This is a genomic window from Rhizobium sp. Leaf453, from assembly GCF_001425605.1.
Classification (GTDB): Bacteria; Pseudomonadota; Alphaproteobacteria; order Rhizobiales; family Rhizobiaceae; genus Pararhizobium.
The window spans coordinates 1-57100 of sequence record NZ_LMRG01000010.1; the positions used below are offsets into that span (position 1 = coordinate 1).

The window sequence follows — 57100 nt, forward strand, 5'->3', positions numbered from 1 at the left end:
CGCCAGCAAAAGACGGATGGTCAGACGAAACAGGTCGCCAGCAAAAGACGGATGGTCAGACGAAACAGGTGGGGGGTCAAAATTGGACGCCGGTCACCCCGCCAGAGGGGTCAATATTCCACGCCGAAACACACCGTGAAGCGATAGATTTAAACATCAGCCTCGATATCATTGCGCTCGACGTTCTAGACTGGAACGACAAAGTCGTGGCGACCATCCCAATCGAGGATGCGCTCAACGGATATCCGATGAAGCATTGAAGCGTGCGCTGGCATGTCGACGTTGAGGATGGGTTCGCCTGGTCGGTCACTTGGTGAAGGTGGATGGCGGGGCTGAGTGACCCGCCTATGATCCAGGCGCGCGGGGTTCAGGATCGAGTGAATACCAAATAAACTAGCCGCTTGCTATTCTACCGACTACGTGCGCTAGTCTCTCCTTTGGAGAAAGCTATGCACGGTTTCGTTCGATGCCTCGTCGCGGTGAGTTTCTTAGCTGTTGCCCCATCCTTGAGTTTCGCCGTGGATGGACCGCAGGAAATATTCCTCTCAAACAGTGATGTTCCAACGAGCGTTTCGGGTATGACGGCTGGCGGATCGGCAGCTGTGTATACGATACGTTCTTTGCGAGGTCAGCAGATGAAATTTTCGGTTCAAGCAAGCAATGACGACTGCGGCTTTGAAATATCAAAGAGCGACCAGTTGGGGTTGTTGACCGATATCAAGATCTTTCCGGCGACTTTTGAAGACCAGGCTGCGGAGGGCGTCGTCTACAAAATGTCGCTTTACCAAAGTCGCACTGCGTTTATGGAAAACATTACCTGCACGTTTTCAATGCAAGTCACCGACTAATTTGCGGATTTTGATTCGTCTGGGGCGATGGGAGCTGTGGCCACCAACTTGCTTGTCTTGAGAAAAGCAAGTACTGCCAGTCAATGACTGAAGATTTTGACCAAGTAGCAATTCTAAAGCTCTTGAGAAGCGTGGCTGAAGCTCGCCGGAATACGGCACTTGCGATGCTGAATGCTTACGCGGCTGACGTTTTTCCCAAGGAAGCGACGCGAGATGATGTCGCTCTCTGGGAGGCCGAACTTGCCGACGCGGAGCTAGATATTCGGGGCCTAAGTAATTAGCCAACTGATCTCTAGCCATTCTGTACCCCCGCTGGGAGGGCGCGAGCAGTCCGCAGCATGTAGGTTCTGCTCTGAACAGCTGCTATAAGAGCCGGCCCTGAATGGGTCTGCTCAACCATGAAGCCGCCTTCGTTCTTCCATGCGGTCGGGTCGATGATCTGCGCGATGGCTACTCGGTCAAGCGCGTGAAGAAGCTTTTGGATACCCGCACTTGAAGTTGGGGAGCGGGGTTGCCTCGGCAGTGTGTCGGGCTATCTTCGATAAGATGCAGACAGAGCCGCAAAATACAGCCAACGACAATACGCCTGCGCCGCAGCCAACGCCATTGAGTCCGTCGTATGGATCGGCTTGGGGCTGCACACGTCGTATTAGAGCGTTTCCCTGACTGATTGAATCGGATGGCTTTGCAAATCAGTCTCGTTCTGATTCAAACTATCTGCCGATGGAGGTCGGCAGATATGTCGAGAGCCCTTTCCGTTGATCTTCGCATACGTGTGCTCGCTGCCGTGAACGGCGGCGCATCGCATAGAGAGGCTGCCGAGCGTTTCGGCGTTAGCGCAGCCAGCGTGAGCCGTTGGCGTCACTTGCAAATCCAGCAGGGAAATGTTCGACCCGGTCCACTCGGCGGCGACCGCAATTCCCACAAGACAGAAGCGCATGCCGATCTGATCATGACCTGGCTCGGCGAGCACCGGGACGGCACCCTTTTCGAGCTTCGCAAAGCCTTGGCTGACCAAGGCATTTCCATCAGCAAGTCGGCGCTGCATCGCTTTCTTGTCCGGCACGAACAAACGCGCAAAAAAAGACTGGCCATGCGGTAGAGCAAAGCCGTCCGGACGTGCTGGAAAAGCGGCAATGCTGGTTCGAGGAGCAACTCGATCTCGATCCAGAGCGGCTCGTGTTCATCGACGAAACCTGGACCGCGACCAATATGGCCCGTACTCACGGGCGATGCCGCAAGGGCGAACGGTTGCGGATGGGTTTCCCTCACGGTAATCGCAAGACGACTACACTGGTTGCGGGCCTCCGCAACACGGGAATGGTCGCGCCACTTGTCATAGACGGACCGATCAACGGTGAATGGTTCGAGGCGTATGTCGCTAAGGTTCTGGTTCCGACATTGAAACCAGGGGACGTTGTCATCCTCGACAATCTGTCCAGCCACAAACGACCGGCAGCAAGGGAACTGATCGAGGCAGTCGGCGCGACAATGATGTTCCTTCCACCCTACAGCCCGGACTTCAACCCCATTGAGAAGGCCTTCTCCAAGCTCAAGGCTCTCCTGCGAAAAGCTGCGGAGAGAACCGTCACCGGACTGTGGGATCGCATCGGCAAGCTGATTGATATGGTCGAACCGCAAGAAGCCCAGAACTACTTCAACTCCTGCGGCTATGATCCAACATGACAGGGAAACGCTCTAAATTGCTGGAGTGATCTTGGGGCGGCGGGGTGCAGTTCTGTTCACGTTTCGGTCCTTGCAAGGATTACCTTTGGGTATATTGCAGAACGTACAGAGGACTTACATAGAACCTTCAGGCTGGGCGAGACCTGGCTAACCGGGGAAGGTAAATTGCCAGGTCTCTGACCGGCCATGGGATGGGGATCTTCTGCCGGCTCCAGACACCATATTGACAGTCAATCTATCGATCAAGGCAGCGCCGCTCGTTTGATCTAGGGGAGCGAGTTCAGGGCTCCACATCCATCGTTGATGGAAACCCCAAAAGCTTCATACACTCTTCGATGAGTTCTTCGGCACCCTGCGCATCGATCAGCAACCGCACTGGCTCGGCATCTGTCTGCATCGTACATCCCGAGTTCCGGCTCAGCCGAAATCGTACGATCCTTGACCGCAGAATTTTTGTAGCGGCAGAGTTCCGTTTCTCGGACATGCCACTATTGTAAACCGACCCGAAAATCTAGCAACGATCCGGTTGACTTTGGCGCGCGCAGCTTTGAACAGCTATCGTTCGCGGCGCCTAAAGACAATTAACTGGCAGGTAACAACAAACGAGCGTTGCAAAGAGGCGTTAGGTATGCGGAAACTCTGATGGCCTGCGATGTGCTTTTGCGCATCGGCTGAAAATCCTGGTCAAGAAATCGAAGGGATTTTGCTTCGAACAGGGACATGACATCTCGAAGCGCTTTCCCGGAGCAGAGCCATGCCACAGACGGATATTTCAGACCTAACTCACTTGGAGGTCGTGACATTACCCCGTCGTTGTGAAGCCATCCTCGTGGTCGAGGACGAGCCCTTTATCGCACTGGATATTGATGAGGTTCTTAGGGCAGCGGGACTAACGGCCGAAATCCGATCGTCACGAAGCGACGCGTTGAGATGGCTTGAGCGCAGCAGCCCGGCGGCCGCCGTGCTTGATCTGCACCTGCGCGACGGCGACGGCTTGGCCATTGCGCTGATCTTACAGGCGCGGGGCGTCCCTGTAATCTTCTGCTCCGGCGGAGATCCGTCGGATCTTCCAAATGACTTCAAGGTAGAGGCCTGGGTCAGTAAGCCATTCGTAGACGGAGAACTGATCGCTGCGGTGCGGTTGGCGATCACCGACCGAGACCCTCATCAGCAGATCGAGTGAAAGTGATGTTCCGCGCGAAAATGGGACTCAACGTCTGCACAAAGTTATGCTTTGATAAGAACGTTTTAAGGTGACCCGTCCTGCGACGGTATTTCATCACGTATGGTAGCCCCGGTCTGCGTGCGCTGGACCGGGGCGTTATTCATCAATTCAGACGCCGACTTGAGCGGCCCCTAATGTGAGTGAGGCCCGGAGACAGCGTCCGATCCAGACGCCACAGAAGAGATATCGAGATCTCGTTGTGTCGAATTGAACCCGTTGCGTTCAGCACCATCTTGCAGCGTCCAAGACATCCGGTCCACCCAAATCTTCCTTTCAGCCAGGATTGCCCGCGCAATGACAATTGCTGCATGGTCCTCGAAGTATTCCTCGGACACACCTTCAATAGCGGAAATCGCTGCCCAGACGTCGTTTGGAAATTCATTTGAGAAAGCCATAAGTATTTCCTCAATACGCGGACGCGGCAACCAACAACCAGATACCTCTTCAACATCCGGAGACTGATTTGCTCCGACTAATGAGCCAACAGCAAGTTGGACGATAGGGACATATGATGGTGCGGAGCGGGGTTCGCGGCGCATAGGACTTTGGTCTCAACGGAGGGGCATTGGTCTACTGGTCCTTGCCACACTTCGTAACAGCGCCACCCTCCTTCATTCCAACAGGCCAGATTTGGCTTCAAAGGAAGGAGAATGACGATGAACATGACCCGAACAATCTCGACGGCGGCTATTGCGATCGGAGTGGCGTTGGCGGGTAGCCCAAGCTACTCGTTAGCGAAAGACGGCGGCAACCGCGGCAATAGCGGTGGAGGGCATGAAAGTAGAGGCGATAGTGGCAAAAATTCCTCAGTCGACAGAGGACGCGACAATTCCGCCTCGAAGGCACAAGAGCGCCGCTCATCAAAAGCGCTTCAGCGAGAAAGCGCCTCAGTCAAGAGCTCCAAGTCAGACGTATCTTACAAAGCAGGCTTAAACTCTCTGAACCGGAATTATCACGCCTACCTCAATTCGAATGATCCGAGATTTCAAGAGTTGTTTTCCTATGTCCGGGAATATGCCGAATATGAACTGAAGTACGGCGAAGGCTCAATCCCAACCGATGAGGACCTTTCGGACCAAGCGTTGCGTGACGCCCTTGCCAAAGCGGCGGGGACTGAAACCATATCGGACGAGACGCTGAGCTGGGCAAAATATGTCTTGGGCGTTGGGCCAAGAGCGGGCAAAATCGATGAGGTCCGACGGCATCTCGCTGTACGCGGTTGAGATTGGTATCTATCGACGTGCGGGGCTTGCGGGCTCCGCAGTTTCCCGCTTTCATCGGGACAGCATTGGTTTGGCGCAGTGATAGGGAGAGGACTGCAGGATGCGCGAGTACCTAACCTCAACGGAAAAAATTGAGTTGAGCGAGTCAGACCTGATGATCATGGAAAGCGTGTTCGAGAAGCTAAAACTCGAAACTGTATATCGCGGAAATCCCGAGAACGTCCGCCGTTTGGCGCGCTCGATCATAGCGCTCTACAAGTCAGTTGCACGTGATCCGGAAAAACTGGTTCAGATCCTCGCTTTTGAAAATCGAGATTAGCCAGGCGTCCCCTCCCCTAGCACGTATTGTCCTGTTTTGATCAAATGCGCCATTTGGGGAGAACACAGCTATTTGCATAACTGAAAGATAACCCCGCGTATTGTAAATTGAGGTAACTTCGCTTCAACGCGACCTGATTTAGATATTCCTCAAGGTCCTTGGGCTAAACTGAAGCCCGTTGCACAAGTGGGGCGCCGCTTCTGAGTTCTTCTGCCGGTAGACATTAAACCCGGTTCCCCTCCTGCGGCAACGTGGGAGGGTTTTGTTTTTGATCCTGGGGTGGCGGTTATCAGCGTTCCGCTAAGATATTTTCTGTAATGCAGAAGTGAAGCCGCTACCGGGAGTGACCGCAAGCGAACCGGCTTCGCGTGTTCTGGAAAAACTCGACGGCGAAGGACAAAAGTTTGACCGCGTTTGCCGCTATCTCACCGCACTGATCGTTTTGCATGCATTGGATTTGCGGAGCCGTGGCCTTCTTGCAAAGGGCTTTTGGGCTATCAGTGGGCTTTTGTTCTTTTTGTATATATCGGCGTCTTCGTTCTCATTGTAGGAATCTACTGCGAGGCTAAGAAGTCAACACTTGCAGCTGATCAGAACTAAAAACTGACTTTGATTAGTGGAGCGGTATAAGGCTTACCGTGAAAAACTCCGCGCGCTTAGCGTCGCCATTCAGGGTGGGCTGCGACGACTCCCCGATTGGCAGGTACGTCGGCGCAGTGACGGCGTGGTACCGGCCCTAAGAGCCGGTACGTCTTGGCAGTACCACCTCATTCGACGGGTAAGATAACGCTATTTTCCGACGTGCTCTTGACCGGCTTTTGACCTGGTACATGAGACATGGTCCGGGTGCGGCTCTCGAGTTCGTCGCCGTTGGCCCGTGTTTTGGTCTGCGATTTACTGAATGTTCCCTGATCCAGGGCTTGCGCCTTCGACTGCGCTTTCAACTGATTGTCGTTCTCCTGAATTTTGGTTCGGCTTTTCGCCTTACCATCGATAGAAGCAGCGCTGGCGGCCGAGCCGATCGAGGCAGTTGATCCATCGTCGGTCACGCATGCACCTGCAGTTCCAAGGGTACTTGCAGATGTTCCGTCTGCTGAAGCACTGCCACCGGAGCCGACCGTGCCGGCAGCAGCACAATCTTCAGCGTGGGATATTCCGGCTGAGGCCGACATAATCATCGCAAGGCTTGCGACAAGGGGTAAAACGTAGCGCATCACAAAACCTCCTTATGGCTTGGCTTTTTCGACATAGCATGTGCCATCCGAGTTCCGTGTGACGACTGCACCGTCCGGACGGGTTATGCTTGAGGTGGAAAGGGCGCTTGTTGTCCCGTCACCCGATGCGGTGGCACTCGCACCAGACGTGGAGCCGCCAGCGGAATGCGTGGTAGTCGGTTTGCCTCCAACTCTCGTCGAAGAGCTGACCTTGCCACCCCCAGCTGTAACGGTCGTGGAGTTGCCTGCGTCTGTTACGCTGGTGCTTTCGATGATCGTGCACGTTGTGCCATCGTCCAGCTTTATCGTCTCCGCCAGGGCTGCGCCGCACAGGGAGACACCGAATGCTGTCGTCAAGATTTTCCGGATCATTGTAATTCTCCTGCAAAGGCCGGCTGCTTGATCGCAGCCGGCGTGATTGAACAATTAGCAAGAGCCGTCGTTCTTCTTGGCTTTGCCGGGAGGGCATTTCTTGTTGGACGTGTCGTCCTGCGCGGCACCAGCAGCGCTACCCGCGGTTCCCACCGAACTGCTGGCGTCACCGTCACCGACAGAGGTCCCAGCCGTTCCGAGCGTCGACGCAGCACCAGAGCCTTCGCCGTTCCCGGCCGCCGACCCTGCCGTACCAACCGAGCTGCTGGCTTTTCCGTCACCAACGGATGTGCCGCCCGTCCCGAGCGTGGAGGCAGCACCCGCCCCATCACCTGCGCCCGCAGCCGAGCCTGCGGTTCCAACCGAGCTGCTGGCCTGACCATCGCCGACAGACGTGCCGCCCGTTGCAAGAGTTGATGCGGAACCATTGCAGTCCGTGCTACCTGCAGGACACTCGGTACCGCCGGCAGAGGATCCTGCAGTCCCGACTGTGCTGTTTGCGGTTCCGTCTCCGACATTGGTTCCGCCTGTTCCGACTGTGCTGCTGGACTGGGCAAAAACGGTGGTAGTCGAGCTCGCGAGAAGTGCGGCAGCGAGAACAAACGATGTAAGGGTTTTCATCTCTATCTCCTTGTTTTCCATTGAAGCTACGACCTGCAATCGCTGTCGAAGCATGGTGGCAAACTTGGAGAATCAGGTATTGTTTCGTCCTTTAGGACCTATGCGGTAACGCTCCGACCCTAGGTCTTAATAGGGCTAGGACTTAAGCCTACAACGCTACCCCTTGAGTGCGTCAAGAGCTGGTGGAGCGCGTTTTCGAGGTTGAGGAGTTGATCCTGGAGCGCGGGTCACGAATGATTAAAAGTCCCATCCTACACTGTAAGCGTTCGGTGAAGTGGAATTGACCCGATCAGATGACGGTTACGCGGCAAGCCGAAGAAGTCTTCTCGTCCCATAGAGCGCCCATAGCTTTCACACTCGTACGGCAAGCCATGGAAGCAGAGGACGGCGTTGGCACTCTCGTGTAGTCCTCGGCCGTCGAGAACGGGCGGTTGTGCTGGAAGCGCGCGGCGAAGGCGTCATCGTGTGGACGCTTCGCTTCGGAGATGAGGTGCGGCCGGAAAGCGAGTATTTTACTGGCATAGATAAGAAGGCGGATGCCGAAGGCGTTTCAACACTTGAGGCAGTCACCAAAAACGGCTGAAGGATTGGTCGCCGGATATGGTGTCCGACCCGATCCAGGAAAGCTTGCTCGAACCCTGCCTTTGCGACTTCAGGCGGATCGGCCTTCTCTGCTTGGCCGACCTCCGTATCGAGCATATGGGCGCGCTTAAAAAACTTGGTTTTGTCCGACCGGGCGTAAGGCATGTGTTTTTGGCGGCTGGATTATGTATACGACAGCCCGTGAAGAAAAGTGGAAATGGAGCGATCTGCCGGTCAGTGGCCCTCCAAGTCGCCGGCCTCTGATGTGTGAACTGTGTGGTCGGATCCACTCCATCTGGTATGGCGCGCTTCCCAAGGGTCTTCCGGCCCAGCCTACCCCTGATAGGGTATTTTTGCGCGTGTGCGAACGCCGGGGGGAACCTGTCATGGTTTGGGTCGTTCTCCGGTGCCATAAATCAGGAGATCGCCATGCCTCAAGACAATCGCCCAATGCCGCCCCAGCCAAAACAAGAACAGGCACCTCCGGGCGAGACCAAGCTCATGCAGCCGGTTCCTGATCATGGCGAGCAGTCATATAAAGGATTGGGGCGTTTGAAAGGCAAAGTGGCATTGATCACAGGTGGAGATTCCGGTATTGGCAGAGCGGTGGCGATCGCATTTGCCCGCGAGGGTGCCGATATCCTGGTTTCGTATCTGAGCGAGCACGAAGACGCGGAAGAGACGGCCCGCTGGGTACGGAACGCTGGTCGCCAACCTGTGGTCGCCCCTGGTGACATCAAGAGCGAGGCCTTCTGCAACGCCTTGGTGGAGAGGGCTGTCGAAGAACTGGGAAGCATTGACATCCTCGTTAACAATGCCGCCTTTCAGCGAACCTATAATTCCATAGAGGACATCCCTGCTGACGAATGGGATGAGACCTTCCGGACAAATATCTACGCGCCCTTCTATCTCTCGAGGGCCGCAATACGCCACATGAAGCCTGGCAGCTCGATTATCAACACGACATCAATCCAGTCACGGCAGCCATCATCATCGTTGCTTGCGTATGCTTCAACGAAAGGGGCCGTTTCAAATTTCACTGCCGGCCTTGCAGAGATGGTTTCCGACAAGGGGATACGCGTCAATGCGGTTGCCCCTGGCCCGATTTGGACGCCGCTTATCCCATCAACGATGCCACCCGAAAAGTCTGCATCGTTCGGCAAGCAGACGCTGATCGGCCGTGCCGGACAGCCAGCGGAACTTGCAGGGGCTTACGTACTCCTCGCGTCCGATCTCGGTAGCTATATGACGGGCGCTGTCATCCCTGTGACCGGGGGAGAGATCATGATCTAGATCGGCGACTGAATACCAAACGACGCCTGTTGATCGGCCGGGCACCGCTAGTTTCGTGGAGTTCAATGCATGCAAGTCTTGTCCGCCGCATCGGAAGTTTATCCCCTCATCAATACTGGCGGATTGGCGACGTGACGGGAGCGCTTCCGAAAGCGTTGACGTCGTAGGGATCAACATCCGGACGATCATGCGCGGCTATGCGGGTACTCTGGAAAAACTGGTCGACGCGCGCCATAGGCTGACGTGGAGCTGCTAGGCGAGACCGCGAAGGTTTATTCAGGTCGCCATGACGGGATGGCTGTGATCATCCCTGTTCTCTTCTACCGCGATGGCGGCCCGTATTTGGACCGCGAAGGAGCGGACTACAGTGACAACTGGAAATGCTTTGCCGCCCTGTCGTCTGCGGCGGCACAGATCGCCGCGAATGGCCTTGGTGGTTGGCGGTCGGACATCGTGCATCTGCATGATTGGCAAAGCGGGCTTGCGGCCGCGTACCTGAAGGCGATCGGCGCATCGGTGCCCGTCGTGCTTTCAGTCCACAATCTCGCATTTCAAGGTCAGTCCTGCCTGAAAACTTTCGCGAACTTCAGTTGCCGGGTGACTTCTTCTCGACGGAAAAACTCGAGTACTATGGGGGCGTCCGTTTCCTTGAAGCTGGCATCGCCCTGGCAGACGCCGTCACGACCGTAAGCCCCACCATGACTATGCCTGTTAGGATCGGGCGGCAGACCATCGGTCTCTGAGAGGAGACGCGCCGGCCGGCCGACTGCACTTCGGTGATGGCCGCTTCCGAGCGGGCGATCACGGCGTCGATGGCGGCCAACTCCTTGACCATGGGATCGGCAGGATCGAGGTCGGGATCGAAGCGGGGACGCGGAGGCGGACTTCGTCGCGAATGTAGATCTGGAGCAAGTCGTTACGGGTATACCCCACCGAGTGCTTGAGGCGGAGATACCGCGTCTGAGGGAAGGCACGGACTGCAGCAGAAAGGCGCTCGTCCTAGCAGGCGCGCGAACTGGCGCTGATTCTGGAGGAGTTCCTTGCTACCGGCAATCCCGCCTCGGCACGCCGCGTCGATGTCGCTTTGCACCATCAGATTACGAATATGGCCGCCAACGACGAGCTCGCCGCCCTGACGGCCCAGCTGAGTTCAAAAGCAACTATGCGATTCGGAGCGGAGCCCTACCCTTCCCACTATCTCCAACGGGGGCGCGAGGAACATACGGATCTCGTAGAGAGCATTATCGCGCAGGATCTGGATAAAGCCTACCGCACTGCATATAAGCATTTCGCTTTAACGCTCGAGATTATCAAGGAGGCGTTCCGGAAATCCAGCGTGGGCAGAAATCCGTCGACGAGTGGATCGTAAAAAACACGGCGCTGGCGTAGGGGATATTTCAACTGAGAGGAAATGTAAAAGCTCTTGACCAAAGGCACACTAACCCTCAGAGCTCCATCCGTGGCGCTACATTGATATACTTGCCCAATCTTCATGCCCGTGGCGAATTCGCACTACGAAAATCTTTTCATCGTCTTCAAACCGATAGACGATGAGATGTGCTTTGAAGGGATGGATTCTGACTGGCGGTTCGATCTCATTCCGTTCACGCGCGATGCGTGGGTTAGCAGCTATCAGATCAAATAATGCGAAAAGTTCATCGTGGTAGCGTTTTGCCTGATCTACTCCGAACACACGGGCACCCTGCTCGGCGATCGCAATGATGTCTTCTTCCGCCTCGACAGAAAGTTTAAAACTCATGACTTGCTGGCACGAGCCATCGCCTCAGCGAAGAGTTCATCCTTTAATCGAATACCAACGCCACTTTGGAGCCCGGCCTCGACGAAACTTTGCATGGCGGCAATCTTGTCGTTTCGTGTCTGGTCGCGTCGGATGAGGTCCCGCACGTAGTCGCTCGCGTTCGAATATCGTCCAGTCCGGGCCTGCGCCTCCACCCAATCTTTCATTGGGTCTGGAAGAGATACGTTCATTGTCGCCATCGGAAACCTCCATTTCAAAGGATTGTATTCGATTTTGGCAAAGTTTGTCAAATATCCCTACATCAGTATGGGTCGGAACTGTCCCCCATGTTTCTGCAGGTGGGATTACGCCTATTTATGGAACTAAAGCCGTTTAGCAACTCCGTGCGGGCAATGCTGACGAACAACATGAGAAGCAGCGCGGATATCCGGCGGTAACGCCTCTGCTCTTGAGTCCTTGCGCGAACGTGCCGGCTGCCTGGTGCTGAAGGGCAATCTTTTCGATTTCGCCATCATGAAGATGAGCATCGCATGGGAGGGTTTCCGCCAGCGTTACCTGAGCGATCCCGGCCATGAGGGCGTATTCGAAGGCAAGGCGGTGGTGTTCGACGGATCCAAGGATTACCACAAGCGGATCAACGATCCTTCTCTCGCCATCGACGAGCGTTCGATCCTTGTGATCCGCGGTGTAGGTCCGCTCGACTGGCTCGGCTCGGCCGAAGTCGTCAACATGCAGCCGCCGGACCACCTGCTTAAGCGCGGCATCATAAGCCTCCCGACGATCGGCGATGGCCGACAATCCGGAACCGCGGACAGCTGGTCGCCGGCCGGTGTGACATGCTAGTCGACGACGCGCAAACCGCCCAGCGGAAAACGAAGGCATCCCGGCCATTCCGGCCCGACGCCACCCCCTGGCAAATGCTTTACGGCCAGACCGTCACGCAATTGGCCGACGGCGCCACCATCAGGCATGCGGACACGTCCCGCCAGATCGCAAAGGTGCCACCCTGGCATCACTGAGTGCAACGAAGGCTTGTTGCGTTAAGACAATCACGCAACGCCTCTGAATTCCTGGTCCGCCTCGATCCGGAAAACAGGGCGGGCGGCGTTCACTTTCCCGTTGCAGGATATCAACAAAACCGTATGCCCATCGTCGCCGTATAGACCGCATAGAGCGATTTAGTGGCCGTGATGAAGAGCCGGTTACGCCGCGGACCGCCGAATGTCAGGTTGGATACCGTCTGCGGCACTAGGATCTTGCCGAGCAGGGTGCCGTCGGGCGCAAAGCAATGTACGCCATCGCCGGCGCTCGACCAGATATTGCCCGCCACATCGACGCGGAAACCGTCCGGCAGCCCCTTGTCGGTCACGCAGAGCGCCTCGCCCCCCGTCAAGGTGCCACCTGCCTGAACATCGAAGCTGCGAATATGCGCCGGCCAGTTTGTATCATGGCTCGACCAGGAATCGGCGACATAGAGTTTCGTTTCGTCAGGTGAGAAGGCAAGGCCGTTGGGCTGGCCGAAATCGTTGGCGACGACGGTCAAGGTGCCGCGCTTGGGATCGAGGCGGTAGACATTGCGCGTTGCCTGATCCTCTTCGGCCTTGAAGCCCTCGTAGTTCGACATAATGCCGTAGCTCGGATCGGTGAACCAGATCGTGTCGTCCGACTTGACCACGACGTCGTTGGGCGAATTCAACCGCTTGCCCTCGTAGCTGTCGGCGAGCACGGTGATCGTGCCATCGATCTCGGTGCGCACGACCCGGCGCGTGCCGTGCTGGCAGGAGACCAGCCGACCCTGGTTATCGCGGGTATTGCCATTTGTGAAATCGGAGCGTGGCCGGAACACCGAGACATCGCCATCCTGCGAATAGCGCATCATCCGCTCATTGGGGATGTCGCTCCAGAGGAGGCAGTTGAGATCGGCAAACCAGACAGGACCCTCGGCCCAGCGGCAACCGGAATACAGTTCGTCCAGGCCGGCGCTGCCGACGACGAGATGGCGGAAGCGCGGATCGTGGATTTCGTAGATCGAAGGTGAAGTCATTTTCCCTCCCCGAGACTGGTGGGTTCTAGCGGCCAGTTTTGAACTTGCCGCTCGCGACCAGAATGACTGAAATGATGATGAGACCCGTCAGGATGAGCCGGACACCCGCGCCGAAGCCATAGGTGTTGAGCATCGAGACGACAAGGAACATAAAGAGTGACGCGCCCCAGATACCCGGCACATTGGAATTGCCGCCGGCCACCGCCGAGCCGCCGATAACGACGACGGCGATCGAGGTCAGCAGATATTCCGCTCCCATGTTGAGCGCGGCACCGCCGGAGAAGCTTGCAAACAGGAAGCCGCAGATCGCGGCGAGCACGGCGCAGACCACATAGGTGACAAAGCGCGTACCATCGACGGGTATCCCGGCCATGCGGGCCGCAAATTGCGACTGGCCGATCGCCGAGATCCAGCGGCCATAGATGCTCTTTTCGAGCAGGAACCAGGCGAAGACAGCAAGCAAGACGGCGAAGAGGGCGATGTTCGGAACGCCACCGATATCCGATGTTGTGAAGCTCGCGAGGCTTTCGGGCGGCTTCACGCGAAGGCCGCGGTTGGACCAGATGGCGGTTGATTGCACGATGAAGCTCATCGACAGCGTGGCAATGATCGGCGGAATGCGCAAAAGCTTGATCAGCGCGTAGTTGACGATGCCGACAACCACGCCGACCGCGACGGCGATACCAAAGCCGGCCAGAACCAGGCCCTCGCCACCATCCATGTATTTCAGAGACAGCGTACCGGCCAGCGTCATGGTGGCGGGCACCGAGAGATCGACATTGCCCGGCCCGAGCGTGATCACGAACATCTGACCGATCCCGACGATCACAGAGAAGGCAGCGAAGGTGAAGGCGGCCTGGGTCAATCCGCCGGCGCTAGTGCCGCCGGTGAACAGGATAGTGATCAGCCATACGATCGATGTGGCGAGATAGGCCCAGACCCAAGGGTGGCGCGACGCAAAGCTCATGCCCGCTTCTCCCGCTTTTCCGACCGGTTGAGCAGCAGACGGACGCCGAGCACGGTGATCAGGATCGCCCCTTGCGCGCCAATCTGCCAGTCCGGTGAAATCCTTAAGAAAGACAGGAAAGAGCCGGCGAGTGCCAGCGTCAGCGCGCCGATGACGGCGCCAACGGGCGAAACGCGCCCACCGACAAACTCGCCACCGCCGAGAATAACGCCTGCGATAGAAAGTAGCGTATAGCGCAGCGCGATATTGGCGTCCGCCGAAGTCGTGAGGCCGACGAGCAGAATGCCGGAGAGAACAGCGAGGAAGCCGGCCGTCGCATAGGCGCCGGCGCGGATCGCCAGCACGGACCAGCCGGCGCGTTCCACCGAGCGCGCATTGCCACCGACGCCGCGCACCAGCACGCCGAAGGTCGAGCGCATCACCACAAAGTGGGCGATGACGGCGATGATGACGGAGGCGACAATCGCCATCGGCACGAAGGGCGGCTTCGACGTCATCAGCCAGCGCGCCCATTCCGGCGCGGCGCCGCCAGGTGCAGGCAGGATCAGCACGGCAAGCCCGCCCCAGACGAAGCTCATGCCGAGCGTCACGACGATCGACGGCAACTCCCTGAGATGGATGACAATTCCGAGTACGGCGTAGGCGGCGATAGCGCCCGCCAGGATCAGGATGCCGATGACGGGATCGGATTGTAGGAAGGTGGCGGTGACGCAGGCGGCAAAGCTGACGAATGTGCCCATGGAAAGATCGAGGTCGTTGACTGCCATGATCATCATCTGGGCAACGGTCGCGAGCGCGATCGGCACGGCGAGATTGAACAGCAGGTTCAGCCCCATATAGCTCATGGCCCGCGGCTGGATATAGAAGACCGCGCCGAGCAAAACGGCAAGCGACAGGGCCGGCACGATCTGACGGATGGTCGAGGAACTTAAGACCGTCATGCCGCCTCTCCCTCGAAGGACGCTTCCAGCACCCTACCCTCGGTGATATCGTCGCCTACGAGCTCGGCCGATATCACCCCGTCGCGGAAGACATAGACGCGGTCGCAAAGGCGGATTTCATCCATCTCGGTCGAGTACCAGAGGAAGGTGCGGCCAACGGCGGCTTCGGCGCGCAACATGGAGTAGACCTCTTGCTTGGTCCCGACATCGACGCCACGCATCGGGTCGTCCATCAGCACCATGGTAGCGCGGGTGGAGAGCGCCCGGGCGAAGAGCACCTTCTGCTGATTGCCGCCGGACAGGGACAGGATGCCGTTCTTCATGTCGGGCGTGCGGATTTCGATACGCTTCTTCCAATCCTCGCCTAGCGTCTTTTCATGGTCACGCTTGACGAAACCGGCGGTGGCGAAGCCGCCCAGCGACGAGATCGAAAGATTGTTGAGAATGCTCCACAGCGGAAACGTTCCGTTGAGACTGCGGTCGCCGGCGACGAAGGCCACCGCGCTGCCTTGACCGGGTAGCCAGTCGCTGCTCAGCGTGCGGTAGAGCGAGAGGAGCATGTCAGTCTGGCCGTGGCCGGCAAGACCTGCAAGGCCGATCACCTCGCCCTTGTGTGCTCGAAACGGCAGGCCCCTGCCCCGGATAGCCGGCAGATCAACCAGTGGCGTGCCGCTCGACTGGACGACAGTGGCGTTGCGCGCCTGTTCCTTGACCACGTTCCCCATAGCCTGCACGAGGCTGCCGACGTCGAACATCGACACTTGGCGGCTGGCAACAACCCTGCCGTCCTTCATGACGACAATACGGTCGGCGGTGGAAAGAATTTCGCCGAGGATATGCGAGATCAGCAGCACCGAACCGCCCCCATCCACGAATCTCCGTACATAGTCCATCAGCTGCCTTGCGAGACCGGCATCGAGCGAGGACGTGGGTTCGTCAAGGATGACAAGGCGCGGCGCTTCATGCACCCTGGCGAAGATGATGGATATTTCCACCATCTGCCGCTCCGCGATCGAGAGATCTTCGACGGCGGCGGTGCAATCGATATGATGGCCGGGAAAAATCTCGTCGAGCTTGGCACGGATGATGGACAGCGCCCGGCCGCGCCAGCCGAAGCCCCTCAGTTCCGGATGCATGACGCGGGTGTTCTCCACCACCGTCAGGTTCGGGCAGAGAGAAAGTTCCTGGAAGACGCAGCGCACGCCATTGGCCCGCGCAACGGCGATACCCGTGCCGGCATCGCGACCGGCATAGCGAACCGCGCCGTCATGCGGCGCAAGCCCGCCATTGATGACATTGACGATGGTTGATTTGCCGGCGCCGTTATGACCGACAAGGCCGACGCACTCGCCGGGCTCGATCGTAAGATCAACACCGTCGAGCGCCTTGACCGGGCCGAAATGGACCTTGACCCCCTCGGCGGCCACGACGGAGATATTCTGGGCGGCGTCAGTCATGAACCGGTTTACGCTCGAAATTTCAGGGAAGTCGAACGATTGCCGGCAAGCCTACCCCGCCGGCAATCCATTTCCATCGCGCCAGAGGCGCCGATGCACGTCCTTACTTGGCCGCGTCCGCGATCACCTTCTTGGCGTCGTCGAGCGAATATTCGACATTGGCAACGCCGCCCTTCTGGGTGGTTTCGAGGTTCTTTTCGAGATTGTCCTGGTCGATGCGCAAGAAGGGCACGACCAGATCCTGCGGCACCTTCTGACCATCGAGCACCTGCTGGGCGACCCAGAAGGCGAGCGTCGATACGCCCGGCGCGATCGAGACCGACATGGTCTCATAGCCGCTCGCATCCTTCTGCTGCTTCCACCACTGCAATTCGTCCTCGCGATTGCCCATGATGATGAGCGGGGTCGGACGTTTGGCGGCAGCGAATGCCTGCGCGGCACCATAGCCGTCACCGCCCTGTGTTACGACAGCGGCGATTTCGGGCAGGCTTGGGAGGATGCCGGCGACATTCTTCTGGGCCACGTCTTGCGCCCAATCGCCATGGACCGAGCCGGCGATCTTGAACTGCGGATACTTCTTCACGCCTTCGTGGATGCCGGCGGAGATCTCGTCATCGACGAAAACACCGGCGAGGCCGCGGATTTCGAGAAGATTGCCACCATCGGGCATCTTCTTGGCGAGATATTCGACTTCACTCATCCCCATCGCCTTGAAATCGACGGCGATGCGATAGGCGCAAGGCTCGGTGACGATGCCATCGAAGGACACGACGACGATGCCGGCATCGCAGGCTTCCTTGACGGCACCGTTGAGCGCGGTCGGCGAAGCGGCGTTAATGACGATGGCGTTATAGCCTTCGAGGATCATGTTCTGGATCTGCGCGGCTTGCTCGGTCGCCTGGTTCTCGGCTGTCGTGAACGGGTCGGCTGCCGCAACCACGCCGGCCTTTACGGCTTCCTTGGTCACCTTGTCCCAGCTGGTCAGCATGGCCTGACGCCAGGAATTGCCGGCATAATTGTTGGACAGCGCAATTTTCTTATCCGACGTATCGGCAGATGCGGACATCGGCATTAAGGCGACGAGCACAGCAGCTGACGCCAGCAGTATTGTCCTGTTGTTCATAATCTCTCTCCCTCTGGTCGGCCCTCTTTCGGCCGCATTCCGACACCGTCTCCTCACGGTAACCGAAACTGTTATTGCACCGAGACCGTTGTCCTACGCCCTTGCGCTAAGCACATGGCCTCAGTAAGAGCATGATGGCCGATAACGCCATGGTTGCCTAGTCAGGTCTCGGCACGCAGTTTGCGGGTTCCCGCAGAAAATATGCGGGATGCCGCAGGACTGAAGGGTGCTCTTGCCTCAATATATGAGCAGCATGGGCGATTGGAACAGCGCCTGAACGGGAGGAGGTCCCGACATGCTCGGCCCGACATCATCGACCCTTCTCGACCAGTACCTAACCATTTCGCGCCTGCTCGCCGGCCAGCTCGATTTTCATTCCGTCATACGCGCCGTGGCGGCCGAGGTCAGCCATATTATCCCTCATGACCATATGGATGTCTGCATCATAACGCTCGACGGCAAGTATCACACTGCTCACGAGAGCCCCTTCGAAACAGCGTGGGGCCAAACCCCACCAGCGCCGATTTCCAACAGCCCGATCCGCAGTCTGCTCTATGGTGAGGTCGAGACCATGTTGACCGACAATGCCTGCGAGGACCCGCGCTTTCACTATAAAGGTTCCTATTCCGCGCCAATCTTCGAAAGCAATCTTCGCGCGCGCCTGCATGTACCGCTGAAGGTCCAGGGTAAGATCATTGGCGCGCTCTCATGCTCCAGCCACCAGATCGGGCTTTACACATCGAACGATCTCGAAAACGCCCGTTCGATCGGTGACCTGCTGGCGCCTTACTTCTATGCATTGCGCGCCGCCGAGCAGGCCCGCGCCTCAGCGATCGTCGAGGCCGAGGCGCGGGCCCGCGAGGAAGGTCTACGGCTCGGCGCGCTGAGGCTTACCGAGGCACTGGAGACCGAGCGCCAGCGCATCGGCATGGACTTGCACGACCAGACGTTGGCCGACCTCACCAGACTGTCGCGCAAGCTGGAAAAACTCGCAAACGCGCCAACCGTCTCCACAGAAGAACTCGACCCGATTATTCGCAGCGTCCAGCACTGCATGCACGATGTCCGTCAGATCATCGAGGAGGCCAGGCCGACGGTGCTGCAACTCTTTGGTTTCGCCCAAGCGGTCGAGAACCATCTGGAGCGCTCGGTCCGCGACAGCGGCCTGTCTGTCGACTGGAACATCGCTGATAAGACCCAGGGCGTAATCGACGCACTTCCGCAGAATGTCGCAACTGCGCTGTTCCGCATCGTCCAGGAAGCCATCAACAACGCCATCCGGCATGCCAATGCCAAGCGCATTGTCGTCGAAATGTGCGCTACGCCGGCCACTCTCCGTATCGCGGTGTGCGATAACGGCACAGGCATTCCGCCGAACCAGACGCGGCAGGGCAGCGGCATTGACAACATGCGTACCCGCGCAAGGCTGATCTCCGCCCGCTTCGAGGTTGTGCGGAACAAGGAATGCGAAGGCACCTCGGTCGAGGTTAGCTTGCCAATTTCGCAGACGGCTCCCGTTTCGGCCACCCATTCCGGATGAATAACATGCAGGTCTTGATCGTCGAAGACGACCCTCTTCACCGCTCCTATCTCAACGAGGCCGTACGCTCGGCACTACCGGAATGCGACCACGTCATCGAGGCCGAAAACGGCAGCGCTGGCGAGAAGCTGGCGCGGGAGAACAAGGCTGCCCATATCGTCATGGACCTGCAGATGAACGCCCGCAACGGCATCGAGGCCGCTCGTACCATCTGGAAGGAGCGCCCAGAAACCCGCATCCTGTTCTGGTCTAACTATGCCGACGAAGCCTATGTACGCGGTGTTTCACGCATTGTGCCGGAGGGTGCGGCTTATGGTTATGTGTTGAAATCAGCCTCCGACGACCGGCTGAAACTGGCGCTTCGCTCGATATTCTTAGAGAACCAATGTGTCATCGACCGAGAGGTCCGCGGTCTGCAACAGAGAAGCCATACGAACACCGGCAGATTGACCGAAAGCGAATATGAGGTGCTGCTGGATATTGCGCTCGGCCTGACGGACAATGTGATCGCGCGTCGCCGCAACCTTTCTCTGCGAAGCGTACAGAACCGGCTTCAGCAACTTTATGGGAAGCTTGAGGTCTATCGACCCTATGGAATCGTTGGAGATGAAGGTTCCTTCAATCTAAGAGCTCGAGCGGTCAGCGTAGCGATCCTGAGAAAACTCTTGAACGTCTCATCTCTGGAGCGGGAAGACCAGGAGCTTCGTAGATGGCTGAGCCGACATCGCGACTGAAGGCGCGATGTCGGCTTCGGACATTAGCCCCGCCCCGAATGGAGAACACAGGGCGAAGGTTCACGGTTTGCAGCGTTAGGCGTGCGTGATCTTCGTGCCCAACACGTTGAGGCATTCGCGCATGAAAGCGGCAAGCCCCGTCCAGCCCTTGGCCGATACCATATTGCCGTCGACATAAGCCTCCGTGGGCTTGACGTCGATATAGGTGCCGCCAACGGCTGTGACTTCCGGCTCACAGGCGCCGAGGCCCGCGACCTTGCGTCCCTTGAGTACGCCCGGAACCGCCATCAGGATCTGCACGCCATGGCAGATCGTGAAGATCGGCTTGCCGGTGTCGTGGAAGTGGCGGACCATATTCTGAATGCGCTTGTCGGTGCGGATATATTCCGGACCACGACCGCCCGCCGCGTAGACGGCATCATACTCCTCGACGCGCACTTCGGAGAATGTCTTGTTGATGTCGGCATAATGGCCGAGTTTTTCCGTGTAGGTCTGATCGCCCTCGAAATCATGCAGCGATGTCTTGATGCGATCGCCGGCTTTCTTGTCGGGGCAGATGACGTGGACCGTATGGCCAACTGCTTCCATCCCCTGCTGGAATACAAAGATTTCATATTCCTCGGTGAACTCGCCGGTCAGCATGAGGATCTTCTTGCCGCTCATAATATATCTCCTGTTGAAATTGAATGGTCGACGCCCGGATCAACCGGGCGCCGTTGCGCATCAGAATGGCGATGCCGGGAAGTAGAACTGGTCGGCGTTCTCCGGCGTGATCAGCGGTGCACCGAGCAGGAACGAGCCGCGCACCGGTGCTTGTCCGGTGAACTGCGCGGCCGTCATGTACATCGCCGACTTAATCATCGAAGGCGGATAGGGCGTTGAGATCGGGGTGCGCTCATTCTTTTCCTTCACCATCTCGATGACCTGCTTCATGCCATTGCCGCCAAGGGCATACTTGATGTCCTTGCGGCCAGCATTGTCCACCGCTTCGAGCACGCCGAGCAGCATGTCGTCGTCATTGGCCCAGACCGCGTCGATCTTCGGATATTTGGCAAGATAATCCTGCATCAGCTTGAAGGCTTCGTCCTGGTTCCAGTTGGCATACTGGATGTCCAAAATCTTGATGTTCGACTTGGCGACGACATCGGAGAAGCCCTTGATGCGCTCATCATCGATAACGGTCGGAATACCGCGAAGCACGACGATCTGGCCCTCGCCTCCAAGCTTGTCCACGAGCCAATGTGCGGTATTGGCGCCAACGGCGATGTTGTCGCCGGCGACGTAAAGATCCTGAACGTTGGGATCGGTAAGGCCGCGGTCTACCACGGAAATGAACGTGCCGTTCTGCTTGATCTGCTCGACAGGACCGGTCAACTCTTCAGAGGTGAAAGGCAGGATCACGAGCGCGTCTAACTTGCGGCTGGCTGCCAAGTCTTCAAGCGCAGAAACCTGCGCGGTTGCAGAAGACGCGGTGGACAGAACGACGTCGATATTGGGAAAAGCGGCCTCCAGCTCCTTTTCCGCCTGCTCGGCGTGATAAACGACGCCTCCCGTCCATCCATGCGTCGCCGCCGGGATGGAAACGGCCATCGTGATTTTGTCTTCGGCCTGTGCGCTGCCGAGTGGCAGAACAAGGGCCAATGCTGCGGTCGGTAACAAAAGACCGGCTTTCTGGATCATAGACTTCATTTTCTCCTCCTTTGAAGTCAGTGCTGTTTTCAGCGGTTGGCAGTAAAGCGATGTGCCAGCATGGCGATGATGATGATGGCGCCCTGCACGGCGGCAACGAGGTATTCGGAGACCATGTCCGAAAGAACCATGACGTTGGCGATGACCTCGAGAATAAGCGCGCCGGCCACGGTGCCGCCGATGCGTCCCCGTCCGCCACGCAAAAGGGTGCCGCCGATGACGACGGCTGTGATGACCTGCAACTCCCAAAGCTGACCGGTGGTCGGCGTTGCAGCGCCGAGGCGCGGCACGTAGCAGACAGCCGCAACGGCGACGCAAATGCCCTGGATCACGTAGGCCATCGTCCGCACGGCGGCGACGTTGACGCCCGAGAAGCGTGCGACCTCGACATTCGATCCCGCAGAGGTCAGCCGGCGGCCGAACTTGGTCTTGTAGAGCAGGAACGCACACACCATGACCACGACGAAGGTGATCAGCACCGGATAGGGTATGCCGAAGAAACTGCCGAAATAAACCGGCCGATAGGCCTCACGCAAGGCCCGATCGATCGGCAGGGAACCGCCATCGGTCATAAAGGTGATGAACGCCCGGAAGATACCCATCGTGCCGAGCGTGACGATAAAAGGTTCGATCTTTCCGATCGTGACGATAAGGCCGTTGAAGAGACCGCACAGTGCTCCGACGACGAGGGCAATCCCCGCTCCCATCGGGATAGCCCAAGCGCCGAAAGAGGGAGCCAGATGGTTCATCACCATGATCATAATGCCGGTAACGAAGGCCATCATGGAGCCGACCGAAAGATCGAGGCCACCCGACGAGATGACGAAGGTTGCTCCCACAGCGATGATCGCAATGAAGGCGCTGCGGGTGATGACGTTGATCAAGTTCGCGGAGGCGATAAAGTTGGAATTCACCAGAGCGCCCAGCAGCACGATCACAGCAAGTGCGATGAAGGGCGCAAGGTCCGCCCAGCGGATGCGGCCTCCTTCGTCAGTGGGTATTATTGTTGCAGTAGCTGCGGTCATGTTCGTCCTCCCCGACGCCATCGCCCCCACCGACCGTGGCAGCGTAGACGACATTTTCCTCATTGATTTCAGTGCCGCTCAATTCGGCGACGATCCTGCCCGCGCGCATCACGAGAACGCGGTCTGCGAGGCCCACCAGCTCCGGCATCTCCGACGAGATGACAATGCAGGCCTTGCCGGCTCGCACCATGGCGTCGATGAAGTCGTAGATCTGGCTCTTGTTGCCGATATCGATACCGCGCGTCGGCTCGTCGATGATCACGACAGAAGGATCGGCCAGCATGACCTTGGCCAACAACAGTTTCTGCTGGTTGCCGCCGGAAAGCTTGCCTGCCTCAAGCCGAATCGTGCGCACGCGGATGTCGTATTCAGCGACAACCTTCTCAAGCCGCGATCGCTCTTCACCGCGATCGAGAACGGCACCCGGATTGACGGTATCGAGCGCCTGGAGCGTCAGGTTCGGGCCAAGCTTCTCCTCCAGAAGCAGGCCCTTTCCCTTCCGATCCTCGGTCAGATAGACAAGGCCGGCCTCCATCATCGTGCGCACCGAACGGTGCTTGATCTCCTTGCCGTTGAGCACGACGCTTTGCGCCTGCGACGGACGAAGGCCCATTAGCCCCTCGATCAATTCGGTCCGGCCCGCACCGATCATGCCGCCGATGCCGAGCACCTCGCCTGGCCGGACGCTGAAACTGGTGCTGCCGGTGCCATGATCGACTGTCAGATCCTTTACAGAAAGGATCGGCGCCCCTTCCGCCGGCAGACGTTTGTGGGGATAAAGCATCTCCAGTTCACGCCCGACCATAAGTTCGGCCATTTCCCGCTGGCTGAGACCAGCGGCCGGCCAGGTACCAATCAAGCGGCCATCCCGCAGGACGGTAATCCGGTCGGCCAGGGCCTGCACCTCGTCAAGGCGATGGGAGATGTAAAGGACCGCTACGCCATGATCACGCAGCATCCTCACAATCCCGAGCAGAGCTGCCACTTCATCATTGGCCAGCACTGCGGTCGGTTCGTCTAGGATGACGACCTTTCGGTCATCCAGAAGCGCACGCGCGATCTGCACGAGCTGGCGCTGGGCAAGCGGCAATGTGCCAACATGATCGCGCGGACGCGCCGTCGAGCCCACGTTCGCCAGCAACTCGGCTGTTCGCCTGTTCATGGCTCGATCATCGACCATCAGGCCGCGGCCAATTTCACGCCCCAGAAACAGGTTTTCTGCGACGGTTAAATCTGGAGCAAGCAGGATTTCCTGGTGAACCAGCACGATACCGGCCTCTTCTGCCTCCACCGCATTTCGAAATTCGATCGGCTTGCCATTCATCAGCAACCGACCCTCCGTCGGCGCAACGTGGCCGGATAGCAGTTTCATCAGCGTCGATTTGCCAGCGCCGTTTTCACCAATGATGGCATGAACCTCTCCGGGGCGGACATCGAGCGTCACATCCGAGAGAACCGTAATCTGGCCATAGGCTTTGCCCAGGCAATCGGTCCGGAGCGCTGCGAGCGCCGAATTTTCCGGCGGCGCCAAAGTTCGAGGAGAAAGGACCGCGTTCATTCGAAAGCCGAAAGCAGCCGGTCGCGCGAGCGCTCGATATGAATACGCATGGCATCGAAAGCCGCCTGCGGATCTCCGGATCGAAAAGCGACGAGCAGGTTCTCGTGCTCCTCGAGAGCTTCCTGTGTCACACGTGTATGAAACATCAGCCGGAAGATATGAAGATGCACATGCTGGTTCGAAAGTGTGTTCCGGATAACATCGTTTCCGGCAATCTTCAGGATTGCATCGTGAAAATGCGCATCCGCTCGAGCAAAGCGTGAATACCGTGTATTGCGATCGACCGGCATATCGCCATTGCCCATGTCTGCCGCAGAATTTTCAAGCTGCTGCAAAGCCTCGGGCGTCATGTTGATGGCCGCGAGCCTAGCACCCTCCGGCTCGACCAGAAGGCGGAAATCATAGAGATCCTGGAATTGTTTTTTCGTCCACTGAGGTGCCGCGCTATACCCGACAAGATGCTCCTTTCGCACAAGGCCCTCACGCTCCAGACGACTTAGAGCCTCGCGGATCGGCGTTTGGGACACGCCGATTTCCCGCGCCAGCACGTCTATCGGAATTCGAGCACCGGGCGTGATCTCCAGGGACATCAGGCGGTGATAGATGTTGTCGTAGACACCATCGACCACGCTGCTCGGACGCAAGCTTTGCCCCTTGATTTCCCGTTCAGCTGCAAATGCCACTTTCAATCTCCAGCTTGCTTCTTGACACGCCGGCATTTGTTGCAAATAAGATATCGTATGTCAAATACAATATCGTATATGATCCGATATAGGATTTAAGATGAAGATATCACCCGAGCGGCTACGACGATTGGCGGCGACTCTCTTGGAGGCTAGAGGAGCTTCACCTGCCAATGCTCATCTTCAGGCTGATCTCCTCATCGAAGCCGAACTGCGAGGCTTGCCGTCGCATGGCCTGCAGCGATTGCCGCTTCTTGTCTCCAGATTGGAAAAGGGGCTCGCTGACGGACGCACCTATGGAGCGGGAACGTGGCGCAAACGCTCGTTTCTCAGCATTGACGGCGAGCGCGGCCTGGGACCGGTCGTCATGATGCATGCAATGGAAACGATACGGCCTGTATTGAGCGAGACAGGGATCGCCATCGCTGCGGTCCGCAACGCCAACCATCTGGGTATGTTGGCCTATTATGCAGAGGCCGCGGCTAGGACCGGCCTTATCGCCATTGTCATGTCGACCAGCGAAGCCCTGGTTCATCCCTTTGGCGGAACACGAGCCTTGCTGGGAACCAATCCTGTGGCCATAGGCATTCCTTCCGGAGACCATCCCTTTGTACTCGACCTCGCCACAAGCGTCGTCTCGATGGGAAAAATCAACAACTACGCGATCCGCGGTGCGCCTATTCCATCAGACTGGGCCGTGGATGCGAAAGGTCTTCCGACGACGGACCCGAATGCAGCTAAAGTGGGGGCTATCGCCCCGTTTGGCGCCGCCAAAGGATACGCCCTTGGCCTGGCGATCGAACTTCTCGTTGCAGCACTTGCCGGCTCCGATCTCGCGCCAGACGTTCGTGGGACGCTCGACGATATCCATGCCGCCAACAAAGGTGACCTGCTCATTCTCATAGATGCGGCATCGGGACACGGGAACGCCCGCTCACTTGAAGCCTATCTCGACCATCTACGCCTATCCCCGGCATCCGACCCCGAAAAACCGGTGGCGATACCGGGCGATGGCGCGCGCCGGCGTCGCATCGCAACGGAGATGGCAGGGATAGAGCTGCCGCAACCACTTTTGGAAAGTCTTTTGGCGCTAGAGGCCGCCTGAATTATCGGAGGAGATTTTGGAAATGAAACTTTTCGGCACACTGAGGGCGCCGCGCGAACTGCTCTTTGGCTCTGGGCAACGGCATGCTCTCAGGAGTATTGCCGCCCGGCTTGGCAAGCGCGCGCTGATCGTCACGGATATGCGTCTTTTCGCGGATGCCGATTTTCTCGCGCTCGTCCGGCAGCTTGAAGATGCCGAGATTGCTGTCATGATCGACAGCTCCACTCTGCCCGACGTTCCGGTCGAGTCCGCTGCGAAAAGTGCGGAAAGTGCCCGAAATTTCGCTCCAGACCTCATTATTGGCATCGGCGGCGGCTCCTGCCTCGATATGGCCAAATGTGTCGCCCTGTTACTTATGCATGGCGGTCGACCGCAGGATTATTATGGGGAGCATACGGTGCCCGGACCCGTGATGCCCCTCATCGCCATTCCGACCACTGCCGGCACAGGCTCCGAAGTCACGCCCGTCGCCGTGCTTTCCGACGCCGAGCGGAGCTTAAAAGTTGGCATTTCCAGCCCTTACCTCATTCCAACTGTCTCCATCTGCGATCCGGAACTCACCCTCACCTGCCCCCCCGTTCTGACAGCGATTGCGGGTGCGGACGCGCTCACCCATGCACTGGAAGCCTTCACCGCGATCCGCCGCGAGCCACTGCCCGGCATCGCTCAACAGCGCGTCTTTGTCGGCAAGAACGAGATGTCCGATCATTTTGCGTTACGCGCCATATCGTTGCTCTGGCAGGGCTTGGAAGCCGCCTGCAAGGACGGCACGGATCGAGCCGCGCGTGAAAAGGTCATGCTCGGCGCTACCCTGGCGGGGCTCGCCTTCGGCGTGGCCGGAACCGCAGCGGCCCATGCCATTCAATATCCCGTTGGCGCGCTGACCCATACCGCGCACGGCCTCGGGGTGGCCTGTCTCATGCCCTATGTCATGACATGGAACGCGCCGACCATCCAGAACGAGTTGGGACGCATAGCTGAGGCGGCGGGTCTTGACGGGCCGGACGATGTCATTCCCGCCCTCATTTCGCTTTTCGCGCAGATAGGGATCCCCTCGACGCTGCGTGAACTTGGCCTTGAAGAGAGCCGGATCGGCTGGGTAGCTGAGCAAAGCATCGGCATTGCCCGCCTCGTCCAGAACAATCCGCGGCCGCTGACCCTCGACGAAATGCAGACCCTCATCACCGCCGCCTATCATGGCGACCGGTCGCACCTGAATTGAAAAAGGATTTTCATCATGACGTTTCATGCCAAGATCAACGGCTATGCCAATCCTGCTCTTCATGCGGAAGGCCTTTATATCGGCGGTAAATGGAGAAAGGGCGGCGGAATAGCCGTGATGGACCCATCCACTGGCGAAAAACTAGCTGAAGTCGCGGATGCTTCGATTGAAGATGCGATGCAAGCTGTTGATGCCGCAGAGGCCGCGGCATCAGCATGGCGTGCCACGCCGGCGCGCAAACGCTCGGAAATCCTGCGGCGCTGGTTCGAGCTCATGACGCAACATGCCGAAGAGCTAGCCACGCTCATTGCGCTGGAAAACGGCAAGGCGCTGCCTGACGCGCGCGGCGAAGTCGCTTACGCCGCAGAATTCTTCCGCTGGTATGCAGAAGAAGCGACACGCATCCCCGGCGAATATCGCCACACGCCTTCCGGTTCACATTATATCATCGTCGATCACGAGCCTATCGGTATCGCGGTGCTGATCACGCCCTGGAACTTTCCGGCCGCCATGGCGACGCGAAAGATCGGTCCGGCTTTGGCGGCGGGTTGCACAGTTATACTGAAGCCGGCCTCAGAAACACCGCTGACAGCCTATGCCATGGCACGGCTTGGCGAAGAGGCTGGCGTGCCGGCAGGCGTCGTCAATGTGCTGACGACAAGCAAGCCCGGCGCGGTGACCAACGCCATGCTGGCTGACCCCCGCGTGCGCAAGCTCTCCTTCACCGGCTCCACCGGCGTCGGGCGGACACTTCTTGCTGAAGCTTCAAAGTCCGTGGTCAGTTGCTCGATGGAACTTGGCGGCAACGCCCCCTTCATCGTCTTCGACGACGCTGACCTGGAGGCCGCCCTTGATGGCGCCATGATCGCAAAGATGCGCAACGCGGGTGAGGCCTGCACTGCCGCCAACCGCTTCTACGTCCAAGCCGGCATCCATGATGCCTTCGTCGCCGGCCTCACCGCGCGCATGGCCGCGCTGAAGATCGGTCCCGGCTATGATCCTGCAACACAGTGTGGGCCGATGATCACTACGAATGCCGTGCGTAAGATCGACAGACTGGTCACGGAAGCTATTGCGGCGGGTGCACGCGCGACGACCGGCGGCCAGCCGCTTTCGGAAAACGGCTATTTCTACCCGCCGACCGTTCTCGAAAACGTGCCTACAGACGCTGCGATCGCGCGTGAAGAAATCTTTGGTCCTGTCGCGCCGGTCTATAAATTCGTTACCGAAGACGAAGCTGTCCAGCTGGCGAATAATACCGAATACGGCCTTGCTGCCTACGTCTATACCCAGGACCTGAAACGGGCGATGAACGTCGGCAAACGAATTGAGACAGGCATGCTCGGGATCAACAGGGGATTGATGTCGGACCCGGCCGCACCCTTTGGCGGCGTCAAACAGAGTGGTCTCGGCCGTGAGGGCGGTGTTACGGGCATTCTGGAGTTTATGGAGGCAAAGTATTACGCAGTGGATTACTGAGACCGGAGGAGCCCGATGACGTCACAAGATCTTTACCTAATTCGCGATTTCGTACCCGATTTCGACGCTATTGCTGCCGAATTTGCAGAACGCAGCAGGCAACTGTCGGCCAAGTCCAAGCTGATTGCTGATATTCGGTATGGCGTACCCGGCAGGGAGGTCCTGGACGTCATCCTGCCCGATAACCTCAAGGTCGGTGCTCCATTGCATGTCTTCGTTCATGGCGGCTATTGGCGATCCGGTGAGAAGGAAAACTATCGTCTCATCGCCACCCCGGTCTTTGCAGCCGGGGGTATCGCCGCTATCGTCGAATATGACCTGATGCCCGGTCAACGCCTTGGCGTTTTGGTGGATCAGGTGCGGCGGTCGATATTATGGCTTCAGAAACATGCGGCCGGCTTTGGCGCAGACCCGCACAAAATAACCGTCAGCGGCCACTCGGCGGGCGCGCATCTTGCTTCCTTTCTCGCCGCCAGAGCCCCTGGAGAGGCAGAGCGCGCTTCCCTACCCGCTCTGCAGGAGATGTTGCTGGTGAGCGGGATATACGATCTGTCCGGAATTCCGGATAGCTTCCTGCGCGAGGAAGTCCAGATGACCTCCGCAGAAGCTGCCGCATGGTCGCCTTTGACAGCAACCCAACTACCTTCGCCCCGGCGGACAATCGCGTTTGGTGCGGAGGAAACATCGCCCTTCCAAGAACAGGCGTTGGCGCTGAGCATGAAACTGGCCACGAACAATAGTCCTGCGCAACTACTGTCGGTGCCGGGCCTCAACCATATGAGTGTCGTTCTGGATCTGGCGGACCCTTTTGGCCATCTCGGAGGTCGCGTTGTGGACATGATTTCGCGGTGCTGACCAGTTCTTTTTGACGGGTCCAGCCATTGCTCCGAGAAGCACGGGCCACTTAAGTCGGCCCGTGAGTTGCGATCATAAAAGCTCAGCCAGTTCACCGGCACTAAAGCCTTTATACTTGTGGTATCGGCTTGCAGGACTTTGTTCGTCCAATCGCGATTGCTGATCAGTGCTCGCCCCGCAGCGACCAAGTCGAATTCTTTGCGATCCATTCGGGCCAACAATTTATCTTTGCCGACGCTAATCGAACTCTCGCCTGCGAAAGCCTTCAAGAATTTGTCGGAAAGGTCGGCGGAACCGACGCTGATGGCAGAAGCCTCTGTCCGCCTTTTTGCCCAACCGACAAAATTGGGAACATACTCCCCGCCGATTTCAGGAAACTCTGGCTCCCACGAGCGCCGCTAGTGAGGGCGTTGTCGTCATTGCATTTTCGCCGACGCTGCGTTGGCGGCCCCGTCAATGGTATCGGCAATGACCGCCGGCTGCGCTGAACTCGTTTTGACTGCGCAGGGATATGGCATGGCGAATGTACAGACACCTTCCATCGGCTATCCGCTGCAACGATTGGGGCAATGATGGAATTGAACGGGTCGCCGGACGGGTCGCGTCCCACACGGGACCAGACCTTTTCCTCCATCGCTTCGAGCGCGACCTCAAATGCAAACACTTTCGAAATGGACTGGAACGGAAAAACGACGCTGGCATTGCCTGCGGCTGTCGCCGTTCCGTCACGAAGGAATACGGCGATACCGAACCGATCGAAATCCGTCTGCGCGGCGGAGGTTTTCCAGCAGTTTCCTCTTTCGCGACCGCTTCATCAAAGGCAGTTGGCGTCGCTTTGCGGACCCGCGCAAAGACCTCGTCCAGAATGGACTTCAACGCCTTTTGGTTAATCGCGCCTCCCCTCATATCATCTCCTCATGCATGCGCTTAGCGATCCGTGTTTCAACCGCAATTGCCGCTGCGATGCCGCGTCGAACAAGATCCGCAAGACTTCGTGGGCGTGTCTCACCGTTATGAACACGCTCTTGGGCACGTGCTCAATCCATAGCCGCCCCAACCGTGTCGGCGACATAGGCACCACGTTCACCCATGGGCATAGGCACTCCCGTTGTCGTATCCCGAACGGTCTGGTGCTCAAGCTCCGCATTCAATTCAGCGCCGACGATCACGATGATCACGGAGATCCAGGTCCAGATCATGAAGCCGATCAGCGCGCCGAGCGCGCCATAGGTGGCCTCATAGTTGGCGAAGGTCGACAGATAGAGCGAAAACAGGATTGAGGCCGCAAGCCAGAACAGCGTGCTGAACACAGCCCCCCAGGTCAGCCAACGGATCTTCGCATGCTCCCGGCTGGGCCCGACCTGGTAGATCAGCGCGACTCCAGCACCAATGACTGTGAGGACAATCGGCCAGCGCAGGATGCGGATTAGCGTTTCCTGCCAGCGATCGAGCCAAAGATAGGAGAGGAGCGCCGGCACCCCGCCGATCGCAGCGATGAACACGGCAGCCAGAAGCAAAGCCATGCCGGTAAAGGCGAGAGAGATCAGGTTGAGGCGGATGATGCCGCGTTTCTCCACCTCGCCATAGGCGATATTCATCGCATCGAAAAGCGCCTTGATAGCGCTGTTGGCGCTCCACAAAGCTATGGCAAGACCGACCAGAAAGCTTGTGCTCAGGGTCGATGCTTTTGCCTGAACGAGAACATTCAGCTGCGTCAGGATGATATCGAAGGCACCGGGCGGCAGGATATCCGCAATGAATGTAATATGCTTGGCCATGGTGGCGGGGTCGGCGATGAAACCATAAAGTGACACGAGCGCACCGAGCGCTGGAAACAGCGACAAGAGGATGTAGAATGTCACGCCGGCGGCCACCAGCGTCACCCGATCAGCAATAATTTCTCCGGTCAGTCGCCAGAATACATCTCGCAAACCCTTGGCTGGAATCTCGTTGGGTGTTGCGGCATTGCGCCCACGCCCCGGCTCTTCCCGCTCGATTTCAACAGATGTGCTTGTGCCGTCGTCGTATCGCATGCCCTTGCCTTTCGGCCTGTTCAGATAGTGCACGAGGAAAACTTGACGACTGGCAAACGCACAAAATTTCAACGTCTGGCGCAGGGAGCGGCGCATTTCGAGATACGCAACCTGTGGATCAGGTGTGCGGCCTGTCTTGGTCATACTGCGCATTCCGCCTTCTCTGGAGCCGCAAGAGGCAATGCCAAGTTGGTTGCCGTTGGTTGTAGATGCTGCAGTGGCGGGAGCTTGAGGCTGTCATCTCAGAGGTATAGTCGGCCCACAGGCTGAATGCGTCAGCCCGCGCGTGGCGGAATGAGACGGCGGTCAGGGTGTAGCGGCGGGGACGGAAGATCGTGTTGATTTGGTCATGGGCTGACAGGGAGCGCTGTGCCTGACGCGACGATTTGAACCGACCCATGATCTTCTCGCGCTTGCGGGTCTGCCGGTGAGAATACGTGATCCTGTTGTTCAAACCCTTGTGCGCCCTATGGTCGGTGTCTGGAGCGATAGTTCGGATTGGCGTGACGTAGCTGCCGAGCTTGTCCGTCACGACCACGCGCGGCAGACCAGACTGCCTGACCAGTCTGGAGAGGAAGCGCTTTGCTGCGTTCGCGTTGCGGCGTGCTTGAACCCGGATGTCGAGAACATCACCGTCGGCATCAATGGCGCGCCATAGCCTGAGTTTCCTGCCGCCCATCGTGATGACGGCCTCATCCATATGCCACTTGTCATCAGGTTTTGACCGATCCCTACGGATGCAGTTCGCGACGGGTCGAAGGACCTCGTGTTCAGCCATTACTCCCCGTAAAACTGGAACCCAAACGTCCCGACAGAAAGGCAAGACCATGCGAACGAAACACGTATCAATCGTCCTAGCGTTGCTGGCGAGCAACGCGCTCTGCACCTATCCCGTTTCTGCCGACGACGCGTCCCATGCTGGCATGGCAAACATGAGCGCCGGAGGACACGAGGCGGCCTACATGGCCGAAAACGCGACCGCGATGACCAGGATGATGGCGGAGACGGACGTCAAGCCGACGGGAGACGTCGACAAGGACTTCGTGGCGATGATGACCCCACATCATCAGGGCGCCATCGACATGGCGGCCGCCGTCGGGAAACACGGCAAGATGAACGGATCCGCGAGATGGAGCAGAAGATCATCACTGATCAGCAGCAGGAAATAACCGCGATGAAGCTCGCGCTCGGCGATCCCGCGTCACCTGCGCTCTTGGTGTTGTTGCGCGCGCGGCATGTCTGATCTTTCTCGAAACACCGGGCTTACGCGACCTGCGCTCTACAGAGCATTGAGTGGGGAAGGCAACCGTGAGTTCGGCACGATCGCAAAAGTAGCTTACGCGCTTGGTTACAGGCTGAATCTGGTACTGAAATCTGATGGCGCATCGACCGTCGCGGCAAAATAAAAGGCATATTCAAGTCTCAGCTATGCGCCGCCACCGGTCTTACATAACCAATCGGATAAGCATTTTTACTCCATTAGCGCCTTAATAAAAACGAGCCTATACTCCCGTATTTTCTATATAGATCAATCACATAGCAATGCTATGACGTAAGCATATCCATGGAACAACGCCGATTATCCTGAGTTGGGGGCAGCCAAATCATGGGCGGCGGGTGTTGTAAACATTTGGGCATCACAATCGGAGGCCTCCACCTCGCTATCCCTTCGGCATTCAATGCTTGAGAATCTGGCTGAGGAAGAGCTTGGTCCGTTCGTGCTGGGGATTTGTGAAGAACATCTCCGGATTGCCATCTTCGACGATCTGGCCGGAGTTCATGAAGATGACTCGGTCAGCAACAGCGCGAGCAAAACCCATTTCATGTGTGACGCAGACCATCGTCATGCCATCCCGGGCAAGGCTCGTCATCGTGTCGAGAACTTCCGAGACCATTTCCGGGTCGAGCGCCGAGGTCGGCTCGTCGAAGAGCATGACGGCCGGCTCCATGCAGAGGCTGCGGGCGATCGCGACGCGCTGCTGCTGGCCGCCGGATAGCTGGACCGGATATTTGTTGGCCTGCTCCGGAATGCGGACGCGCTCCAGGAACCGCAACGCTGTTTTCTTGGCCTCCGTGGCAGCCACTCCCTTGATCCACATCGGCCCGACCATGCAATTCATCAGCACGGTCATGTGGGGAAACAGGTTGAAGTGCTGGAACACCATGCCGACATTCTTGCGGACCCCGGCAACGTTGCGCATCTTGTCGTGCAGCGTGATGCCGTTGACGATGATCTCGCCCTTCTGATGGGCCTCAAGCCGGTTGAAGCAGCGGATAAGGGTCGATTTACCGGAGCCTGATGGCCCACAGACGACGATGCGCTCGCCTTTCCTCACCGTCAGGTTGATGTCCTTTAGCACCTGGAACGCGCCATACCATTTGGCGACATCCTTCGCCTCGATGATCAGGTCCATGCTCATCTGACTTTACTCCTGGCGTAATGGCGCTCGATGCGGGACTGGATGAGTTCGAGGCAGATCGACATGATCCAGTAGATAAGCGCGGTCGAAATCAGCATTTCCATGTGCTGGAAGGTCTTCTGGCCGAGCGTGCGGGCAAGGAACATCAGTTCCCAGACACCGATGACGGACACCAGCGAGCTGTCCTTCAGCATGGAAATGAACTGGTTTCCGGTCGGCGGAATGATGACCGGTAGCGCCTGCGGCAGGATGATCCGGCGAATGGTGATGCCGAAGCCGAAACCGATCGCGCGTGAGGCCTCCCACTGGCCGCGATCGATGCTCTGGATGCCGGAGCGGAAGATCTCGGTCATGTAGGCCCCGTAGCAGAGCGACAGTGCGAGGATGCCGGCCGGCACCGCGTCGATGACGAAACCGAGCTGCGGCAGGCCGAGATAGATCAGGTAGACCTGCATCAGGAGCGGCAGGCCGCGAAAGAAGGACGTGTAGAAGCTGGCGATCGCGTAGGCGAAACCGTTGGTCGAGAGCTTGGCGACGGCACCGAGAATTGCGATGACGGAAGCGATGACGATTGAGATCGCGGACACATAGAGCGTCGTCACGGCACCTTGCGTAATCAGAAACGGCAGCTTTTCCCAGATGAACGGCCGGCTGAGATGAAAGGTCTCGAAGAAGGCGAGAAAGAGCATCAGCAGCTCGAACCAGACGATGGCGATCTGTACCTTCAGCGGCGCGAAACCGATCAGCACCACGTTCAGCGAAAAGATCACCGCGACGACGAAGGCGACGGCGAATCGACCATAAAGTCCGCTTTGCAAGGGGTCGCCGATCACCGGGCGCATCAGCTCGCCCATCGTCGTGCCTGTCAGGTTGAATGCGAGGAAGACTGCCAGAATGACGGCGAACATCGTGGCGACGAACCACGGCTTGTGCACGAGAACTTCAGCTTCGACTGTATCCGGATAGAGCATCTCTTGTCCTTCGGACGGTTTGGCGGCCCGTGTTGGCAGACCGCCAGAGGGTAGTTATTTCACGACGGTGTAGTCGACGCCGTACCACTTGACCGAAAGCTTGCTCAGCGTGCCGTCGCTCTGCATGCCCTTCACCGCCTCGGAGATCTTGGCGTCGAATTCCGCGTCGCCATGCTCCGTTGCCACAGCCAGTGGCTCGTAGAACACAGGTTCGCCAAGCTGCTCAATCGGGTATCCGGCCTTCTCTGCGTCCTTGATGCTCGGAAGGGAAGAGACGACCGCGTCGAGACGGGTGCCGTCGCCCAAACGCAGATCGTCGAAGGCCGTCGTCGAATTGCTGTAGGACTTCACTTCCTTCGGCTTGAATTCATACTTGAACGCAGGCGCGCCCGCCGCATCCAGCGTCAGCTCCTGCTTGGCATAGGCCTCGAAGGTGGATGTTGCCGTCGTGCCGATGGTTTTATCGTTGAGATCGGCGAGCGTCGTCGCCTTGCTGTCCTTGTGAACGGCAACAGCAGCCGGGGTGTAATAGTAGATCCCGGGGAAATCGAAGATCTCCGCTCTCGCCTTGGTCGGGGTCATCGAGCCGACATGCATGTCCCAGCGACCCGACCAGTTGCCGGCGGTGATGATATCCCAACCGGGGGTGACGAATTCGACGCTGACACCCAGGCGTTTGCCGATATCCTTGGCGACATCGACGTCGAAGCCGTCGAGTTCGTTCTTGTCGTTCATGAAGGATTGCGGTGCCCAGTTAGCATCCGTCGCAACCTTGAGCGTCTTGGCCGCCAGCACGCGGTCCAGCACCGCCCCGGCATTGGCCGGAAGTGCCGACAATGTAAAGGCGAGCGAAGCTGCAAGCGCCGTCAGTCTGGTGAGATGTCTCATGCTGTCTGTTCCCTTTGTTGTTGAGGGGTTCTGTGGCTCGACCCTCCCGGTCTCGCCGCCATGGTCGTCATTTAGTCATCACCGGATGCGCTCGGTCTTCCGGTGATCCGGAGCATGTTTGTGCTGCCGCTTGCTCGAAACGGCGGAAATCAGAGCTCACCCTTCTCGCGCATCTCAGCGCGGACATTGCCTGCCACGCGGAAAGCCTCGGCGCCTGCGGGAATGCCGCAATAGACGGCGATCTGAACGAGTGCGGCGCGCAGTTCGTCGTCGGTCACGCCGTTGCTGACCGCGCCGCGGACATGGATGCCGAACTCGTGCATGCGATTGAGGGCAGCCAGCATTCCAAGGTTGAGAAGGCTGCGTTGCTTGAGATCGAGGCCGTCGTCGGTCCAGGCCGCACCCCAGCAATATTCGTTGAGAAAATCTTGGAAAGGCCGGGAGAAATCGTCGGCATTGCCGAGAGCACGATCAACATAATCGTCCCCGAGCACCTTGCGTCGCACGGCCTCGCCGGCCTGTCGTAGCGCCTTATCCATGGATCACCTCTTCTGCCGTCAGGAAATCTCCCATCAGGCGCGCTACCATCACTGGGTCTTCAATGAGAATGGAGTGGCGCAGATCCGGCAGGATCTCGAGCGTCGAACCGGGGATGCGATCGTGCATGTAAGTCGCCATGCGCGGGTTGGAGCCGGCATCCTCTTCGCCCGTCGCAATCAGCGTCGGGCAGCGAATCTGGTCGAGAAAACCGCCGAAATCCGTTTCCGCCAGAACACGATAGGCCGAGGCATAACAATCTGGATCGTTCTCGGCATCCCGCGCGCGCAGTCTCTCGATGATCTCTGGATTGCGCTCCTGAAACCCTTCCGTCAGCCAGCGCGACAGCGAGGCATCGTGATGGGCGCCGGGGTTTCCGATCCTAAGGGCTGCAAGCCGGGACAGGACCCGTTCACGCTCCTCGGGAGTGCGACCGGCGACCGTGGAGAGGAGCACCAGTTTTCTCAACCGCGCCTGATGGGTGAGCGCCAACCGCTGCGCAATCAGCCCACCCAACGAAAACCCCGCAAGATGAAAAGTCTCGAAGCCTGCATGGGAGGCGAGCGCCAGTGTCTCGTTGACGAAATCGTCGATTTCATAGCGCCCCTTGATCCGGGTCGAACGCCCATGGCCGCGCAGGTCGAAGGTCAGAATCGTAAAACGATCCTTGAGTTCAGCCACCACGCCGCTCCAGGCCTCCAGATACGAACCGACGCCATGGATGCAAACCAGCGGTTCCGGGCCCTTGCCGTCGATGCGATAGTTGAGCGTCACGTCGCCGACGGTGTGATGCCGATGCTCTGCCATCCTCAGCGTCCTGACGCCACTGCGCGCTGGCGGTCCCGGTCACGGGCAGCGAAGAACGGCATGACTTCATCGACGAAGAGCCGCAGCGTCTTCTTCTGCAGGTCGAATGGCAGGTTGAAAGTGAGGCCGAGGCAATATTGATCGACGCCAGCAGCCTCATAGGCGAGCAGTTTTTCGATCACCTCATCCGGCGTGCCGAACATCAGGTTCTTGCGGATGTTGTCCGGATTGTAATTGTCCTTGCCCTTGACGCTCTCGAATGGAACCGCTTCCGGAAAACCGTCCCGGACCGCGCCGACATTCTGCATCAGGTTCTCGAAGGTTCGGCCGTAATCCATGCTGTGCTGGACGGCGAGTTGCCAGTCGTCCGGCTTGTCGTAGACACAGGTCCGGCGCTGCATCATGAAGCGCGGCCTTGGGACCTCCGGATGATCGGCGACGGCCTTTTCGAACTTGTCGGCGAGAACCCGGATTTCGGCTGCAGGCGCCGACAACGGTGTAGACAGGATATTGGCACCGATGCTGATTGCCCAGTCGAACGTGCCGGGATCGCGGGCCGCAACCCAGATCGGCGGATGCGGCTGCTGCAGCGGCTTCGGCACGGCGGTCGCGAGCGGAAACCTCCAATAATGTCCATCATGGGCATAGTCGCCCTGCCACAGTTTCCTGACGGCCGGCACCAGTTCCTTGAGATAGGCGACGCCTTCCTGCTGAGGCATGCCGCCGGCCATGCGGTCGAATTCATATTGATAGGAACCACGGGCAATGCCGAATTCCAGCCGGCCATCCGTCAGGTGGTCGCAAAGTGCTGCTTCGCCGGCAAGCCGGATCGGGCTCCAATAGGGCGCAACCAGCGTCGAGGTGCCAAGCCGAATCTGCTCGGTATGCTGCCCCAGCCACGCCAATGTCTGGAACGGATTGGGCGAAATCGTGCATTCGATCGTGTGATGCTCGGCGGTCCATAATGTTTCGAAACCGCCCTCGTCAGCCATCCGGGCAAGCTCGAGCAGGTTGCTCTTGACGGTGGACATCGGCGCGTCCGGCGAGAAACGTTCCATGGTGAGTGAGACTGCGAATTTCATGAGAATTTTCCTCCCTCGCGGGCCTAGGGTTTCGTGTGCCCGGTCACTTCAGGCGAATGACGAAGGGGTCCTGCATGGCGCCGGAATAATCGATGATGACATTCTTCAACCGCGAGAACTCGCGCATCACTTCGAAGCCGCCACGCCGGCCGTAGCCGCTCTCCTTGAAGCCGCCATTGGCGGACATGAAGGATGACGAGCGATAGGTGTTGATCCACACCGTTCCCGCCTCGATCTGGTTGGCGAAGCGTAGCGCCCGGTCGATGTCCTTGGTCCATATGCCGGAGGCCAGGCCATAGCGGGTGTCGTTGGCAAGTTCGATCATCTGCTCTTCCGACGAGAAGGGCATGACGCCGACGACCGGGCCGAACAGTTCATCGCGCATGAAGGTCATATGGTTCTGCGCATCGGTCATGACCGTCGGCTCGAAATACCAGCCGCGCCCAAGCTCGCCCGATTGCGGACGCTTGCCGCCGGCCGCGACTCTTGCCCCTTCCTTCACGCCGGAAGCGACATAGCCCTCGACCTTGGAAAGCTGGTCGGCCAGGGCAAGCGGGCCGATATCGGTGTCATTGACAATCGGGTGGCCGACCCTGATGCGCTGGGTGCGGGCAACGAGAGCCTCGACAAAACGGTCGTAGACACTTGCCTCGACAAAGCAGCGCGACCCGGCAACGCAGGTTTGTCCGGCTGCGGCAAACACGCCGGAGACGACACCATTGACTGCATGCTCGATATCGACATCGGCAAAGACGACATGCGGGGATTTGCCACCCAGCTCCATCGAGCAGGGAATGAGGTGTTCCGCTGCGTTTCCGGCAATACGCCGGCCAGTCGCGGTGCTGCCGGTGAAGACGTATTTGGCGATGCCCGGATGCCGCGTCAGCGCTTCGCCCGCACTCGTTCCGGTGCCGGTGACCACGTTGACGACGCCGGCGGGAAAACCTGCTTCGGCAATCAGTTCGGCAAGCGCCAGCGTCGAGGCGCTCGCGTGTTCGGACGGCTTGATGACGACGGTATTGCCGATGGCAAGGCACGGCGCCAGCGTGCCGGTCAGAAGCATCAGGGGCGAATTCCACGGCGTGATCATGCCCACGACGCCGATCGGTTCGCGCAGGTTGAAGTTGAGCATGTCGAGCTTGTTGACCGGGATCGTCTCGCCCTGCAGCTTGTCCGCCATCCCGGCAAAATAGTGGTAGGCATCGGGCATGGCGCGCATCTGCGCCCGTGTTTCTTTGAGAAGCTTACCATTGTCGCGCGTCTCGATATCGGCCAATTCATCGGCGTGCTCTAGCACCAGATCGGCCAGCCGGCGCACCAGCCGGCCACGGTCGGTTTGCGTCATTCGCCGCCAGGCGGGATTGCGAAAGGCGGCCTGTGCGGACGAAACGGCAGCACCCACGTCATCGGCATCGGCTTCGGCAAGTTCGTACCAGCGCTCTGCGGTGGTCGGGTCGAAGCTGTCGATATAGCGGCCATTCATCGGCGCAACGAACCGGCCGCCTATGAACAGGCTCTGGCGCGACCCTTCGATGGTTTTGACTGTCGTCTTCATATCAACTGTCCTGCTTTTCAAATTCATTCTGGACGACTTGGTTAGGCGATCTAATCCTGGGCGACCGGCATCCAGGCGCGGGCCTGCCCGTCGATCATCGCTACCCGGCCGCCGTCGCCTGTGTCCATGTAGATGCCGAATCGCTTTTCCTGCCGCTCGCGCGCGTAGCGGCGCAGCATCGAGCGTAGTTCGTGGGTGGGGATCAGGTCGTATGGCAAAGCGTCGATCGGGAAAAACTGCAACCCGGCCGGTAAGTCTGTACCAGCCGCGTCGGCCTCTAGCCGGGCGCGATAGACCAGGTAACCCGGGTCGCTGTCGGCGACGTCGAAGACCGAGTAGAGGAACGTGTCTTCGGAGACGAGGCTCAGCTCATTGCCATCGTCTATCATCAGGCGGCTGTCGGCCTTACGCCGTCTTGCCGTCGGCAGGACCCAGCCGCCCTTCCCGTCTGAGCGCAGCAGCAGGTTGTCCTCCGCTTCGATGAGATAGCCGATAATCATGCCGTGCGAGGCAAGCCAACCGGCGGGCAGCGGATCCTTGACGCTGGCATAGCGGCCGCGGCAAAAGCCGAGCGGCGCCGAAGGGCTGGTGCCGAAGGCCTGCACCTCACCGACCAGGATGACGTGATCGCCGGCATCGACGCGGGCATGAACCGTGCAATCGAACCAGGTCAGGCTGTCGGTCAGGATCGGCGAGCCGGTATGCACCCGGTCATGGTTGACCGACTGGAACTTGTCGGGTGATTTCGACGCGAACGTTGCCGAGACATCGACCTGGCCTTCATGCAGAAGGTTGACGCCAAAAGCCGGGGCCGCCGTGAAGACCGGGTAACTCGACGCGGATTTTCCGACGCAAACGAGCAGCAAGGGCGGATCGAGCGACACAGACGTGAAGGAATTGGCGGTCATACCCCGGGGCGTGCCGTCCTCGGCTAGCGTTGTGATCACAGTGACGCCGGTGACGAACGTGCCGAAAGCGCGGCGCAGGGCGATGGGGTCGATTACCGTATCGGGTCTTGCCGCTGTCTCAGCCATCGTTCCTGCCATCCTCATTCCAGTTCGATGAGAGGAGGCTATCGGCTTGGGATCGGACGTTCTTCCTCCTGTCCGCAGGAAGGGATGGACATCTCCTGCTCCGATCCGCAGGACGCCGAAAATGGACCGAGATGCACGCGTGCGCGACCGCATGCGCGGAACGCCTCTGCAGAAATGCAGTGGTAAGGGCTAGCTTTCGGCGGGGCTCCGATTGGCGATTACGGCATGCAGTCGTAACGCCAATTCGACGGCAAAGCGTTTTTCAGGCGTCTCCACATCGATGCCGAACAACTCCTGGATACGCGACAGGCGGTATCGCAGCGTCGTCACATGCAGGCCCATCGTATCCGCGCAGGCCTGGCTGCGGCAGCCTTCCTGCAAATAGATCGATAGCGTTTCGAGATAGGGCGTACCGTTGTCGCGGTCATGCTCGGCGATGGCGCCGACGCTGTCATGGACAAAGCCGCGGATATCGCCGGTATCGGATGCCGCGACCAGCAAAGGCAGCGGCCCGAAATCCTGCCCGGACAGCGCGCCGGTGCGCCCGAAGGAGCGGCCAATGCGGATCGTGCGTCTGCATCGCTCCCAGGCTGCGGGATAATCCGCAAGGCCGTTGCAGCGATTGCTAGCCACGACGAGCGGTTCTTCCTCGAAGGATCGCCCGAGATCCTCGGCGACACGGCGCATCACCTTATTGAGCTTTACCTGCCGTTTGCTGGCATCGAAGGGCACTAGGCAGACCAGCCCGCCGTCGGTAGCAATCACGTTCGCCGCTACCGCCGCCTGCTGCAATATGCGTGCGACGCTGTGCTCGACATCAATTGAGATGCCACCAAGGCTTTTCGTGCGCTCCGGAAAGTCGACGACGATCATCTGCTGCGCAGTTGCAAAATTGAGCCCGAGGCGTTGCGCCCGCTGCAACAGGTCGCCGGCATTGCGCCAGCGTTGCTCGACGACTTCGAAAAACAGTTCCGTCTGGGTGCGGGTCTCGAACCGGAAGCGGATGAAACTGCGCATCATCTGGACATTGAGCGCAAACTTGGCGCTGTCGAGCATCAGCAGGTCCAGATCGCTGAATTCGCGCGACGACGGAAAGATGATCAGCGCACCGACCAGCTGGGCATCGACATTCAGCGGCTCGATCCGTGCCGAAATTGTGAACCGGCGCGTTCCGTCATCGAGAAACAGATTGGCCGTCTCGCTGCTGCCGCGGTCAATCGCGTCGCGCGCGGCGCGCATCAATGGCCGGCTCAGCGACGTCGCTGCCGCCTCCTGCCAGGCGGCATCCTCGAACTGGCCAAGATTGGGAGAGTGGCCAGGGATCACCTGGTTGGTGGTGAAATCGATTACAACAAGCGGATTGGGTAAGAGGGCGCCGATCATGCTCGACAGCGAGGCGACCGACCCGTCGGCCAGCACATGTTCCAATAGCGACGTATGCGCCTGCAAGGCTCTCTGCAGACGGTCGGACGAGCGCTTCTCCGCCTCCAGCCGGTGCTGCCGCTCGACGGCAATCGCTCCCAAATGCACGATCATGCCAAGGAATGCGAGATCGTCTTCTGAGACGTCGGTGATCTTGCGCGCGATCACGCTCAGCACCATCGGCCGGCCCTCGCTATCGGCACAGTTCATCGGCATGACCAGAACCGTGCGGTAATCACGCTCGAACGCCTCGCGCCGATAGCCAGGAAACTCCTCGGATTCTCGCGCATCGCGGATATAGACAGGCTCGTTGCGCTGTAGCGCAATCAGCGAGGGGCTTGTCGCCAGTTCCCACTTGTCCGGCAGTTGCCGGTGGATCAGCGTCGGATCATGCCGCACGACGACATGGGCATAACCATGCGCCGCATCGATCGCCATGATCGAGCCCAACGACCAATTCGCATGGCGGCAGGCGGCAATGATCAGGTCGCTCAGTACAGCCGTTAGATCGCCGCCGCTGTTGATCTGGCTGGCGACATCCCTCAATGACAGGATCTGCGATTTCTTGTCCAAGCTGCGGATGTACTCCGTGGGCAAGCCGAAGTCTGCACCGTTACTTAGCCTTCATTCTACTCTTTTTCAGAGCAGAATGAAGTCATCCTTTCCTGCGAAAAGCAGGAAGATTTTGGAGTTCACTGCTCACTAGTTTCGCCGACACCATAAACGGAAAGATCGCGACCATGGATATCGGCATCAGGAAAATTGCTACGTTCATCGAGGAGACCTTCATCGAGGGCGGCAGGTATGCGGAACGGCCGATTACAATGGTGGTTGTCGCGGCCATCCTGCGTAATCCCTGGGCCGGACGCGGTTTCGTCGAAAACCTGCGGCCGGAAATCCTGCGCGTGGCGCCGGTGCTCGGCCAGGAACTGACACGCCGCCTGCTCGCTCTGATGCCAGCCGAAAAGGTCGAGGCCTTCGGCAAGACCGCCGCCGTCGGCGTCAATGGAGAAATCGAGCACGGCTCGGCCCTGATCCATACTCTGCGCTTCGGAAACGTCTTCCGCAACGCCGTCCACGGTACCTCCTACCTGGAATTCACCAACACGCGCGCGGCTCCCGGCGCGCTCCTGTCGTTGCCGATGACGCACAAGACCGAATCCGGTAAGCGCTCGCACTTCCTCACCGCGAGCTTCCAGATCGCCGATGCGCCGGGACCCGACGAGATCGTCGTCGCGATAGGCACCTGCGATAGTGGTCGGGCGCATGCCCGCATCGCCGACCGTTTCCAGGACATGGCGGAGATGGAAGCCGAAATGCAAGCGTGACCGCCAGTTCGCCGCATGGTTATCAACGAGCAGTATCAGGGATGATTGTTGCATCACCGGCAGGATTTGAAGGCGCATGAAACTGGACGCGATCGACCTGCGCATCCTTGAGGCCGTCCAGCGCAACGGCCGCATCACCAAGGTGGCGCTGGCAGAAGAGGTCGGCCTATCGCCGACCCCCTGCTGGATGCGGCTTCGAAGGCTGGAAAAAGCCGGCATCGTCTCGGGCTACCACGCCAGCGTCGCGGTCCGTCGCCTGGCGCCCGTCGCCAGCGTCATGATGGAAGTCACCCTCGAAAACCACCGGCAGGCGGATTTCGATCGCTTCGAACGCGCTGTTGCCGCCATTGCCGAAATCACCGCCTGCTGGTCAGTCGGCGGCGGGGTCGATTATATCCTGAAGATCATGGCTGCCGATATCGACGCCTACCAGCGTTTGGTCGATGGCATGCTCGACCGCGAAATCGGCATCGCTCGCTATTTCACTTACATCGTCACCAAGACGGTGAAGGAGGAAACTGCGTTGCCGCTGTCGGTGCTTTTTTCCGCGCCGAAAGCACCGAACAGTTAGAGGATTCCTCTGCGGCAGCTGCCTTCTTTGGACCAATCCCCTCTTATCATCCGGCTCAACAGACCATTCCTCGCGTGAAAACTGCCAGACTTCCGGCAACTTGCAAACCCGAGGAGCCTAAGATGAACGCCGTATTCGCACGCCCCACCTGTCATGAGGCGCTGGAGCGCCTGAAGGACAAGCATCTGCTGAAATCGCTGGCCTATGTAGGCGGCCGCTGGATTGCCAATGAGGCGAACCGCACGCTTGAAGTGCGCGATCCCGCCTCCGCCGCACCGCTCGCCTGGGTATCCGCCCTGGATGCGGACGAGACCACCGCGGCCATCGGCGCGGCAGCGTCCGCGTTCCCGAAATGGCGGGCGCTGCTGCCGCAGGACCGTGCGAAAATTCTCCGCCGCTGGTACGAGTTGATGCTCGCCGCCAAGGACGACCTGGCGCTGATCATGACGCTGGAACAGGGAAAGCCACTGACGGAATCCGAAGGCGAAATCGACTACGCCGCCTCCTTCGTCGAATGGTATGCCGAGGAAGGCAAGCGGCTGAATGCCGAGAGCGTCACCAGCCACCTGACGGGCGCCGAGATGATCGTGCGCCGCGAGGCGCTCGGTGTCGTCGGCATCGTCACGCCCTGGAACTTCCCCTGCGCGATGATTACCCGCAAGGCGGCTGCGGCGCTGGCGGCAGGCTGCACGGTCGTCGTCCACCCCTCGTCGGAAACACCGCTGTCGGCGTTGGCATTGGCCGAGCTTGGCGAACGGGCCGGGATACCGCGCGGCGTGTTCAATGTCATCACAGGCGACGCCGCCACCATTGTTGGCCGCATGAGCAGCGACGCGCGTTTGCGCGCGTTGAGTTTCACCGGTTCGACGGAGATCGGCAGGCTGATTACCGCTCAATGCGCACCGACCATGAAGCGGCTGGTCATGGAACTCGGCGGCCATGCACCGCTGATCGTCTTTGCCGATGCCGATATCGACAAGGCGGTTGATATTGCCCTTGATGCCAAGTTCGCAACGTCGGGGCAGGATTGCCTTGCCGCCAATCGCATCTATGTCGAGCGTCCGGTCCTTGCTGCCTTCAACGCTGCCTTCAAGGCTCGCGTCGAGACGCTGAAGGTCGGTGCGGGGCTGGAGGCGGGTGCGCAGATCGGCCCGCTGATGCATGCGCGCGCAGTGGCCAAGGTGGAAGAGCACGTAGCCGATGCCCTTGCCCGCGGCGCAACCCTCCTGACCGGCGGTACGCGGCACAAGGCCGGTCCACTGTTCTACACGCCGACGCTTCTCGCCGACGTGCCCGCAGAGGCGCGCATCATGCATGAGGAAACCTTCGGGCCGGTCGCCGCCATCACCGCTTTCGACACAGAGGCAGAGGTCATCGCGCGCGCCAACGATACCGAGTATGGCCTGGTCGCCTATGTCGTCACGGAAAACGGCGCGCGTCAGATGCGGCTCGGCCGTGTGCTCGAATACGGCATGGTGGCGATAAACCGGGTGAAAATCACCGGCAGCCCGATTCCCTTCGGTGGGTGGAAACAATCCGGCATTGGCCGCGAAGGTTCCCGTCATGGCCTCGAGGCCTTCACCGAACTCAAATATCTCTGCATCGACACGGCCGCCTGAGGCTCGTAGACGCTTTCCCGAACCCCAAGAGGAAGACATCATGTCCGAACACAGCAACGAAATGAACGCCTGGGACCGCGACCATTTATTTCACCCGTCAACCCATATGGGCATGCATGCGCGCGGTGAAACACCGACGCGCATCATTGCCAGTGGTGAAGGCGTGCGCATCACCGATACCAAGGGCCGCACCAGTCTCGACGCTTTCGCCGGGCTCTACTGCGTCAATGTCGGCTATGGGCGCCGGAAGATTTCCGATGCGATCGCGGAGCAGGCGAAGAATCTCGCCTATTATCATGCCTATGTCGGCCACGGCACCGAAGCCTCGATCACGCTGTCCAAGATGATCATAGACCGCGCGCCGAAGGGCATGTCGAGGGTCTATTTCGGTCTCTCCGGTTCGGACGCCAACGAGACCAACATCAAGCTGATCTGGTACTACAACAACATCCTCGGCCGCCCGGAAAAGAAGAAGATCATCTCGCGCTGGCGTGGCTACCACGGCTCCGGCGTCATGACCGGCTCGCTGACCGGGCTTGAACTCTTCCACAACCTGTTCGACCTGCCGCGCGCGCCGATCCTGCACACGGAAGCCCCTTATTATTTCCGCCGCCTGGATCGTTCGATGAGCGAGGAACGGTTCTCGCAGCATTGCGCCGAAAAGCTGGAGGAGATGATCCTGGCAGAAGGGCCGGACACGATAGCCGCTTTCATCGGCGAGCCGATCCTCGGCACCGGCGGCATCGTGCCGCCAACGGCCGGCTACTGGCAGAAGATCCAGGCGGTGCTGGAGAAATACGATATCCTCCTGGTCGCCGACGAAGTCGTCACGGGTTTTGGCCGTCTGGGCTCAATGTTCGGTTCCGATCACTACGGCATGAGGCCAGACCTCATCACCATCGCCAAGGGCCTGACCTCGGCCTACGCACCGCTGTCCGGTTCGATAGTCTCCGACAGGATGTGGCAGGTACTGGTCGAGGGGTCCGACACGATGGGCGTCATTGGCCATGGCTGGACCTATTCCGCCCACCCGATCTGCGCTGCCGCCGGTATCGCCAACCTCGAACTGGTCGATGAACTCGGCCTTGTCGACAATGCCGATTCCACCGGCGCCTATTTCAGAGCCGAACTGGCGAAGGCCGTCGCTGGCCACAAAAACGTCGGAGACGTGCGCGGCGACGGGTTGATGGCAGCAGTCGAATTCATCGAGGACAAGGATGACCGCAAATTCTTCGATGCGTCAAAGAAGATCGGCCCGCAGGTCTCGTCCGCGCTGCTCGAGCGCGGCGTTATCGGCCGTGCGATGCCGCAGGGCGATATCCTCGGCTTTGCCCCGCCGCTCTGCCTGACCCGCGCCGAAGCCGACATTGTCGTCAAGGCGGCTACCGGCGCTATCGAGTCGGTATTCGGCCGCTAAGCGCCGGGCTCAGCTTGAAACGAAACGACACTGGCGGCCGTGCGACATTAATCATACGGCCGCCTTGAAGGGAATCGAACGGTGGTCACCTCGGCCGTCAAGCGACGCGGAAGGGAATCAAGTAGTTGCCCGAGTCCGGCATATCGGCATCTAGCCTTCGGTACGCTAATCGCATACCATGGATGTGGCGATAAGAAGGCTTATACGATGACGACGGTTGAGAAGATTACCATTGCATTGACACCTGAGATGGCGAGATTTGTGCGAAACGCGGTCGATGCTGGCGAATATGCGTCAACTAGCGAAGTCATCCGCGACGCCCTGCGTGAGTGGAAGGAAAGACGGGATTTGCTTGGCTATACAGTTGAGGATCTGCGAGCGCTTGTTCATGAGGGCATCGACAGCGGTCCGAGTCAGCGTTCGACGATGGCCGAGGTGAAAGCTGCCGCGCGCCATCGCTTTGAGTCTTCACAACGCGAAAGCTAACTGTGCTTTCTATTGTCCGCACTGATCGTGCCGATGAGGACCTGATCGAAATCTGGTCCTACATTGCCATTGAAAACGTAGTCGCAGCTGATCGAGTTCTCGATGCGATTGAGGCGCGCTGGCAGCATCTCGCACGACACCCTTACTCGGGAGTGGCGCGCGACGACATTTCACCGGGTATTCGGCATCTGGTCTCAGGCGAGTATCTAACTCTTTATCGGCTCACCGGCGGCGCAGTCGAAATCATCCGCGTGCTGCACGGACGCCGGAAGATTTCCTCCCAAGTCGTTTTTTAAGGGGCGCGTGTCAGCGTGGCTACAGAAAAGAAACCACCATCGACATCGCACGCGTGGGATAACGCCTATTTATGGAACATTCGAATAACTCGATGTAGCGTTTCTTGCCTGTTCCCGTGCGGCCGACGAGAACGACATTGCGCTGGTCGGCGACGAAGATGCCTGTGGCCAGTCGCACCAGGGATCCATGACGGGTGTGTCGCATGGTCATTGGAAGATCACGACGTGCACTGTCGGCCTTCGACTTGGCGGCATGGCAGCCCCCATGGTGCGTGCTGGACCGCCCGATGTACGGCGACACCTTCCTTGCCTATGTCAGCCAGGCTCTCGTTCCCGAACTGACGCCTGGCGATATCGTCATCATGGACAATCTTCCCGCCCACAAGGTCGCAGGCGTTCGCGACGCAATCGAGGCAGCAGGAGCAGGCCTGATCTACCTGCCGCCTTATTCGCCCGACTTCAACCCGATCGAAGTGGCATTCTCCAACCTGAATGCCTTGCTTCGGGCCGCAGCCGCCAGAACCATCCCAGACTTGTCGCAGGCTATCGCCGACGCCATCAAGCAGTTCAAACCTGACGAGTGCCGGAATTACTTCTAGGCTGCCGGATATGATGCTTTCTGATGGGAAATTGCTCTTGCATAGCTATTCTCTGATCTATAGGAATTTTGTTTCAGACCGTTTGTGATGCCTAAAGAAGGTGGCGCGCCTTGAGACTCTTTGGAAGCGCTCTGGTTGCAGTATGCATTTAACATCAATTCAGTCGGGACACCTGCTTGCCGCCCCGCCTTTTGAAAAAAAAGATGCTGTTGAGCAGACGTCTGGCAAAGAGTTTTCTTCCTACATGAATCCTGAATTTGGAGAGAAACAGACGGGTATCAAACGGTACAGCCGAAAAATCCGCGATAAATCGCTTGTCTGCTGGCAAGTGCAACATTGAGCTGTTGAAATGGTAGGACAATGGCATCTGATAGAACATCGTTCTGGCGGAGAACCATCGGCTGATCCAGCGATACGGCTCGGCGCCGATATCCGTTACCTTCATGCTTTTCTCATTGGCCAGCAAGTTGACCGCGGCGGAAACTATCATCTCGTCCCCGACGTGATGCAGTGTCGATATTGCTGCCCTATAGTTCGGCCAGAGCAGTTCGATACGTTCCGACAGCGTGCGGAAGGCAGCGCTTGATCCGGCAACGAACTCTCCTCCGTACCATCGAATGGTATCGACGCCGGCACCAGCGACACGCTCCATATCGGCTTTAACCAAATCGTTCCCGTATTCTTCCAACACCGTTGGCGTGATATCATAAAGGAAAAGCCTGTCTTCGTTCCACAAGTCGAAATCGATTTCGGGCGCCTCGAGCATGACGACGTCGTTATCGACGAGCCCTACGCGGTTTCCGAAGTTTCCCGTCCCGAGTTGACGAAAGACGTCCAGCTTGAAATGTGCCGCATAGAATGGAATTCCACGGGGCACATCCCGGTCGAAAACCATCCCGACCGCGATTAGGGGCCGACCAAGTTTTGCAAGTTGTTCGTTTACGTAGGCGGGTTCGTTTGTGAGAATTTCCAGCTGAACTCCCTGCCCGGTGCAGCTTTGTGAAAAATTGGAGGCGCACCGTATGTAAACGTCCTTGAACGCGAGCTTCCCGGCCCCGATACTTGCGTTCCATATCTCGGTATCGTCGATGTAGAGAAGTGTGAAGAGCCTCAGACCGTCATGTTGCGCGTTCACCGATATCGCTCCCTTGAAAGGCCAAGTGCGAAGAAGATGTCTTTGTGCCAGGCAGGTTGCCGGTTTGGAGCATTTCTTCAATGCATCTGAAGTGCTGTATCAGACAGAATTTCGATCAGGATGGTAGCTGCGGCATCGACAGGAACATGAGCCTACGGCGAATGCTTTCGGGGGCGACCGCGTCAAAGCCCCATCCGCCCTACTCGGGCACCGGCAGTTTCCGCGCATGGATCGAGTGACGCAGCGGCGTTCTCGACGTCAGCGCAAACATCATGATGGGAACTGCAAACAGGAGCATATGCACCCAGACCATCAACACCCAATCGGTCTTGTGGGATATGGCGTGCATGGCCGGTACGACAGACATAACGTAAACGAACTGCGCAGCGAACGCACCCGCCTCGGCCGACGCGAAGATGCGGCGCATGATGTAGGCGAGGCCGAAAAACTTAACCGCTCCAAAATACCAGAACGATTGAAAGGCATCGGCGAGCCCCGTCTCCGTTGTGCCGAGAACGGGATCGTAATCCCTCGCAAGGGCGGGCTGGGAAATCATCAGGCTGGACTTCACGTCAACGCCGACGAGTTGTGCCGGTATGAACGAGAACACCAAATTATTCCAGTGGGACAGACCGTAGTCGAACTCCATTTTTTCGTCGGCATAACGCACCCTCTGGATCGCGTTTCTCATTTCGTTGCCACCACTCGACCAGACTTTCGCGGTGTTCTCCAGCAGGTCAATTTCGGCGATGTCCTGCCAAGCCGAGCCGGTGTTATTCTTCGAAATGGCTCGATAGTCGCCGACGCTGTTCATGAGCAAAGTGCCGACAACTAGGCCACCGAGGGCGAGCCAACGGGGGATCGCCCGGCGCTTGTAAAACCACAGCGCGAGCGCGCAGATCATGAGCAACTCGGTCGTGTCTGCACGGCTGCCGCTACGCACGATGCGATCGACAATGAAAGCAAGATCGAACGCCATGATGCCGAGCGCGCCGGCAGAGAAGCAGCGCGCCAGGCACAGGACGGAGATGGCAAAACCGTAGACCAGCAAACGCGAGAAAAACACGTAGATCACCGGCACGCCTGTCATCTGGACCGCGATGGTGACTTCGCCGGGCAGGCGGCTCAGAGCATAATAGAAATATGCACCCAGGACAGACAAGACGGCAGCGCCGATCAGCAGCCGCGGTTCGCTGAATGTCATTCGAAAGAAGTAAAGCGGCTCCCCGTTTCTGGTCCACCCGAACCAGCACATCAAAAGGCATAAAATCAAGAACCCGACGGCCTTGATGAACGCTGCCTCCGGCACAAAGGGATCATGCGCCAAACCTGGAACCTGAACGATGATGAATGCAAAGCTGACGGCGCCGACGTGAAAGGGGAACTCGAAGACCCGCCTTCTGCTCATCATCCCCCACGCCACCAGACTGAAAACGACAAGGAACAGCATCGCTGTCAGGAAATCATTCATCGCAAGCAACTCCGCGCGCGAGGGAGAAAAGGCTTTCGTACGGCTGCCATCACGGCGACGCGGCTGGGCGCCGTCGTTTTCATCGCGCCATACGGTGCAATCGCAACGAGAGGGCACCAACACAGATGGCCCCGCTGCCTTGACGCAAGGCTCCGGACAGGCTCGGCAAAAAGGCGACAAGGCTGAGACCACTGCCGCTATACCGTCAACCGCGCCACGCAGATGGCGTGGCCTCGGCGCCAGCACCTTGCGCGACGTTTAATTCAAATCATCAGCGACATTAAATCTGTCAGTGGAGTTCGAGCCAGGCCGCGCCGATGCTCGGAAAAGCCCCGCCGCGCGTCCTGGCCCTTGATATCAGGCCCGCTCGCAGCAACGTAGGTATCTCTCGGGCATTGCGTTGCCAAGCTGGCCAAAAGAGGTAGATCAGCGGCGATGGCGAAATGCGGAACCACAAATTTAGTTGCCCATAGCGGCAACTAGGCGCGCAAGCGCCGCCAGAGAATTGGAATTCGTCTTTCTCATGATTGCTGCCCGATGGTTTTCGACCGTGCGCTGGCTTATGCCGAGTTCGGACGCAATGACCTTGTTCGAGCGACCGGAGACAACCATTTCCATGATCTGTCGTTGCCTTGATGTCAAAGCCTCGATTGTGATACGCGCCACGTCCCCCGCTGCGGTGGATTTGCGCGCGCGTCGAAACTGACTGACTGCGGCTGTTACACTTGCGAGCAATTGCGCCAGGCCGACTGGTTTTTCCATGAAATCGGAAGCGCCAGCCTTCATCGCCTGAACGGCGATCTCGACATCGCTATGTCCGGTAATCATAACGGTCGGGATCTGGAGGCCGGCGTCTTCCATCACGGTAAGGAGATCGAGCCCTTTCATCCCCGGCAGATAAGCGTCGATCAGGAGACAGGCATCCTGATTGGGCGTGTAGTCCGCGAGAAACGCTTCACAACTGCTATAGTCCCACACGATCCACCCTTCTCCTTCGAAGAAGGTTCGAAGGTTGCCGCGGATTTCATCATCATCGTCAACGAGATAAAGCGTGCACTCGCCGTCTGCGGCCGCCTTCCGAATATTGCTGCCGTGCGTGCCTTCAGGCGAATGCTGCGAAAGGATTTCTTGAATAGCGCGATTGAGATCGCTTGTCCGCACAGGCTTGAACAGTATCTGAAGCTTATGGTCCGAAATTGTACGCAGCGTATCGGTCGATATATCGCCTGTCAGGATGATTGCCGGGATGTCCCGCGCCAGCATCTCGCGGATCGCGACGACTGCCTGTAATCCGGTCAACCGGTGGGCGAGATTGAAATCCGCAATTATCACATCAGGCATCGTCTCAGTCGAAAGGATCGAGAGCGCTTCTTCCGCATGCGACGCGGTCCACACCTGGTGCCCCTCCTGTAGAAGGGCGACGCGCAGCAGGTCACGGACATCGTTGTCGTCTTCAATGATCAAGACCACTGCTTTGGCGGCGCTCCCCTTTGCAGCTTCGCGGCTGGGCAGTGGCAGGACAGTTGTGGGTCCGGCGTATGCCAAAGGGATTTCGACCGAGAAGAGTGAGCCCGCCCCGATCTTGGAACGAACCTCGATCCGGTGTTCTAACAAGTCACCCAGCCGTTTGACGATAGAGAGCCCCAGTCCCAGACCATGTTGGTGGACACCGTCGGCAGGCACGACCTGGTTATACTCGTCGAATATCGTTGCAAGCGCACGCGGCGATATGCCGATCCCGGTATCCCGTATCTGGACGAAGACACGATCGCCAGCGCGTCTGCAACCGACAAGGATACGTCCCATCCGCGTGTATTTCAGCGAATTTGAAACAAGGTTGCGAAGCATCTGCTCCAGAAGGCGGGGATCAGTGTGCACGATAAAGCTGGATGGCACGACACGGAGACGCACCGCCTGCACCTCGCTGCTGACCGAGAACTCCTCCCCAAGACGCTTGAGCAGGCCGCCGATCGGAAAACTCTCCTTGTGTGGTTTGACGACGCCGGCCTCGATCTGGTTGATGCCCAGCATCGTGCTCAGCGTTCCAGACATGGAAGCGATCGTGCTCCCCAGTTTTTCAACCAGGCGTTTGCGTCCATCGCCTTCCTTTGAAGTCTCAAGAAGACCCTGAATGAGTTTCAACGTCTGCAGCGGCTGGCGAAGATCATGGCTCGCCGCGGCTAGGAATCGCGATTTCGATAGATTGGCAGCATCCGCGTCGCGCCTTGCAGCCATCAATGCATCGGCCGCCAGCCGCTGGTGGGTGCTTTCGACAAAGAGGATCACAACACCGTCGGCACCACCCTCCAGCGTGCGGTACTGCATCACACGGCGGATATACCATTCACCACCATGGGCGAGGACCTCACGCTCGGCGGTATCTCCGGTTTGCAACACCCGGGCTATGTCCTGGAACAAATCCGCATCATCCATCTTGGGACTTAAATCGGCAAGCGGTCTGCCGATGTCGCTGCCCAGGATGCTGAAGACGGACCTGATTGCAGGCGTGAAAAAACGGATATTCAACGCGTTGTCCAGAAACAGCGTCGCCACATCTGCGATGTAGAGCACGTTTTCAAGATCGTTTGCGGTCGCGTTCTGGCGCTCCAGTGTTTCCTGCAGTTGGCCGTTCAGAACGGTCAACTCTTCGTTCAGCGACTGCAATTCCTCCTTGGACGTTACCAGTTCCTCGTTGGCAGACTGAAATTCTTCGTTGAGCGACAGGGCTTCCTCATACATGGCCCGCTGCTCCTCTCCGGCAATCTCCAAGTCGCGAATCGCGCTGTTCAACTCGCCGCGCACTTCATCCAGTTCTCGTTGGAGCTCGCCCACGCGCGAAACGTCGGCGGGCGTGACAGTCTTGTCACTGCCACTTTTCTGCCTGCGGACATCGATGAAGCAAACAAGGACAAACTCCTCTCCGCCATAGTCGACATGTTCGACGTGCATGTCGAAACGAAGGAGACCTGTCGCGTCACTGACCCGTCCGCCACGCGCAACGACGCGCTTTTTTTCGCGATGCGCCTGCCGGATTGCCGAACGCAAATCATTGTGCAAAACGCGCGGCAGCATCGAAAATACGTCATGGCTCGGTATCCCCGCCGAAACCTGCATGTAACGGCCGACCGGCCCCAGCGAATAGATGCTCTCGTTCCGGCTGTTGATGAGAATTGCAGCCGGCGAATGATTTGCGAGCACTATCCGTCGGCACAGGTCGCCCAATGCAGCCTGCCGGCTGTATAAGTGGCTCTGGGTGTTCGGAGCCAGAGAACGCAGAAATGGTCCCGACCCGAGCGCAAAATTCACCTCACTGCGCCGACGTGGGCTTGTGCGCCGATAAATTCGCTCTCCTTTCAGAAGCGGATCAAAATAATCTCCGGGCCTTCCGGCTGTTTCAGCGCTACCGAGAACCAGAATGCCATTATCTCGAAGCGCAAAGTGAAAAAGGGCCATCGTCTTGCTCTGTGCTTCCCCCTCCAAGTATATAAGAACATTCCGGCACGATATGATGTCGATATTTGAAAATGGCGGGTCGGCGAGGATATTATGGAGCGCAAAGACGATTAAGCCGCGCAAATCAGGCGCAACACGGTAACCATCCTCCTCGCGGACGAAGAATCGGTTCAAACGTTCCGAGGAAACGTCCTCCAGTGCACTCGCGGGATAAAGCGCCTCCCGCGCAACGGCGATAGCATCGGCATCATTGTCGGATGCGAAGATCTGGAGTTTTATCGAGAGTTTTTTGCTATCGGCATACTCGCGAAACAACATTGCGAATGAATATGCTTCCTCGCCGGTACTACAACCCGCCACCCAGATGCGCAGCGTCTGATCTGGTTTTTTGTTATCGAGAAGCGCCGGGAAAACGTCGTTCGCGATGCGTTCGAACACCTGCGCGTCCCGAAAAAATGCGGTTACGTGGATCAGGAGATCCTTTGCGAGTTGACTTCTCTCGTGGGCATCTTGCCGCAATACCCCAAGGTATTGCCGCATATCGCCGTTGCCAATCGAGCGCATCGCCATTCGCCGCTGAATACGCCGTTCAATCGTGCCATGCTTGTAGAGCGAAAAGTCGCTGTGCGTCTCGTCGATCAACAACTGGATGATCTGCGAAATTGTTTGGCTCGTCTTAGTGCTATCAGGCCGGCTGTTTTCCATTCCCAGAACGCGCTCACCGGAGGCATGCGCCCTCAAGGCTTCCGGCATAGCCGCGGCTCGAAGCAGGCTGTCGTTCGCACCGGCGGCGACGACGCTGCGTGGCATTCCATCGTGCCCAGCTTCCTGCAGATCCTGTGCAATGACCAGACCACCGGCGTTCCGCACCTCAACGCTTCCCAGCGTTCCGTCCGAGCCGGAGCCAGATAGCACGACGACCATCGCCTTCTCCTTCAAAAATAAGGCGAGGGAACGGAACAGGTAGTCGATGGCGAATTGCCTGCCATGCGCGATCTCCGGTTTCGTTACGCGCAAAACTCCCGCGTCTAGGGCAATATAACTGCTGGGCGGGATCACGTAGACGTGCCCCGGCATTACGACCATGCCATCCGATGCTTCACAAACGAGGATCTTCGTATCCTTCGCCAGTAAGTCCACCATCATGCTTTTGTGAAAAGGATCAAGGTGCTGGACAAGGATAAACGCCATCCGGCAATCGGCAGGGACCACACTGAGAAATCTGCGACACGCCTCGAGCCCACCTGCCGACGATCCCATGCCGACGATAGGAAAGTCCGGGGTGTTTATCAATGGTTCGCTCAAAGGATCGCTCTTGGGTGGGTCTCACGGTGGCGCAAGCAATTTCGCGCCACTGCTTCAATTTCATCTAAACTGAAACGACAAAAAGCCTAGCTGCTCGTGTCGTCCGCAGCCATTATCGAGATCAGCGCTTTAAAATAAATTTGGCTGTCACGCAGACATCATACCGATTTATGCACGTCCACAAAATAAATAAATTCAAAAAATCCGATAATTCCTTTTAATGACCACCAGCATTCTCAATGATTATATTTTATGAATATGAGTATTTTCCGATACTATCTTTTTTTAATTTTGAAGTTAACATAAATGATATTATTGAATAAATGGGGATGTTTATGTTGCATTCAATCTCACCCAGCCCTGGCAGATTATATACAACTAAATCTAGCGAGAGCGTCAAAAGTCGGGAAGGTGAGCATCATATTCGCTCGCCGGAAAAGGCAGCCAGCCCCGAGAGCGAAATTCTCGCAATCATCGATGAGAGAGCGCTTGATCGGGAATGCCTCGGTCAAAGCCTCATCTCGCACGGACTGGACATGGACATCGTCCTCTTCAGCTCGATCGAAATGTGGAAAAACGCCTTCACGCAGACGTTTCGTGGCATACTCCTCAATGTTGGCAGTCGCGACTTCCTTCATGCGTCGATGAACGAGGAAATCTGCCAGTTCATTGCCGAATTCCCGGAAATACCCGTCATCATCCTGTCCGACAATCAGGATATCCACCAGATCTTTGCAGCGCTGGAAATCGGAGCGAAGGGCTATATCCCCTCAACGGTGGGCATCGGCATCTGCGTCGAAGCCATCTCGCTGGCACTCGCTGGAGGTATCTTCATTTCCACCGAATGCTTGACCCACATTCAAAACCTTCTCGTTACAGCCGGGCAACGGCAACATCGGCGTTCGGAGATGTTCACCTCTCGCGAGCAGCAGGTCATAGAAGCATTACGCCGCGGGAAAGCCAACAAAATCATTGCTTACGAACTGAATCTCAGCGAAAGCACGGTCAAGGTTCATATTCGTAACATCATGAAGAAACTGAATGCGCACAACCGCACAGAGGCGATGTTCAAAATCAATTCGCAGTTCAACTAAGCCGGATCGCATC

The 57100-nt window shown here is 58.3% G+C and carries 52 protein-coding genes and 6 pseudogenes; 27 read left to right on the plus strand and 31 right to left on the minus strand.

What is annotated here, in order from left to right; all coding sequences use genetic code 11:
* From ASG68_RS31740 to ASG68_RS12450, 4 genes are all read left to right on the plus strand, one after another.
* The coding region (locus ASG68_RS31740; RefSeq protein ID WP_162247274.1) for a hypothetical protein at nt 1-260 on the plus strand (260 nt) is incomplete at its 5' end.
* A 189-nt stretch (nt 261-449) separates the two neighbouring features.
* The gene (locus tag ASG68_RS12430; protein ID WP_062601951.1) at nt 450-848 is read left to right on the plus strand and encodes a hypothetical protein; all 399 of its coding nucleotides are present in this window, start codon (nt 450-452) and stop codon (nt 846-848) included.
* 739 nt (nt 849-1587) lie between these two features.
* Nucleotides 1588-2534 (plus strand): IS630 family transposase gene (locus ASG68_RS30605; protein WP_200951806.1). Its coding sequence is split into 2 segments (ribosomal slippage): nt 1588-1927 and nt 1927-2534, totalling 948 coding nucleotides; the frame shifts between segments, so codons are not numbered across the junction.
* 754 nt (nt 2535-3288) lie between these two features.
* Complete coding sequence (locus ASG68_RS12450) at nt 3289-3717, plus strand: response regulator (protein ID WP_062577169.1); 429 nt, start codon at nt 3289-3291, stop codon at nt 3715-3717.
* 173 nt (nt 3718-3890) lie between these two features.
* Here ASG68_RS12450 and ASG68_RS12455 read toward each other — a convergent pair whose 3' ends face one another.
* Nucleotides 3891-4154, minus strand: coding sequence for a hypothetical protein (locus ASG68_RS12455; RefSeq protein WP_062577170.1), 264 nt, complete (start codon nt 4152-4154; stop codon nt 3891-3893).
* A 255-nt stretch (nt 4155-4409) separates the two neighbouring features.
* Here ASG68_RS12455 and ASG68_RS12460 point away from each other — a divergent pair, with 255 nt between their 5' ends.
* Both ASG68_RS12460 and ASG68_RS12465 read left to right on the plus strand, forming a co-directional pair.
* Complete coding sequence (locus tag ASG68_RS12460; protein WP_156384872.1) at nt 4410-4982, plus strand: hypothetical protein; 573 nt, start codon at nt 4410-4412, stop codon at nt 4980-4982.
* A gap of 100 nt (nt 4983-5082) precedes the next feature.
* Nucleotides 5083-5301, plus strand: a complete 219-nt coding sequence (locus ASG68_RS12465) for a hypothetical protein (protein ID WP_062601953.1) — start codon at nt 5083-5085, stop codon at nt 5299-5301.
* Between the two features lie 767 nt (nt 5302-6068).
* Here ASG68_RS12465 and ASG68_RS12470 read toward each other — a convergent pair.
* Nucleotides 6069-6515 carry a hypothetical protein gene (locus tag ASG68_RS12470; RefSeq protein ID WP_062577172.1) on the minus strand — a complete coding sequence of 149 codons (447 nt, stop codon included), beginning with the start codon at nt 6513-6515 and terminating at the stop codon, nt 6069-6071.
* 426 nt (nt 6516-6941) lie between these two features.
* Entirely contained in the window at nt 6942-7508 is a 567-nt protein-coding gene (locus ASG68_RS30615) for a hypothetical protein (protein ID WP_082477974.1), read from the minus strand.
* A gap of 347 nt (nt 7509-7855) precedes the next feature.
* Between ASG68_RS30615 and ASG68_RS12480 the strand changes: the two are divergent.
* The 4 genes and pseudogenes from ASG68_RS12480 to ASG68_RS33030 form a co-directional block, all read left to right on the plus strand.
* Nucleotides 7856-8144: pseudogene (locus ASG68_RS12480) on the plus strand (Ku protein); the annotation flags it as partial.
* A 375-nt stretch (nt 8145-8519) separates the two neighbouring features.
* The gene (locus ASG68_RS12485) at nt 8520-9383 is read left to right on the plus strand and encodes an SDR family oxidoreductase (protein ID WP_200951803.1); all 864 of its coding nucleotides are present in this window, start codon (nt 8520-8522) and stop codon (nt 9381-9383) included.
* Nucleotides 9384-9677: 294 nt separating this feature from the next.
* The gene (locus ASG68_RS12490; protein ID WP_156384873.1) at nt 9678-10073 is read left to right on the plus strand and encodes a glycogen/starch synthase; all 396 of its coding nucleotides are present in this window, start codon (nt 9678-9680) and stop codon (nt 10071-10073) included.
* A 331-nt stretch (nt 10074-10404) separates the two neighbouring features.
* Nucleotides 10405-10752: an FCD domain-containing protein gene (locus ASG68_RS33030; protein ID WP_413814012.1), complete on the plus strand. Its 348-nt coding sequence runs from the start codon at nt 10405-10407 to the stop codon at nt 10750-10752.
* A 96-nt stretch (nt 10753-10848) separates the two neighbouring features.
* Here the strand turns inward: ASG68_RS33030 and ASG68_RS12500 are convergent, their stop codons facing one another.
* Together ASG68_RS12500 and ASG68_RS12505 are read right to left on the minus strand one after the other, a co-directional pair.
* Complete coding sequence (locus ASG68_RS12500; protein WP_062609757.1) at nt 10849-11142, minus strand: type II toxin-antitoxin system RelE/ParE family toxin; 294 nt, start codon at nt 11140-11142, stop codon at nt 10849-10851.
* Nucleotides 11139-11381: a type II toxin-antitoxin system ParD family antitoxin gene (locus tag ASG68_RS12505; RefSeq protein ID WP_062577187.1), complete on the minus strand. Its 243-nt coding sequence runs from the start codon at nt 11379-11381 to the stop codon at nt 11139-11141. The genes ASG68_RS12500 and ASG68_RS12505 overlap by 4 nt, the downstream gene beginning before the upstream one ends.
* A gap of 211 nt (nt 11382-11592) precedes the next feature.
* Between ASG68_RS12505 and ASG68_RS30620 the strand changes: the two are divergent.
* A pseudogene (locus tag ASG68_RS30620) lies at nt 11593-12161 on the plus strand (dihydroxy-acid dehydratase); the annotation flags it as partial.
* Nucleotides 12162-12271: 110 nt separating this feature from the next.
* Here the strand turns inward: ASG68_RS30620 and ASG68_RS12520 are convergent.
* The 5 genes from ASG68_RS12520 to ASG68_RS12540 all read right to left on the minus strand — a co-directional run bounded on the left by ASG68_RS12520 (nt 12272) and on the right by ASG68_RS12540 (nt 17674).
* Complete coding sequence (locus ASG68_RS12520; RefSeq protein WP_062609763.1) at nt 12272-13186, minus strand: SMP-30/gluconolactonase/LRE family protein; 915 nt, start codon at nt 13184-13186, stop codon at nt 12272-12274.
* Nucleotides 13187-13211: 25 nt separating this feature from the next.
* Nucleotides 13212-14153, minus strand: a complete 942-nt coding sequence (locus ASG68_RS12525; protein WP_062609765.1) for an ABC transporter permease — start codon at nt 14151-14153, stop codon at nt 13212-13214.
* On the minus strand, nt 14150-15094 hold the full coding sequence (locus ASG68_RS12530; RefSeq protein WP_062577193.1) for an ABC transporter permease: 945 nt from the start codon (nt 15092-15094) through the stop codon (nt 14150-14152). Before ASG68_RS12530 ends, ASG68_RS12525 begins: the two co-directional genes overlap by 4 nt.
* Nucleotides 15091-16551 carry an ATP-binding cassette domain-containing protein gene (locus ASG68_RS12535; protein WP_062577196.1) on the minus strand — a complete coding sequence of 487 codons (1461 nt, stop codon included), beginning with the start codon at nt 16549-16551 and terminating at the stop codon, nt 15091-15093. Before ASG68_RS12535 ends, ASG68_RS12530 begins: the two co-directional genes overlap by 4 nt.
* A gap of 103 nt (nt 16552-16654) precedes the next feature.
* Nucleotides 16655-17674, minus strand: a complete 1020-nt coding sequence (locus tag ASG68_RS12540) for an ABC transporter substrate-binding protein (RefSeq protein WP_062577200.1) — start codon at nt 17672-17674, stop codon at nt 16655-16657.
* 295 nt (nt 17675-17969) lie between these two features.
* On the opposite strand from ASG68_RS12540, the gene ASG68_RS12545 reads away from it, so the two are divergent.
* Together ASG68_RS12545 and ASG68_RS12550 are read left to right on the plus strand one after the other, a co-directional pair.
* Complete coding sequence (locus ASG68_RS12545) at nt 17970-19214, plus strand: GAF domain-containing sensor histidine kinase (protein ID WP_062601957.1); 1245 nt, start codon at nt 17970-17972, stop codon at nt 19212-19214.
* Between the two features lie 5 nt (nt 19215-19219).
* Nucleotides 19220-19948: a response regulator transcription factor gene (locus tag ASG68_RS12550; RefSeq protein ID WP_062601958.1), complete on the plus strand. Its 729-nt coding sequence runs from the start codon at nt 19220-19222 to the stop codon at nt 19946-19948.
* 75 nt (nt 19949-20023) lie between these two features.
* On the opposite strand, the gene ASG68_RS12555 is transcribed toward ASG68_RS12550, so the two are convergent.
* From ASG68_RS12555 to ASG68_RS12575, 5 genes are read right to left on the minus strand one after another with little or no spacing between them, the layout of a single operon-like run.
* Entirely contained in the window at nt 20024-20611 is a 588-nt protein-coding gene (locus ASG68_RS12555; RefSeq protein ID WP_062601960.1) for a DJ-1/PfpI family protein, read from the minus strand.
* Nucleotides 20612-20671: 60 nt separating this feature from the next.
* On the minus strand, nt 20672-21637 hold the full coding sequence (locus ASG68_RS12560; protein ID WP_082477984.1) for a substrate-binding domain-containing protein: 966 nt from the start codon (nt 21635-21637) through the stop codon (nt 20672-20674).
* Nucleotides 21638-21666: 29 nt separating this feature from the next.
* Complete coding sequence (locus tag ASG68_RS12565) at nt 21667-22662, minus strand: ABC transporter permease (protein WP_062601965.1); 996 nt, start codon at nt 22660-22662, stop codon at nt 21667-21669.
* Entirely contained in the window at nt 22628-24220 is a 1593-nt protein-coding gene (locus tag ASG68_RS12570; RefSeq protein WP_062601966.1) for a sugar ABC transporter ATP-binding protein, read from the minus strand. Before ASG68_RS12570 ends, ASG68_RS12565 begins: the two co-directional genes overlap by 35 nt.
* Entirely contained in the window at nt 24217-24909 is a 693-nt protein-coding gene (locus tag ASG68_RS12575) for a GntR family transcriptional regulator (RefSeq protein ID WP_062577215.1), read from the minus strand. The genes ASG68_RS12570 and ASG68_RS12575 overlap by 4 nt, the downstream gene beginning before the upstream one ends.
* Nucleotides 24910-25003: 94 nt before the next feature.
* On the opposite strand from ASG68_RS12575, the gene ASG68_RS12580 reads away from it, so the two are divergent.
* The 4 genes from ASG68_RS12580 to ASG68_RS12595 are packed head-to-tail and all read left to right on the plus strand — an operon-like array spanning nt 25004 to nt 29564.
* Nucleotides 25004-26008, plus strand: a complete 1005-nt coding sequence (locus tag ASG68_RS12580; RefSeq protein ID WP_062601968.1) for an Ldh family oxidoreductase — start codon at nt 25004-25006, stop codon at nt 26006-26008.
* 22 nt (nt 26009-26030) lie between these two features.
* The gene (locus tag ASG68_RS12585) at nt 26031-27230 is read left to right on the plus strand and encodes an iron-containing alcohol dehydrogenase (protein ID WP_062601970.1); all 1200 of its coding nucleotides are present in this window, start codon (nt 26031-26033) and stop codon (nt 27228-27230) included.
* A 15-nt stretch (nt 27231-27245) separates the two neighbouring features.
* Nucleotides 27246-28709, plus strand: a complete 1464-nt coding sequence (locus ASG68_RS12590) for an NAD-dependent succinate-semialdehyde dehydrogenase (RefSeq protein WP_062577218.1) — start codon at nt 27246-27248, stop codon at nt 28707-28709.
* Between the two features lie 15 nt (nt 28710-28724).
* Nucleotides 28725-29564 carry an alpha/beta hydrolase gene (locus tag ASG68_RS12595; protein WP_062577220.1) on the plus strand — a complete coding sequence of 280 codons (840 nt, stop codon included), beginning with the start codon at nt 28725-28727 and terminating at the stop codon, nt 29562-29564.
* Nucleotides 29565-29829: 265 nt separating this feature from the next.
* Here ASG68_RS12595 and ASG68_RS33035 read toward each other — a convergent pair whose 3' ends face one another.
* The 3 genes and pseudogenes from ASG68_RS33035 to ASG68_RS12605 form a co-directional block, all read right to left on the minus strand.
* Complete coding sequence (locus tag ASG68_RS33035; RefSeq protein ID WP_082499425.1) at nt 29830-30309, minus strand: glutaminase; 480 nt, start codon at nt 30307-30309, stop codon at nt 29830-29832.
* 292 nt (nt 30310-30601) lie between these two features.
* On the minus strand, nt 30602-31597 hold the full coding sequence (locus ASG68_RS12600; protein WP_062577448.1) for a YihY/virulence factor BrkB family protein: 996 nt from the start codon (nt 31595-31597) through the stop codon (nt 30602-30604).
* Between the two features lie 232 nt (nt 31598-31829).
* A pseudogene (locus tag ASG68_RS12605) lies at nt 31830-32345 on the minus strand (IS6 family transposase); the annotation flags it as partial.
* A gap of 79 nt (nt 32346-32424) precedes the next feature.
* Here ASG68_RS12605 and ASG68_RS12610 point away from each other — a divergent pair.
* Nucleotides 32425-32766, plus strand: a complete 342-nt coding sequence (locus tag ASG68_RS12610; protein WP_062577222.1) for a DUF305 domain-containing protein — start codon at nt 32425-32427, stop codon at nt 32764-32766.
* Nucleotides 32767-32823: 57 nt separating this feature from the next.
* Nucleotides 32824-33003, plus strand: a pseudogene (locus tag ASG68_RS32355) (DNA-binding protein); the annotation flags it as partial.
* Nucleotides 33004-33273: 270 nt separating this feature from the next.
* On the opposite strand, the gene ASG68_RS12615 reads toward ASG68_RS32355, so the two are convergent.
* The 9 genes from ASG68_RS12615 to ASG68_RS12655 form a co-directional block, all read right to left on the minus strand.
* Nucleotides 33274-34017 carry an amino acid ABC transporter ATP-binding protein gene (locus ASG68_RS12615; protein ID WP_062577224.1) on the minus strand — a complete coding sequence of 248 codons (744 nt, stop codon included), beginning with the start codon at nt 34015-34017 and terminating at the stop codon, nt 33274-33276.
* The gene (locus tag ASG68_RS12620) at nt 34014-34988 is read right to left on the minus strand and encodes an amino acid ABC transporter permease (RefSeq protein WP_062577225.1); all 975 of its coding nucleotides are present in this window, start codon (nt 34986-34988) and stop codon (nt 34014-34016) included. Before ASG68_RS12620 ends, ASG68_RS12615 begins: the two co-directional genes overlap by 4 nt.
* A gap of 54 nt (nt 34989-35042) precedes the next feature.
* On the minus strand, nt 35043-35876 hold the full coding sequence (locus ASG68_RS12625; protein WP_062577226.1) for a transporter substrate-binding domain-containing protein: 834 nt from the start codon (nt 35874-35876) through the stop codon (nt 35043-35045).
* A gap of 149 nt (nt 35877-36025) precedes the next feature.
* Nucleotides 36026-36415, minus strand: coding sequence for a carboxymuconolactone decarboxylase family protein (locus ASG68_RS12630; RefSeq protein WP_062577227.1), 390 nt, complete (start codon nt 36413-36415; stop codon nt 36026-36028).
* Nucleotides 36408-37220 carry an alpha/beta fold hydrolase gene (locus tag ASG68_RS12635; RefSeq protein ID WP_062577228.1) on the minus strand — a complete coding sequence of 271 codons (813 nt, stop codon included), beginning with the start codon at nt 37218-37220 and terminating at the stop codon, nt 36408-36410. Before ASG68_RS12635 ends, ASG68_RS12630 begins: the two co-directional genes overlap by 8 nt.
* Before the next feature lie 2 nt (nt 37221-37222).
* Complete coding sequence (locus tag ASG68_RS12640) at nt 37223-38302, minus strand: LLM class flavin-dependent oxidoreductase (RefSeq protein ID WP_062601973.1); 1080 nt, start codon at nt 38300-38302, stop codon at nt 37223-37225.
* Between the two features lie 43 nt (nt 38303-38345).
* Entirely contained in the window at nt 38346-39857 is a 1512-nt protein-coding gene (locus ASG68_RS12645; protein WP_062577232.1) for an aldehyde dehydrogenase, read from the minus strand.
* Nucleotides 39858-39907: 50 nt separating this feature from the next.
* On the minus strand, nt 39908-40891 hold the full coding sequence (locus tag ASG68_RS12650; protein WP_062609858.1) for a flavin reductase family protein: 984 nt from the start codon (nt 40889-40891) through the stop codon (nt 39908-39910).
* A gap of 189 nt (nt 40892-41080) precedes the next feature.
* Nucleotides 41081-42886 (minus strand): helix-turn-helix domain-containing protein, encoded by a 1806-nt coding sequence (locus ASG68_RS12655; RefSeq protein WP_062609767.1) that lies wholly within the window; start codon nt 42884-42886, stop codon nt 41081-41083.
* A gap of 167 nt (nt 42887-43053) precedes the next feature.
* Between ASG68_RS12655 and ASG68_RS12660 the strand changes: the two genes are divergently transcribed.
* From ASG68_RS12660 to ASG68_RS12685, 6 genes are all read left to right on the plus strand, one after another.
* Nucleotides 43054-43641, plus strand: coding sequence for an amino acid synthesis family protein (locus tag ASG68_RS12660; protein WP_062601976.1), 588 nt, complete (start codon nt 43054-43056; stop codon nt 43639-43641).
* A 76-nt stretch (nt 43642-43717) separates the two neighbouring features.
* Nucleotides 43718-44212: an Lrp/AsnC family transcriptional regulator gene (locus ASG68_RS12665; protein ID WP_062577238.1), complete on the plus strand. Its 495-nt coding sequence runs from the start codon at nt 43718-43720 to the stop codon at nt 44210-44212.
* 122 nt (nt 44213-44334) lie between these two features.
* The gene (locus ASG68_RS12670; RefSeq protein ID WP_062601978.1) at nt 44335-45831 is read left to right on the plus strand and encodes an NAD-dependent succinate-semialdehyde dehydrogenase; all 1497 of its coding nucleotides are present in this window, start codon (nt 44335-44337) and stop codon (nt 45829-45831) included.
* A gap of 40 nt (nt 45832-45871) precedes the next feature.
* Entirely contained in the window at nt 45872-47248 is a 1377-nt protein-coding gene (locus ASG68_RS12675; protein WP_062609769.1) for an aspartate aminotransferase family protein, read from the plus strand.
* Between the two features lie 207 nt (nt 47249-47455).
* Entirely contained in the window at nt 47456-47734 is a 279-nt protein-coding gene (locus ASG68_RS12680; protein WP_062577249.1) for a type II toxin-antitoxin system ParD family antitoxin, read from the plus strand.
* A gap of 2 nt (nt 47735-47736) precedes the next feature.
* Complete coding sequence (locus tag ASG68_RS12685; protein WP_062577252.1) at nt 47737-48030, plus strand: type II toxin-antitoxin system RelE/ParE family toxin; 294 nt, start codon at nt 47737-47739, stop codon at nt 48028-48030.
* A gap of 103 nt (nt 48031-48133) precedes the next feature.
* Here ASG68_RS12685 and ASG68_RS32865 read toward each other — a convergent pair.
* Nucleotides 48134-48214: pseudogene (locus tag ASG68_RS32865) on the minus strand (IS21-like element helper ATPase IstB); the annotation flags it as partial.
* A 9-nt stretch (nt 48215-48223) separates the two neighbouring features.
* Between ASG68_RS32865 and ASG68_RS12695 the strand changes: the two are divergent.
* A pseudogene (locus ASG68_RS12695) lies at nt 48224-48629 on the plus strand (transposase); the annotation flags it as partial.
* A 154-nt stretch (nt 48630-48783) separates the two neighbouring features.
* Here the strand turns inward: ASG68_RS12695 and ASG68_RS12700 are convergent.
* The 3 genes from ASG68_RS12700 to ASG68_RS12710 all read right to left on the minus strand — a co-directional run bounded on the left by ASG68_RS12700 (nt 48784) and on the right by ASG68_RS12710 (nt 55993).
* Nucleotides 48784-49764, minus strand: a complete 981-nt coding sequence (locus ASG68_RS12700) for a hypothetical protein (RefSeq protein WP_062577256.1) — start codon at nt 49762-49764, stop codon at nt 48784-48786.
* Nucleotides 49765-49963: 199 nt separating this feature from the next.
* Complete coding sequence (locus tag ASG68_RS12705) at nt 49964-51235, minus strand: hypothetical protein (RefSeq protein WP_062577258.1); 1272 nt, start codon at nt 51233-51235, stop codon at nt 49964-49966.
* Between the two features lie 459 nt (nt 51236-51694).
* Nucleotides 51695-55993: a CheR family methyltransferase gene (locus tag ASG68_RS12710; protein ID WP_244484210.1), complete on the minus strand. Its 4299-nt coding sequence runs from the start codon at nt 55991-55993 to the stop codon at nt 51695-51697.
* Between the two features lie 335 nt (nt 55994-56328).
* On the opposite strand from ASG68_RS12710, the gene ASG68_RS12715 reads away from it, so the two are divergent.
* Nucleotides 56329-57087, plus strand: coding sequence for a response regulator transcription factor (locus tag ASG68_RS12715; protein WP_082478016.1), 759 nt, complete (start codon nt 56329-56331; stop codon nt 57085-57087).
* Nucleotides 57088-57100: the final 13 nt, after the last annotated feature.

What these genes read in the sequence shown, in the direction of transcription:
- ASG68_RS12430 (WP_062601951.1), top strand. Translation starts at nt 450, where the DNA reads ATGCACGGTTTCGTTCGATGCCTCGTCGCGGTGAGTTTCTTAGCTGTT.
- ASG68_RS12450 (WP_062577169.1), top strand. Translation starts at nt 3,289, where the DNA reads ATGCCACAGACGGATATTTCAGACCTAACTCACTTGGAGGTCGTGACA.
- ASG68_RS12455 (WP_062577170.1), bottom strand. Translation starts at nt 4,154, where the DNA reads ATGGCTTTCTCAAATGAATTTCCAAACGACGTCTGGGCAGCGATTTCC.
- ASG68_RS12460 (WP_156384872.1), top strand. Translation starts at nt 4,410, where the DNA reads ATGACGATGAACATGACCCGAACAATCTCGACGGCGGCTATTGCGATC.
- ASG68_RS12465 (WP_062601953.1), top strand. Translation starts at nt 5,083, where the DNA reads ATGCGCGAGTACCTAACCTCAACGGAAAAAATTGAGTTGAGCGAGTCA.
- ASG68_RS12470 (WP_062577172.1), bottom strand. Translation starts at nt 6,515, where the DNA reads ATGCGCTACGTTTTACCCCTTGTCGCAAGCCTTGCGATGATTATGTCG.
- ASG68_RS30615 (WP_082477974.1), bottom strand. Translation starts at nt 7,508, where the DNA reads ATGAAAACCCTTACATCGTTTGTTCTCGCTGCCGCACTTCTCGCGAGC.
- ASG68_RS12485 (WP_200951803.1), top strand. Translation starts at nt 8,520, where the DNA reads ATGCCTCAAGACAATCGCCCAATGCCGCCCCAGCCAAAACAAGAACAG.
- ASG68_RS12490 (WP_156384873.1), top strand. Translation starts at nt 9,678, where the DNA reads ATGGCTGTGATCATCCCTGTTCTCTTCTACCGCGATGGCGGCCCGTAT.
- ASG68_RS12500 (WP_062609757.1), bottom strand. Translation starts at nt 11,142, where the DNA reads ATGAGTTTTAAACTTTCTGTCGAGGCGGAAGAAGACATCATTGCGATC.
- ASG68_RS12505 (WP_062577187.1), bottom strand. Translation starts at nt 11,381, where the DNA reads ATGGCGACAATGAACGTATCTCTTCCAGACCCAATGAAAGATTGGGTG.
- ASG68_RS12520 (WP_062609763.1), bottom strand. Translation starts at nt 13,186, where the DNA reads ATGACTTCACCTTCGATCTACGAAATCCACGATCCGCGCTTCCGCCAT.
- ASG68_RS12525 (WP_062609765.1), bottom strand. Translation starts at nt 14,153, where the DNA reads ATGAGCTTTGCGTCGCGCCACCCTTGGGTCTGGGCCTATCTCGCCACA.
- ASG68_RS12530 (WP_062577193.1), bottom strand. Translation starts at nt 15,094, where the DNA reads ATGACGGTCTTAAGTTCCTCGACCATCCGTCAGATCGTGCCGGCCCTG.
- ASG68_RS12535 (WP_062577196.1), bottom strand. Translation starts at nt 16,551, where the DNA reads ATGACTGACGCCGCCCAGAATATCTCCGTCGTGGCCGCCGAGGGGGTC.
- ASG68_RS12540 (WP_062577200.1), bottom strand. Translation starts at nt 17,674, where the DNA reads ATGAACAACAGGACAATACTGCTGGCGTCAGCTGCTGTGCTCGTCGCC.
- ASG68_RS12545 (WP_062601957.1), top strand. Translation starts at nt 17,970, where the DNA reads ATGCTCGGCCCGACATCATCGACCCTTCTCGACCAGTACCTAACCATT.
- ASG68_RS12550 (WP_062601958.1), top strand. Translation starts at nt 19,220, where the DNA reads ATGCAGGTCTTGATCGTCGAAGACGACCCTCTTCACCGCTCCTATCTC.
- ASG68_RS12555 (WP_062601960.1), bottom strand. Translation starts at nt 20,611, where the DNA reads ATGAGCGGCAAGAAGATCCTCATGCTGACCGGCGAGTTCACCGAGGAA.
- ASG68_RS12560 (WP_082477984.1), bottom strand. Translation starts at nt 21,637, where the DNA reads ATGAAGTCTATGATCCAGAAAGCCGGTCTTTTGTTACCGACCGCAGCA.
- ASG68_RS12565 (WP_062601965.1), bottom strand. Translation starts at nt 22,662, where the DNA reads ATGACCGCAGCTACTGCAACAATAATACCCACTGACGAAGGAGGCCGC.
- ASG68_RS12570 (WP_062601966.1), bottom strand. Translation starts at nt 24,220, where the DNA reads ATGAACGCGGTCCTTTCTCCTCGAACTTTGGCGCCGCCGGAAAATTCG.
- ASG68_RS12580 (WP_062601968.1), top strand. Translation starts at nt 25,004, where the DNA reads ATGAAGATATCACCCGAGCGGCTACGACGATTGGCGGCGACTCTCTTG.
- ASG68_RS12585 (WP_062601970.1), top strand. Translation starts at nt 26,031, where the DNA reads ATGAAACTTTTCGGCACACTGAGGGCGCCGCGCGAACTGCTCTTTGGC.
- ASG68_RS12590 (WP_062577218.1), top strand. Translation starts at nt 27,246, where the DNA reads ATGACGTTTCATGCCAAGATCAACGGCTATGCCAATCCTGCTCTTCAT.
- ASG68_RS12595 (WP_062577220.1), top strand. Translation starts at nt 28,725, where the DNA reads ATGACGTCACAAGATCTTTACCTAATTCGCGATTTCGTACCCGATTTC.
- ASG68_RS12600 (WP_062577448.1), bottom strand. Translation starts at nt 31,597, where the DNA reads ATGCGATACGACGACGGCACAAGCACATCTGTTGAAATCGAGCGGGAA.
- ASG68_RS12610 (WP_062577222.1), top strand. Translation starts at nt 32,425, where the DNA reads ATGCGAACGAAACACGTATCAATCGTCCTAGCGTTGCTGGCGAGCAAC.
- ASG68_RS12615 (WP_062577224.1), bottom strand. Translation starts at nt 34,017, where the DNA reads ATGAGCATGGACCTGATCATCGAGGCGAAGGATGTCGCCAAATGGTAT.
- ASG68_RS12620 (WP_062577225.1), bottom strand. Translation starts at nt 34,988, where the DNA reads ATGCTCTATCCGGATACAGTCGAAGCTGAAGTTCTCGTGCACAAGCCG.
- ASG68_RS12625 (WP_062577226.1), bottom strand. Translation starts at nt 35,876, where the DNA reads ATGAGACATCTCACCAGACTGACGGCGCTTGCAGCTTCGCTCGCCTTT.
- ASG68_RS12630 (WP_062577227.1), bottom strand. Translation starts at nt 36,415, where the DNA reads ATGGATAAGGCGCTACGACAGGCCGGCGAGGCCGTGCGACGCAAGGTG.
- ASG68_RS12635 (WP_062577228.1), bottom strand. Translation starts at nt 37,220, where the DNA reads ATGGCAGAGCATCGGCATCACACCGTCGGCGACGTGACGCTCAACTAT.
- ASG68_RS12640 (WP_062601973.1), bottom strand. Translation starts at nt 38,302, where the DNA reads ATGAAATTCGCAGTCTCACTCACCATGGAACGTTTCTCGCCGGACGCG.
- ASG68_RS12645 (WP_062577232.1), bottom strand. Translation starts at nt 39,857, where the DNA reads ATGAAGACGACAGTCAAAACCATCGAAGGGTCGCGCCAGAGCCTGTTC.
- ASG68_RS12650 (WP_062609858.1), bottom strand. Translation starts at nt 40,891, where the DNA reads ATGGCTGAGACAGCGGCAAGACCCGATACGGTAATCGACCCCATCGCC.
- ASG68_RS12660 (WP_062601976.1), top strand. Translation starts at nt 43,054, where the DNA reads ATGGATATCGGCATCAGGAAAATTGCTACGTTCATCGAGGAGACCTTC.
- ASG68_RS12665 (WP_062577238.1), top strand. Translation starts at nt 43,718, where the DNA reads ATGAAACTGGACGCGATCGACCTGCGCATCCTTGAGGCCGTCCAGCGC.
- ASG68_RS12670 (WP_062601978.1), top strand. Translation starts at nt 44,335, where the DNA reads ATGAACGCCGTATTCGCACGCCCCACCTGTCATGAGGCGCTGGAGCGC.
- ASG68_RS12675 (WP_062609769.1), top strand. Translation starts at nt 45,872, where the DNA reads ATGTCCGAACACAGCAACGAAATGAACGCCTGGGACCGCGACCATTTA.
- ASG68_RS12680 (WP_062577249.1), top strand. Translation starts at nt 47,456, where the DNA reads ATGACGACGGTTGAGAAGATTACCATTGCATTGACACCTGAGATGGCG.
- ASG68_RS12705 (WP_062577258.1), bottom strand. Translation starts at nt 51,235, where the DNA reads ATGAATGATTTCCTGACAGCGATGCTGTTCCTTGTCGTTTTCAGTCTG.
- ASG68_RS12715 (WP_082478016.1), top strand. Translation starts at nt 56,329, where the DNA reads ATGTTGCATTCAATCTCACCCAGCCCTGGCAGATTATATACAACTAAA.